General features: G+C 66.4%; 48 protein-coding genes and 2 riboswitches (1 of these 50 running past the window's edge). Of the genes, 17 read left to right on the top strand and 31 right to left on the bottom strand.

Annotated features, from left to right (window positions below; translation table 11 throughout):
- Positions 1–347 carry the 3' portion of a hypothetical protein gene (locus J2739_RS25660; RefSeq protein WP_309906985.1) on the top strand. The gene continues 91 nt to the left of window position 1, outside the view, so the window shows 347 of its 438 coding nt (coding positions 92–438); the start codon falls outside the window, past its left edge; it ends in the stop codon at positions 345–347.
- Positions 348–636: 289 nt separating this feature from the next.
- Here J2739_RS25660 and J2739_RS25655 read toward each other — a convergent pair whose 3' ends face one another.
- The 4 genes from J2739_RS25655 to J2739_RS25640 all read right to left on the bottom strand — a co-directional run bounded on the left by J2739_RS25655 (position 637) and on the right by J2739_RS25640 (position 7,578).
- Positions 637–4,377: a hydantoinase B/oxoprolinase family protein gene (locus J2739_RS25655; RefSeq protein WP_309906983.1), complete on the bottom strand. Its 3,741-nt coding sequence runs from the start codon at positions 4,375–4,377 to the stop codon at positions 637–639.
- Between the two features lie 77 nt (positions 4,378–4,454).
- Positions 4,455–5,744 carry an MFS transporter gene (locus J2739_RS25650; protein WP_309906981.1) on the bottom strand — a complete coding sequence of 430 codons (1,290 nt, stop codon included), beginning with the start codon at positions 5,742–5,744 and terminating at the stop codon, positions 4,455–4,457.
- Between the two features lie 40 nt (positions 5,745–5,784).
- A complete protein-coding gene (locus J2739_RS25645; protein WP_309906979.1) occupies positions 5,785–6,600 on the bottom strand; it encodes a putative hydro-lyase in 816 nt (271 codons plus the stop codon).
- Positions 6,601–6,672: 72 nt separating this feature from the next.
- Positions 6,673–7,578 (bottom strand): LysR family transcriptional regulator, encoded by a 906-nt coding sequence (locus J2739_RS25640; protein WP_309906977.1) that lies wholly within the window; start codon positions 7,576–7,578, stop codon positions 6,673–6,675.
- 191 nt (positions 7,579–7,769) lie between these two features.
- On the opposite strand from J2739_RS25640, the gene J2739_RS25635 reads away from it, so the two are divergent.
- The 11 genes from J2739_RS25635 to J2739_RS25585 all read left to right on the top strand — a co-directional run bounded on the left by J2739_RS25635 (position 7,770) and on the right by J2739_RS25585 (position 19,374).
- Positions 7,770–8,741, top strand: a complete 972-nt coding sequence (locus J2739_RS25635; RefSeq protein ID WP_309906975.1) for a TRAP transporter substrate-binding protein — start codon at positions 7,770–7,772, stop codon at positions 8,739–8,741.
- Positions 8,742–8,824: 83 nt separating this feature from the next.
- The gene (locus J2739_RS25630) at positions 8,825–9,319 is read left to right on the top strand and encodes a TRAP transporter small permease (protein ID WP_309906973.1); all 495 of its coding nucleotides are present in this window, start codon (positions 8,825–8,827) and stop codon (positions 9,317–9,319) included.
- Between the two features lie 22 nt (positions 9,320–9,341).
- Positions 9,342–10,619, top strand: coding sequence for a TRAP transporter large permease (locus J2739_RS25625; RefSeq protein WP_309906971.1), 1,278 nt, complete (start codon positions 9,342–9,344; stop codon positions 10,617–10,619).
- Between the two features lie 273 nt (positions 10,620–10,892).
- Positions 10,893–11,804 carry a hypothetical protein gene (locus J2739_RS25620; RefSeq protein WP_309906969.1) on the top strand — a complete coding sequence of 304 codons (912 nt, stop codon included), beginning with the start codon at positions 10,893–10,895 and terminating at the stop codon, positions 11,802–11,804.
- Positions 11,805–11,831: 27 nt separating this feature from the next.
- A riboswitch (glycine riboswitch) is annotated at positions 11,832–11,930 on the top strand.
- 17 nt (positions 11,931–11,947) lie between these two features.
- Positions 11,948–12,062: riboswitch (glycine riboswitch) on the top strand.
- Positions 12,063–12,098: 36 nt separating this feature from the next.
- Positions 12,099–13,271 carry a glycine cleavage system aminomethyltransferase GcvT gene (gene gcvT / locus J2739_RS25615; protein WP_309906967.1) on the top strand — a complete coding sequence of 391 codons (1,173 nt, stop codon included), beginning with the start codon at positions 12,099–12,101 and terminating at the stop codon, positions 13,269–13,271.
- 46 nt (positions 13,272–13,317) lie between these two features.
- A complete protein-coding gene (gcvH, locus tag J2739_RS25610) occupies positions 13,318–13,689 on the top strand; it encodes a glycine cleavage system protein GcvH (RefSeq protein WP_309906965.1) in 372 nt (123 codons plus the stop codon).
- An 11-nt stretch (positions 13,690–13,700) separates the two neighbouring features.
- Positions 13,701–16,604 (top strand): aminomethyl-transferring glycine dehydrogenase, encoded by a 2,904-nt coding sequence (gene gcvP / locus J2739_RS25605; protein ID WP_309906963.1) that lies wholly within the window; start codon positions 13,701–13,703, stop codon positions 16,602–16,604.
- An 80-nt stretch (positions 16,605–16,684) separates the two neighbouring features.
- Positions 16,685–17,452, top strand: a complete 768-nt coding sequence (locus J2739_RS25600; RefSeq protein ID WP_309906961.1) for a histidine phosphatase family protein — start codon at positions 16,685–16,687, stop codon at positions 17,450–17,452.
- Positions 17,453–17,470: 18 nt separating this feature from the next.
- Positions 17,471–18,349 carry an NAD(P)H-hydrate dehydratase gene (locus tag J2739_RS25595; RefSeq protein WP_309906959.1) on the top strand — a complete coding sequence of 293 codons (879 nt, stop codon included), beginning with the start codon at positions 17,471–17,473 and terminating at the stop codon, positions 18,347–18,349.
- Positions 18,350–18,473: 124 nt separating this feature from the next.
- Complete coding sequence (locus J2739_RS25590; protein WP_309906957.1) at positions 18,474–18,902, top strand: YciI family protein; 429 nt, start codon at positions 18,474–18,476, stop codon at positions 18,900–18,902.
- A 31-nt stretch (positions 18,903–18,933) separates the two neighbouring features.
- Complete coding sequence (locus tag J2739_RS25585) at positions 18,934–19,374, top strand: YciI family protein (protein ID WP_309906955.1); 441 nt, start codon at positions 18,934–18,936, stop codon at positions 19,372–19,374.
- Between the two features lie 41 nt (positions 19,375–19,415).
- Here the strand turns inward: J2739_RS25585 and J2739_RS25580 are convergent, their stop codons facing one another.
- The 9 genes from J2739_RS25580 to J2739_RS25540 all read right to left on the bottom strand — a co-directional run bounded on the left by J2739_RS25580 (position 19,416) and on the right by J2739_RS25540 (position 34,321).
- Positions 19,416–20,837 carry an HlyD family type I secretion periplasmic adaptor subunit gene (locus tag J2739_RS25580; protein ID WP_309906952.1) on the bottom strand — a complete coding sequence of 474 codons (1,422 nt, stop codon included), beginning with the start codon at positions 20,835–20,837 and terminating at the stop codon, positions 19,416–19,418.
- Between the two features lie 92 nt (positions 20,838–20,929).
- Positions 20,930–23,161 (bottom strand): type I secretion system permease/ATPase, encoded by a 2,232-nt coding sequence (locus J2739_RS25575; protein ID WP_309906950.1) that lies wholly within the window; start codon positions 23,159–23,161, stop codon positions 20,930–20,932.
- Positions 23,162–23,202: 41 nt separating this feature from the next.
- Positions 23,203–28,479 carry a calcium-binding protein gene (locus tag J2739_RS25570; RefSeq protein WP_309906948.1) on the bottom strand — a complete coding sequence of 1,759 codons (5,277 nt, stop codon included), beginning with the start codon at positions 28,477–28,479 and terminating at the stop codon, positions 23,203–23,205.
- A 440-nt stretch (positions 28,480–28,919) separates the two neighbouring features.
- Positions 28,920–29,606: a hypothetical protein gene (locus tag J2739_RS25565; protein ID WP_309906946.1), complete on the bottom strand. Its 687-nt coding sequence runs from the start codon at positions 29,604–29,606 to the stop codon at positions 28,920–28,922.
- The gene (locus J2739_RS25560; RefSeq protein ID WP_309906945.1) at positions 29,596–31,491 is read right to left on the bottom strand and encodes a hypothetical protein; all 1,896 of its coding nucleotides are present in this window, start codon (positions 31,489–31,491) and stop codon (positions 29,596–29,598) included. The genes J2739_RS25565 and J2739_RS25560 overlap by 11 nt, the downstream gene beginning before the upstream one ends.
- Positions 31,492–31,585: 94 nt before the next feature.
- On the bottom strand, positions 31,586–31,855 hold the full coding sequence (locus tag J2739_RS25555) for a hypothetical protein (protein ID WP_309906943.1): 270 nt from the start codon (positions 31,853–31,855) through the stop codon (positions 31,586–31,588).
- Positions 31,852–32,796: a hypothetical protein gene (locus tag J2739_RS25550; RefSeq protein ID WP_309906941.1), complete on the bottom strand. Its 945-nt coding sequence runs from the start codon at positions 32,794–32,796 to the stop codon at positions 31,852–31,854. The genes J2739_RS25555 and J2739_RS25550 overlap by 4 nt, the downstream gene beginning before the upstream one ends.
- 499 nt (positions 32,797–33,295) lie before the next feature.
- Positions 33,296–34,012 (bottom strand): helix-turn-helix transcriptional regulator, encoded by a 717-nt coding sequence (locus tag J2739_RS25545; protein ID WP_309906940.1) that lies wholly within the window; start codon positions 34,010–34,012, stop codon positions 33,296–33,298.
- Between the two features lie 117 nt (positions 34,013–34,129).
- Complete coding sequence (locus tag J2739_RS25540) at positions 34,130–34,321, bottom strand: hypothetical protein (protein WP_309906938.1); 192 nt, start codon at positions 34,319–34,321, stop codon at positions 34,130–34,132.
- A gap of 583 nt (positions 34,322–34,904) precedes the next feature.
- On the opposite strand from J2739_RS25540, the gene J2739_RS25535 reads away from it, so the two are divergent.
- Positions 34,905–35,312: a YciI family protein gene (locus tag J2739_RS25535; protein ID WP_309906936.1), complete on the top strand. Its 408-nt coding sequence runs from the start codon at positions 34,905–34,907 to the stop codon at positions 35,310–35,312.
- A 6-nt stretch (positions 35,313–35,318) separates the two neighbouring features.
- Positions 35,319–36,632 (top strand): RNA polymerase sigma factor, encoded by a 1,314-nt coding sequence (locus J2739_RS25530; RefSeq protein ID WP_309906934.1) that lies wholly within the window; start codon positions 35,319–35,321, stop codon positions 36,630–36,632.
- A 56-nt stretch (positions 36,633–36,688) separates the two neighbouring features.
- Here J2739_RS25530 and J2739_RS25525 read toward each other — a convergent pair whose 3' ends face one another.
- The 5 genes from J2739_RS25525 to J2739_RS25505 form a co-directional block, all read right to left on the bottom strand.
- Positions 36,689–37,567, bottom strand: a complete 879-nt coding sequence (locus J2739_RS25525) for a DUF3014 domain-containing protein (protein WP_309906932.1) — start codon at positions 37,565–37,567, stop codon at positions 36,689–36,691.
- Between the two features lie 89 nt (positions 37,568–37,656).
- Complete coding sequence (locus tag J2739_RS25520) at positions 37,657–38,967, bottom strand: ABC transporter ATP-binding protein (protein WP_309906930.1); 1,311 nt, start codon at positions 38,965–38,967, stop codon at positions 37,657–37,659.
- A gap of 22 nt (positions 38,968–38,989) precedes the next feature.
- The gene (locus J2739_RS25515; protein ID WP_309906929.1) at positions 38,990–40,717 is read right to left on the bottom strand and encodes an ABC transporter permease; all 1,728 of its coding nucleotides are present in this window, start codon (positions 40,715–40,717) and stop codon (positions 38,990–38,992) included.
- A gap of 122 nt (positions 40,718–40,839) precedes the next feature.
- A complete protein-coding gene (locus J2739_RS25510; RefSeq protein ID WP_309906927.1) occupies positions 40,840–41,433 on the bottom strand; it encodes a carboxymuconolactone decarboxylase family protein in 594 nt (197 codons plus the stop codon).
- A 36-nt stretch (positions 41,434–41,469) separates the two neighbouring features.
- Entirely contained in the window at positions 41,470–42,654 is a 1,185-nt protein-coding gene (locus tag J2739_RS25505) for a YbfB/YjiJ family MFS transporter (RefSeq protein ID WP_309906924.1), read from the bottom strand.
- Between the two features lie 95 nt (positions 42,655–42,749).
- Here J2739_RS25505 and J2739_RS25500 point away from each other — a divergent pair, with 95 nt between their 5' ends.
- Positions 42,750–43,613: a LysR family transcriptional regulator gene (locus tag J2739_RS25500; protein WP_309906922.1), complete on the top strand. Its 864-nt coding sequence runs from the start codon at positions 42,750–42,752 to the stop codon at positions 43,611–43,613.
- Between the two features lie 17 nt (positions 43,614–43,630).
- Here J2739_RS25500 and J2739_RS25495 read toward each other — a convergent pair whose 3' ends face one another.
- The 13 genes from J2739_RS25495 to J2739_RS25435 form a co-directional block, all read right to left on the bottom strand.
- On the bottom strand, positions 43,631–44,167 hold the full coding sequence (locus tag J2739_RS25495) for a DUF4124 domain-containing protein (RefSeq protein ID WP_309906920.1): 537 nt from the start codon (positions 44,165–44,167) through the stop codon (positions 43,631–43,633).
- Between the two features lie 44 nt (positions 44,168–44,211).
- Positions 44,212–44,433, bottom strand: a complete 222-nt coding sequence (locus J2739_RS25490; RefSeq protein WP_405053953.1) for a 4-oxalocrotonate tautomerase — start codon at positions 44,431–44,433, stop codon at positions 44,212–44,214.
- Between the two features lie 28 nt (positions 44,434–44,461).
- A complete protein-coding gene (locus J2739_RS25485; RefSeq protein ID WP_309906918.1) occupies positions 44,462–45,226 on the bottom strand; it encodes a class II aldolase/adducin family protein in 765 nt (254 codons plus the stop codon).
- 12 nt (positions 45,227–45,238) lie between these two features.
- Positions 45,239–45,913 (bottom strand): DsbA family oxidoreductase, encoded by a 675-nt coding sequence (locus tag J2739_RS25480; RefSeq protein WP_309906916.1) that lies wholly within the window; start codon positions 45,911–45,913, stop codon positions 45,239–45,241.
- 87 nt (positions 45,914–46,000) lie between these two features.
- Positions 46,001–48,919, bottom strand: coding sequence for a hypothetical protein (locus J2739_RS25475; protein WP_309906914.1), 2,919 nt, complete (start codon positions 48,917–48,919; stop codon positions 46,001–46,003).
- A 14-nt stretch (positions 48,920–48,933) separates the two neighbouring features.
- Complete coding sequence (locus tag J2739_RS25470; RefSeq protein ID WP_309906912.1) at positions 48,934–49,410, bottom strand: type III secretion system chaperone; 477 nt, start codon at positions 49,408–49,410, stop codon at positions 48,934–48,936.
- A gap of 101 nt (positions 49,411–49,511) precedes the next feature.
- Positions 49,512–50,276: an alpha/beta fold hydrolase gene (locus J2739_RS25465; RefSeq protein ID WP_309906910.1), complete on the bottom strand. Its 765-nt coding sequence runs from the start codon at positions 50,274–50,276 to the stop codon at positions 49,512–49,514.
- Entirely contained in the window at positions 50,273–50,710 is a 438-nt protein-coding gene (locus J2739_RS25460) for a carboxymuconolactone decarboxylase family protein (RefSeq protein ID WP_309906909.1), read from the bottom strand. Before J2739_RS25460 ends, J2739_RS25465 begins: the two co-directional genes overlap by 4 nt.
- Positions 50,707–51,918, bottom strand: coding sequence for a 3-carboxy-cis,cis-muconate cycloisomerase (gene pcaB / locus J2739_RS25455; RefSeq protein WP_309906907.1), 1,212 nt, complete (start codon positions 51,916–51,918; stop codon positions 50,707–50,709). The genes J2739_RS25460 and pcaB overlap by 4 nt, the downstream gene beginning before the upstream one ends.
- 8 nt (positions 51,919–51,926) lie before the next feature.
- Positions 51,927–52,763, bottom strand: coding sequence for a shikimate dehydrogenase family protein (locus J2739_RS25450; protein ID WP_309907075.1), 837 nt, complete (start codon positions 52,761–52,763; stop codon positions 51,927–51,929).
- Entirely contained in the window at positions 52,763–53,803 is a 1,041-nt protein-coding gene (locus tag J2739_RS25445; RefSeq protein ID WP_309906904.1) for a Gfo/Idh/MocA family protein, read from the bottom strand. Before J2739_RS25445 ends, J2739_RS25450 begins: the two co-directional genes overlap by 1 nt.
- A 36-nt stretch (positions 53,804–53,839) precedes the next feature.
- Entirely contained in the window at positions 53,840–54,694 is an 855-nt protein-coding gene (locus J2739_RS25440) for a sugar phosphate isomerase/epimerase family protein (RefSeq protein ID WP_309906902.1), read from the bottom strand.
- A 28-nt stretch (positions 54,695–54,722) separates the two neighbouring features.
- Positions 54,723–55,646, bottom strand: coding sequence for a shikimate dehydrogenase family protein (locus tag J2739_RS25435; RefSeq protein WP_309906899.1), 924 nt, complete (start codon positions 55,644–55,646; stop codon positions 54,723–54,725).
- 161 nt (positions 55,647–55,807) lie between these two features.
- On the opposite strand from J2739_RS25435, the gene J2739_RS25430 reads away from it, so the two are divergent.
- Positions 55,808–56,593 (top strand): IclR family transcriptional regulator domain-containing protein, encoded by a 786-nt coding sequence (locus J2739_RS25430; protein ID WP_309906897.1) that lies wholly within the window; start codon positions 55,808–55,810, stop codon positions 56,591–56,593.
- A 130-nt stretch (positions 56,594–56,723) separates the two neighbouring features.
- On the top strand, positions 56,724–56,966 hold a 243-nt coding region (locus J2739_RS25425), incomplete at its 3' end, for an ESPR-type extended signal peptide-containing protein (RefSeq protein WP_309906895.1).

The following is a 56,966-nucleotide window of genomic DNA, read 5'->3' as shown; positions in this document are numbered from 1 at the left end:
CGTTCGCCTGGTACAGCCCGATCGGGCACGTCCAAGCGGCGATGAAGGATCCGGTCCATCCGGTGGAAAAGGGGAGCGCCGTGTCCACCTCGCCGGATACCGCGCGATTCGCTGCCCTGCGCCGCGAAGCGGCGAGCGGCGACGACCGCTCCAACCTCGAACTCACCGCCGCCTTGCTGGACAGGTACGACATCGCCGGCGAATCGGACGACCTCTACGAGGCCCTGGAATGGATGGACAGGCGCTGGGACATCTCCGACCACACCGAACTGGTGCGCCGCGTCGTCGCGAACTACTGCGGGCAGCGGGTGGCGCAGTGGCACCGCCTCTGCGTGTCGGGCGAATGACCGGTTGCGGAAAGCTGCCAGGAAGCTCGATGCCGATCCCGGCCCGACGCGTGAGTTCCAGGTGTTGGTGATCTTGGTTCTCCTGGCGCTTGCCGGCGCATCGCTTTCCGACTTCCTACGTCGCCCCGATCTGGGCGCCGATCGTCGAAGCGTTGCAGTCCACGGACGACGGCGACGACAGCAACGGCGTCTCGTCGAGCCCTGGATTCAAGGCTGAAAATCGTGCGCCTTGACGCGCCTGGATACTACCTGGAAAGGTGGTCCCCTGTCCCTTGTGCTCGACCGACGGTCAGTCGAGCGCACATGCCTTTGCGGCGCGGCATGCGACGCCCCAGCCGCCGCCCCCCGGCGTCTCGATCACGAACACATCGCCGCGCCGCATCTGCACCTGGCCGATGTGCCCCAGCGTCTCGACCGCACCGTCGGCCCGCTCGACGCGGTTGATCCCCACCGCCCCGCTCTCGCCACCGGCGCCGCCGAACGCTCCGTGCGTACGGCCGTTGCTCAGAATCGAAGCGGTCATCGGCGCCAGGAAGCGAATGCGCCGCACGCCGCCGTCACCACCGCGCCAGCGCCCTGCTCCACCCGAGCCGGCGCGGATCTCGTAGCTCTCCAGCCGCACGGGATAGCGGAACTCCAGCACCTCCGGATCGGTGAGCCGCGAGTTGGTCATGTGGGTCTGCACCACGCTCGTTCCGTCGAAGCCCGGCCCGGCACCCGAGCCGCCGGAGATGGTCTCGTAGTACTGGTGATCGCCGTCGCCGAAGGTGAAGTTGTTCATCGTGCACTGACTGGCCGCCAGCACGCCCAGCGCGCCGTAGAGCGCGTTGGTCACGCAGCTCGAAGTCTCGACATTGCCCGCCACCACCGCCGCCGGCGCCGTGGGATTGAGCATGCAGCCCTCCGGCACGATCACGCGGATGGGCTTCAGGCAGCCGGCGTTGAGGGGAATGTCGTCGTCCACCAGCGTCCGGAACACGTAGAGCACGGCGGCCATGGTGATGGCCCTGGGCGCGTTGAAGTTGTTGGGCAGCTGCGCGCTGGTGCCGCTGAAGTCGACGGTGGCGGCGCGCGCATCGGCGTCGACCTGCACCCGCACGCGGATCTGCGCGCCGTTGTCCAACGGCAAGGTGTACTCGCCGTCCTTCAGCGCGGTGATGGCGCGCCGCACCGACTCCTCGGCGTTGTCCTGCACATGGCCCATGTAGGCGGCCACGGTGTCGCGCCCGAACTGCGCCACCATCGCCTGCAGCTCCTGCACGCCCTTCTCGTTGGCGGCGATCTGCGCGCGCAGGTCGGCGAGGTTCTGCTCGATGTTGCGCGAGGGGTGCGGTCCGCTGCCCAGCAGCGCGCGCAGCTCGGCCTCGCGCAGCCGGCCCTGCTCGACCAGCTTGAAGTTGTCGATCAGCACGCCCTCCTCGTCGATGGTCGTCGAAAAAGGCGGCATCGAGCCCGGGGTGATCCCGCCCACATCCGCGTGGTGTCCGCGCGAGGCCACGTAGAAGGATGGATTCGCGTCCCCGCCCGCCAGGTACACCGGCGTGACGACCGTGATGTCGGGCAGGTGCGTGCCGCCGTGGTAGGGGTCGTTGAGCATGTAGACGTCGCCCGGCTTCATGCCCGGATTGCCGTCGATGACGGTGCGGATCGACTCGCTCATCGAGCCCAGGTGCACCGGCATGTGCGGCGCGTTGGCGATCAGCCGGCCGTCGACGTCGAACAGCGCACACGAGAAGTCCAGGCGCTCCTTGATGTTCACCGAGTAGGCCGTGTTCTGCAGCCGCAGGCCCATCTGCTCGGCGATGTTCATGAAGAGGTTGTTGAACACCTCCAGCATCACCGGGTCGGCACGCGTGCCCACGGCCTGCGCGGCCACGCGCGGACGCACGCGGTGCAGCTCCACGCCGGCCGCGGTCGCGCGCGCCTGCCAGCCCGGCTCGACCACGGTGGTGGCGTTGCGGCCGGCGAGGATGGCCGGGCCGTCGATCGCGGCGCCGGGGCGCAGCTCGCTTTCGAGATGCAGCGCCGCATCGCGCCAGCCGGCCGGCTGCTCGTCGGCCTCGCAGAAGACGCGGACCGCGGCATGCGGCTGCGGCGCGTGCACGATGGCTTCGCCGGCCTCCGAGGGCGGTGCGGCACGCTCGCCGGCGGCCGTGGCCTCGACCGTCACCGCCTCGATCACCAGCGCGCGCTCGGGCATCAGGAAGGCGAAACGGCGACGGTACGCGGCCTCGAATTCGCCGCGCAGCGCATCCAGCGCCTCGCCCTCCGGCGCCTCCATGGGCAGGGTGCAGGGCAGCGCGGTGTCGGTGCCCTCGTAGCGCAGCTGCAGGCGATGAACCGCTCCGATGCCCGCGCCGGCCGCGCCCTGGGCGTGCAGCTCGGTGATGGCCTCGTCGGCCAGGGCGCGGGCCGTGCCGCGGGCCACAGCGAGCCCGTCGGCATCGAGCCGGCGCTCCAGCGCCCGCTCGCGCATCGCCAGCTGGTCCGCCAGGCCCATGCCGAACGCAGACAACACACCGGCGAAGGGATGCAGGTACACGCGCTGCATGCCCAGGGCATCGGCCACCAGGCAGGCATGCTGGCCGCCCGCGCCGCCGAAGCATTCCAGCGTGTACTGCGTGACGTCATAGCCGCGCGCCACCGAGATGCGCTTGACTGCATTGGCCATGCTGGCCACCGCGATGCGCAGCGCGCCGCTTGCGACCTCTTCTGGCGTCATGGGAGATGCTTCGCCCTCGGCTGCGGAGCCAGCGCCTTCGGCCGGCGTGGCGGCGCGCATGGCGCGGCCCGCGGCTTCGTTCATGCGCCGGGCCATGGCGACGAAGCCGCGACGCGCCGCTTCGAGGTCCAGGGGCTCATCGGCACCGGGGCCGAAGACCTTCGGGAAATACGCCGGCTGGATCCTGCCGAGCAGCACGTTGGCGTCGGTGGTGGTCAGGGGCCCGCCGCGCCGGTAGCTGGCCGGGCCCGGATTGGCACCCGCCGACTCGGGCCCGACGCGCAGCCGCGCGCCATCGAAGGCGATCACCGAGCCGCCGCCCGCGGCCACCGTATGGATGCTCATCATCGGCGCGCGCATGCGCACGCCGGCCACGTGCGTCTCGAAGGAGCGCTCGAACTCGCCGGCGTAGTGCGACACGTCGGTCGAGGTGCCGCCCATGTCGAAGCCGATCACGCGCGGATGGCCGGCCTCCAGCGCGGTGCGCACCATGCCGACGATGCCACCGGCCGGCCCGGAGAGGATCGCGTCCTTGCCCTGGAAGCGCTGCGCCTGCGTCAGGCCGCCCGAGCTCTGCATGAAGAACAGCGGCACACCGGGCATCTGCTGCGCGACCTGGTCCACGTAGCGCCGCAGGATCGGGCTCAGGTAGGCGTCGACCACCGTGGTGTCGCCGCGCGGCACCAGCTTCATCAGCGGGCTGGTCTTGTGCGAGACCGACACCTGCGTGAAGCCCGCCTCGCGCGCGATGCGCTCGGCGGCCAGCTCGTGCGCACGGTGCTGCCAGCCGTGCATGAAGACGATGGCGCAGGCGCGCAGGCCGGCATCGAAGGCCTCCTGCAGTGCGGCGCGCAGGCGGGGCTCGTCCAGCGGCCGGATCACCTCGCCATCGGCTGCCACGCGCTCGTCGGCCTCGATCGCCCGCTCGTAGAGCAGCTCGGGCAGCACGATGCGGCGGTCGAAGAGCCGCGGCCGGGCCTGGGTGGCGATGCGCAGCGCATCGCGGAAGCCGCCGGTGGTGACCAGCACGGTGCGCTCGCCCTTGCGCTCCAGCAGCGCGTTGGTGGCCACCGTGGTGCCCATCTTCACGCACTCGACGCGCTGCGGCGTGACCAGCTCGCCGGCCGCCAGGCCCAGCAGCCGGCGAATGCCCTCCACGGCTGCGTCGCGGTACTGCTCGGGGTTCTCCGACAGCAGCTTGAGGGTGTGCAGGCCGCCGTCCGGGTCGCGGCCGACGAGGTCGGTGAAAGTGCCGCCGCGGTCGATCCAGAACTGCCAGCGGGAGGGGGTGAAGGAATTGCTGTTCATGTGCTCGATGGAAATGCTGAGGATGTGTTCCGCTGAGGATGTGTTCAGCTGAGGCTGTGTTCTTTCGCTTCCGAGCTTCAGTTCTGGTGCAAGTCGCGTCCCCGCGTCTCGGGCAGGCACAGCGCGACGACGACGACGATCGCGTACGCCACCGCCGCGCACACACCGATCGACGTGCCCAGCGAGAGGTGCATCCGATCGCTCAGCACGCCGACCACTGCCGGGAAGGTGGCGCCGATGCCGCGCCCGAAGTTGTAGCAAAAGCCCTGCCCCGATCCGCGCAGCTCGTTGGGGAACAGCTCGGCGAGGAAGGCGCCCGCGCCGCTGAAGATGCCCGACATGAAGAAGCCCAGCGGGAAGCCCAGCACCAGCATCACGCCGTCGGTGATCGGCAGCAGCGTGTAGGCGTACACCAGCGTGCCGGCACCGATCGCGAACAGGATGAAGGCGAGCCGGCGCCCGAGGCGGTCAGACAGGTACGCGCCGCACAGGTAGCCTATGAAGGCGCCGACGATGAACATGAACTGGTAGCCGCCCGAGCCGAGCACCGTCAGGTGGCGCTCGTTCTTCAGGAAGGTCGGCAGCCACACGCCGATGGCGTAGTAGCCGCCCTGCATGCCCGTGAACAGCAGGCTCGCCAGCACCGTGGTGCCCAGGATGCCCGGCTTGAAGATCGCGAGGAAGTTGCCGCTGCGCTCGCCGCGGGCGACGGCGGCGCGGGTCTGCACATAGATCTCCGGCTCGCGGATCGAGCGGCGGATGAAGACGATGAGTACCGCCGGCAGCAGGCCCAGCAGGAACATGGCGCGCCACGAGAACTCCGGCGGCAGGAAGGAGAACAGCGCCATCGACACCAGCACCGCAGCACCCCAGCCCACGGCCCAGCTGCTCTGCACCAGGCCCACCGCCTTGCCGCGGTAGGCGGGCCGGATCATCTCGGCAATCAGCACCGAGCCCACCGCCCATTCGCCGCCGAAGCCCAGCCCCTGCAGCGTGCGCGCGATCAACAGCTGACCGGGCGTCTGCGCCAGCCCGCACGCGAAGGTGAAGATCGCGAACACGAGGATGGTGAGCTGCAGGACGCGCACGCGGCCATAGCGGTCGGCCAGGATGCCGGCCAGCCAGCCGCCCAGTGCGGAGGCCACCAGCGTGGCGGTGCCGATGAAGCCGACCTCGGTCTTGCTCATGCCCCAGAGCGTGAGCAGGATGGGCGTGACCAGCGGAAGCGTGTAGTAGTCGAAGGCGTCGACGGCGTAGCCGCTGAAGGATGCGGCCAGCGTGCGCTTCTCGTTGCGGTCGAGCGTCGTCAGCCAGCTGCCGCCGGCAGCGGCGTCCGCGCCACGGTGGACGGGGTCCAGGGTACTCATGTGCTTGTCTCCTTGTTTGAATCTCGGAACCGAAAAATGGCTAGAAGCAGGCCAGACGGTGGTGCAACAGGTCGGTCACCAGCATCGAGCCCGGCGCATGGGTGATGGCAAACGGCAGCCGCGCCTCGGCCAACGCCGCCTGGGGCGTGACACCGCAGGCCCAGAACACCGGCAGCTCGTCGAGCATCACCTCCACCGGGTCTCCGTAGTCGGGCTGCGCGATCGCGCGTATGCCGATCAATGCCGGGTCGCCCAGGTGCACGGGCGCACCGTGCACCGCCGGAAAGCGCGAAGTGATCTGGACCGCACGAATGGCATCGGCGGCGCGCAGCGGGCGCATCGAGCACACCATCGGGCCGCGGAAAGCGCCGGCCGGCACGGTGGCGATGTTCGTGCGGTACATCGCGACGTTGCGCTGCTGCGCGACATGCCGCAGCACGATGCCCTCGCCCATCAACGCATGCTCGAAGGTGAAGGAGCAGCCGATGACGAAGCTCACCAGGTCCTCGCGCCAGAGCGCGCGCACATCGCCGGGCTCGTCGGCCAGTACGCCGTCGCGCCACACGCGGTAGCGCGGCAGGTCGCTGCGGATGTCGATGTCCTCGCCCAGCATCGGCAAGGCCGGTTCGCCCGGCTGCGACACGCCCAGCAGCGGACAGGGCTTGGGATTGGCCTGGCAGTAGCGCAGGAAGTCCGCCGCGTGGGACTCGGGCAGGATGACCAGGTTGCCCTGGACATGCGCGCTCGCCAGGCCGCCGGTGTGCGATTGCAGCGTCGCGCTGCGGGCGGCGAGGCGCACGTCGCGCGCGCTGCTCGCCGCGTCAGGGGTGCGAAAGGGGGCTTGAAGCGTCGACATGAAGGCGTCCGTGAGGTGATGGATCGGATTGTGGGAATCCGTCCTCGCGAACGCCAACGCAAAGTTTCTCGCTCAGTCCATCGATTTTTTCGATGACCTCGAACCGTGCGAGGCATGCACCACGGCGGAGCCGAGCGCCGCCTCGAGCAGCGGCGAAGAGGGATCGTCCCGGTAGCTCGCGTAGATGGGCAGTGGCTCCAGCGCATCCTCGCAAGGCAGCACCCGCAGCGGCAGGCGCCGTGCCAGCGGCTCGACCACCGCGCGCGGGAGGGTCGCGACGCCGAAGCCCGCCTCGACCAGCTGGGCCATCGCCGAGATCGAGGAAATGGCATGCACGCGCGGCGCGGGACCGCCCGCCTCGCGGAACAGCGCGAGCAGCGCCACGTGCGGCTGAGAGCCGCGCTGGAAGGTGAGCAGGTCCAGCGCCAGCAGGTCCGGCAGGCGGTAGCGCCGCCGCAGATGCAGCTCGCGGTGGCCCACGAAGCACATCGGCATCGGCGGCACCGCGCGCGTCCGCACGCCGTCGCCGGCGGCGGGCAGTGCGGCGAAGACGAGGTCCTGCTTGCCGCGCTGGAGCTGGTCGACCAGCACCGGCGTCGTCTCGACCGTGAGCTCCAGTTCGAAATCGGGATAGGTCGCCTGCATGTGCTTGAGCCAGCCCGTGAGCCAGCTGTGCACCACCGACTCGATGGCGCCGACGCGCAGCACCGTCGAGCGCACCGCGCCCGACCCCATCTCGGCCTTGATGTGCATCTGCATTTCCAGCAGGCGCTGCGCGAAGTCATGGAAGCGCTGGCCGGCAACGGTGAGGCGGAACTGCTTGTCGCGCCGATCCAGCAGCAGCACGCCCAGCTCGCGTTCCAGGGCGGCGATGCGGCTGGACAGGGCCGACTGGGTGAGGTGCAGCTTTTCGGCGGCCCGGGTGACGCTCTTGAGGGCCACGGCCCAGTGGAAGGCTTCGACGAATCGCAGGTTCATGGGCGCTCGAGGTGGTCTGGGCATGCATTGCACCATGACCGCCCGCCGAGCGGCCGCCTGGCACGAAGCCGGAGGCGCAACGCGCCCTTGCTGTGCGGCTACGTCCGTGAAAGCCCGGACGCTGTGCGGCGCCCGCTTGATGCATAGTCATACGTTTGGAAAAAACGTCCACATCGACAGGAGACTCTTTCATGAAGTTGAACCGACTGGCCGCAGGCCTGGTCCTTGGCCTCGGCATGGCCTGCGCGGCCTTTGCGCAGACGGCGATGAAGATCAGCATCTCGACCGCGCAGAACTCGCACCAGGGCGTGGCCATCGACACCTTCGCCAAGGAAGTGGCTGCGCGCACCAACGGCCGCTACAAGATCGAGACCTTCTACAACGGCTCGCTCGGCGGCGAGCGCGAGTCGATCGAGGCGGTGCAGCTCGGCACCCAGGAGCTGGCCTTCTCCTCCACGGGCCCGGTGCCCAACTTCGTGCCCGAGACCAAGATCCTCGACGTGCCCTTCCTGTTCCGCGACAAGGCCCATGCGCGCGCGGTGCTCGACGGCCCGATCGGCCAGGACCTGCTGACCAAGTTCGACGCCAAGGGCTTCAAGGCCCTGGCCTGGGGCGAGAACGGCTTCCGCCACATGACCAACAGCAAGCGCGACGTCAAGGCGCCGGAAGACCTCAAGGGCCTGAAGATGCGCACCATGGAGAACCCGGTGCACATCGCGGCCTACAAGGGCCTGGGCATCATCACCACGCCAATGGCCTTCCCGGAAGTGTTCACGGCGCTCCAGCAGGGCACCGTCGACGGCCAGGAGAACCCGCTGTCGGTGATCATGTCGGCCAAGTTCTCGCAGGTGCAGAAGCATCTCTCGCTGACCGGCCATGTCTACTCCCCCTGCATCTTCCTGATGAACAAGGCGGCCTTCGACAAGCTCAGCGCGGCCGACAAGACCGCTTTTCTCGAAGCCGCAAAGGTGGCTGTGAAGGCCAACCGCGACCGCGTCGACCAGGATGACGCCAACGGCGTGAAGGAACTGCGCGCCCAGGGCATGACCGTGATCGAGAACGTGGACAAGGCCAAGTTCGTCAGCGCGCTCGCACCGGTCAACGCCGAGTTCGAAAAGCAGTTCGGCAAGGCCAACATCGACAAGATCCGGAACTTCCAGTGAGCCTGTTGCCGCGGTAAGCCCCGGCGCACGCCCGCGCAGCACCGGCTGGCGGGCGTTTTTTATCGACCTTCGCTTCCTCGTTCATGAAATCCGCCTTCCTCCGGCTCGACCACTGGACCAATTCGCTGTCCATGGCCGTCGCCTGCCTCATGCTCGTCATCGCTTCGGCGCTCGGCGTGTTCCAGATCGTCACCCGCTTCGTGCTCGAGCAGCCGGCCGAATGGTCGGAGATCCTGATCCGCGTCAGCCTGATCTGGATGGTGTTCATGGGCATCCCCACCGCCTTCCGGCAAGGCGCGATGGTCAGCGTGGACGTGCTGTACCGCTGGAGCCCGCCGAAGATGCGGCGCCTGCTCGACTGGATGGTGTGCCTGGCGGCACTGACGCTGATCGCCGTCATCGTCTGGTGGGGCTGGGACTATGCGAAGCGCGGCGGCGTGCAGTCGATGGCGGGGCTCGAATCGGTCTCGATGTTCTGGGCCTACGTGGCGATGCCGGTGGGCGGGCTCTTCAGCATCATCGGCATCATCGGCAACCTGATCGATCCGCAGCGGCAGGAACTGGAGACCGCGCAATGAACGCCGAAAGCGTGAGGACCCTATGACCCCGATGATGGTCACCACGATGGTGGTGTGCTTCGCACTCACCATCTCCGTCGCGGTCTCGATCGGCCTGGCTTCGGTGGTCGGCATCCAGGCCTCGAACGCCAACATGCTGATCTCCGTCAAGGAGATGTTCAATGCGATCAACAAGTTTCCGCTCGCGGCCATCCCCTTCTTCATCCTTGCCGGCAACCTGATGGAGACCGGCGGCATTTCGCGCCGGCTGGTGGAATTCGCGAAGAGCCTGGTGGGTGGCGTGCAGGGGGGCCTGCCCATGACCTGCGTGCTCACCTGCATGATCTTCGCCGCGGTGTCGGGCTCGTCGGTGGCGACCACCTTCGCCATCGGCGCCATCCTGATCCCGGCGCTCATCAAGCACGGCTACCCCACCAGCTACGCAGCCGCGCTGCAGGCCACCAGCGCGGAACTGGGCGTGATCATCCCGCCCTCGATCCCGATGATCCTCTACGGCGTGAGCGCCGAGGTGTCCATCGGCGAACTGTTCATCGCCGGCTTCGGCCCGGGCATCCTGATCAGCCTCGCGCTGATGGCCTTCGTCTATCTCTACTGCAAGTGGAAGGGACTGGGCAAGAACGACGGCGACGGCCGCTTGCGCGTGGGCATCGCCACCTGGCGCGCGGGCTGGGCGCTCCTGATGCCGGTGATCATCCTCGGCGGCATCTACGGCGGCATCTTCACGCCGACCGAGGCCTCCGCGGTGGCCGTGCTCTACGCGCTCATCGTGGGCACCCTGATCTACCGCGAGATCAAGCTGCCGCAGCTCTATGCGGTGCTGCGCAAGTCGGTGATCTCTTCCTCGGTCATCATGTTCATCATCGCCAATGCGGGCCTGTTCGCCTTCCTGATCACGCGCGCCGGCGTGCCCGAGGCCATCGGCCACTGGCTCGAGAGCGTGCTGAAATCGCCGTCCATGTTCCTGCTGGGCGTGAATGCGGCGCTGTTCATCATCGGCATGTTCATCGAGACCAGTGCGGCCATCATCGTGCTGGCGCCGATCCTCGCGCCGGTGGCGCAGCACTTCGGCATCGACCCGGTGCACTTCGGCCTCGTGATGGTGGTGAACCTCGCGCTGGGGATGATCACGCCGCCTTTCGGCGTGAACCTGTTCGCGGCTTGCACCGTCGCCCGCATCTCGCTGGACCGCATCGTCACGCACCTGCTGCCCTTCGTGCTCGTGATCCTGGCCTGCCTGATGGTCATCACCTACGTGCCGGGCATCTCGCTGGGGTTGCGCGACCTGGTTTATGCGAAGTAGTTCATGCAGGGCCGCGTGAGCCTTCGGGTTGCACCACTGTGTCATGCAGCGGGCCCTCTGAAAACAAGGGTTACAGCATGGGCTCCGGTACGGGGTCTTGGCTGACACGCGGCACCCCTCTTTCTTGATTAGGCTCTGAGGGTTGCGGCCGCCTCTCGCGGCGTGCGTCGCCGTTTCCGCTTTCCGGCGGTAACATCTTCGTGCGGCCGCAACCGGCGAGGAACGCATGGGCGAAAACCCGCCGCTTCTCTTTTCTTCTCTCCCCTGAAGGCAATGACAAGCTACGGTTTCGTTCACTTGGAATTCGGCGACCAGTACCGCGAGCGTTCGCTCCAGGTGCTGGACAAGCTGCGAATCCGCCTGGGCCAGGCGGGCGACCGCTTCTCGAGCGTGATTGTCGACAACGCCGGCGCCGCGCCCGCCCAAAGCGCGGCCGGCACCCCATCCGACCAGGGTCTGGTCGTCCCCGGCGACAACAGCAACCGAGAATTCTCCGGCTGGGACACCGGCATCGACACCCTTCTCGCGCGTGGCGAGCATCCCGACGTCTGGATCTTCTCGAACGACACGGTGGCCCTCAACCACGCCTGGAGCGAGCGCCGGGTCGAGCACTTCGGCGGCGAGATCCGCAAGCTCGCGCTGCATCCGGGCCCTTGGCTGTTCGGCGAGATCAACGACTTCCCGCGCTCGACCATGACCCCCATGGGGCCGCTCCTCGAATGGGTCTCGACCTACTGCTTCGCGATGAACAACACGCTGCGCCATCGGCTGGGCACGCTCTCGCCCGGCAACGCGCTGCTCGATTCGCTCGTGAACGAGCAGTTCGAGCCCGGCCGGGGCGTGTTCCGCGACCACGTGGGCGCAGCGTATGTCGATTTCGTCTCCGCCTGGCTGATCAGCGAAGGCGGCGAGGGCCGCCAGAAGAAGCGACGCTTCAAATGGGATCACGAATGGCACAAGGCCAATCCGCTGGGCCCCGAGAACTTCGAGGACCTGCGCATGAAGGCGCGCTGCTGCCTCTCCGAACACATGCTGAGCCTGCGCGCGCGCCAGGCGGGAGCCGACATCCGCTCGCCCTACGATGCCCGCAACGCGCGCGAGCACATCCGGCGCTCCCTTCAATTCCTCTCGGACAAGCTGTGGGAGAAATTCCTGCTGCGGCGGCTGCGGCTGGAGCGGTCCTAGTTCCGGGCACGGCGCTTTCCCTTACACTCGACCCGGTCAGGAGAGAGCCTCGCAGCGCGGGGCCGCCGAAGGCGCAGGCCCCCACGAAGACCGGGTCCGAACGCTCAGGCAAAAGGACTGACGAGGCGCCCTTTTTTTCCGGGCGTTTCCTTGCTGGAGAGAGACGGCGCTTTGCTTCTGTGCAGCGGCCCGTCCACCGAAGGAGCAAACCCCGATCGTGGGGCGAATCTCTCAGGTAAAGCGGACAGCAGGGGTGGCCCATGGCATCGCCGCCATGGATCTGGACTGCCCCTGATGGAGAGTGCCTTGGCCTCCGCTTCCGACGATCTGCAAAAGACCCCGCTGTACGACCTGCATGTGGAACTCGGCGCCCGCATGGTGCCCTTCGCGGGCTATTCGATGCCGGTGCAGTACCCCGCCGGCCTGATGGCCGAGCACAGGCACACACGCACGGCCGCGGGTCTCTTCGACATCTCGCACATGGGCCAGTTGCGGCTGGTCGGGCCCGAAGCGGCTGCCGCCTTCGAGACCCTGATGCCGGTCGATGTGATCGGCCTTGCGCCCGGCAAGCAGCGCTACGGCCTGCTGCTGAACGACGAGGGCGGCATCCTCGACGACCTGATGTTCTTCAACGAAGGTGGCGGTTCGATCTTCGTGATCGTCAACGGCGCCTGCAAGGCCGGCGATCTCGCGCATATCCAGGCCAGCATCGGCCAGCGCTGCCAGGTGCAGCCCCTGCCCGGCCACGCCCTGCTCGCGCTGCAGGGCCCGCTGGCCGCGACCGTGCTGGCGCGCCTGGCGCCCGGCATCGAGCGCTTCGTCTTCATGACCGGTGGCGCCGTGCAGATCGGCGGCATCGCAGCCTTCGCGACGCGCAGCGGCTATACCGGCGAGGACGGCTTCGAGATCTCGGTCGCCGCGCAGGACGCCGAGGCCCTGGCCCGGCTGCTGCTCGCACAGCCCGAGGTGCAGCCCGTCGGCCTGGGGGCCCGCAATTCGCTGCGCCTCGAAGCCGGCCTCTGCCTCTACGGCAACGACATCGACACCACGACCACCCCCGTCGAAGCCTCGCTCAACTGGGCCATCCAGAAGGTGCGGCGCAGCGGCGGTGCGCGCGAGGGCGGCTTTCCCGGTGCGGCCCGGGTGCTGGCGCAGCTCACGGCCGACGGCGGCGCGGCCGGCCATCTCGATCACGAGACGCTCAAGCGCAAGCGCGTCGGGCTGGTGGCGCTGGAGCGCGTCCCGGTTCGCGACGGCACGCTGCTGCAGTCCTTCGAAGGCGCGCCCATCGGCCAGGTGACCAGCGGCCTCCTGGGACCCACGGTCGACCGGCCGGTCGCGATGGGCTATGTCGCCCTCGCCTACGCCGAGCCGGGCACTCGCCTGCAGGCCATCGTGCGCGGCAAGCCGGTGCCGATGGAGGTCAGTACCCTTCCCTTCGTGCCCGCCCGCTACTACCGCGGCTAGGACTCGACTCTTTCTTCTTTCCTTTCCCTTCCCCAGGAGCCATTCCATGACCATCAAATACACCAAGGACCACGAGTGGGTGAACGCCGAGGGCGACAACGCCATCGTCGGCATCACGCTGCATGCGCAGGACGCACTTGGCGATGTGGTCTTCGTCGACCTGCCGCAGGTCGGCCAGGGCTATGCCCAGGGCGAGGTGGCCGGCGTCGTGGAGTCGGTCAAGGCCGCGGCGGACGTGTTCATGCCGGTCAGCGGCGAGATCACCGAGGTCAACGAGGCGCTGCGTGCCGACCCTTCGCTGGCCAACAGCGCGCCCGAAGGCGAAGGCTGGTTCTTCAAGATGAAGATCACCGAGCCCGCACAACTCGACGCCCTGCTCGACAAGACCACCTACGACAAGTTCGCCGAAGAGAACTGAAAGCGGACCCCATGCCGAAGTCCTCCCTGCCCTCCCTGCCCACCCTTGCCGATCTCGAGAACGCCGGCGAATTCATCGCCCGCCACATCGGCATCGAGGCCGATGACGAGGCGCGCATGCTCGCCGCCGTCGGCTCCAGGACGCGCGCCGAGCTGATCGACGGCATCGTGCCGCCGGCCATCCGCCGCAGCCATCCGATGCGCCTGCCCGCGCCGGTGACCGAAGCCGGCGCACTGGCCGAGTTGCGCGCCATCGCGGCGAAGAACAAGGTGGCGAGGAACTTCATCGGCCAGGGCTACTACGGCACCCACACGCCCGGCGTGATCCTGCGCAACGTGCTGGAGAACCCGGCCTGGTACACGGCCTATACGCCCTACCAGGCCGAGATTTCGCAGGGCCGCATGGAGGCGCTGCTCAATTTCCAGACCATGGTCTGCGACCTGACGGGCATGGCGATCGCCAACGCCTCCATGCTCGACGAGGCCACCGCCGCGGCCGAGGCGATGACGCTGGCGCGCCGCAGCGTCAAGAGCAAGAGCAACGTGTTCCTGGTCTCGGGCGACTGCCATCCGCAGACCATCGAGGTGATCAAGACGCGCGCCGCCCCCCTGGGCATCGAGGTCAAGGTCAGCACCGTCTCCGAGACCCTGCCGCACCTGATGGCCAGCGGCGATTTCTTCGGTGCGCTGGCGCAGTACCCGGCCACCACCGGCCACGTGCACGATCTGCGTCCGCTGGCCGGCCATGCCCACGCCTGCGATGCCGCGTTCTGCGTGGCGGCCGACCTGCTGGCACTGACGCTGCTCGCGCCGCCCGGCGAATGGGACGCCGACATCGTCTGCGGCACGACGCAGCGCTTCGGCATGCCCTTGTGCAACGGTGGCCCGCATGCGGCCTACCTGGCCTGCCGCGACGAATTCAAGCGCTCGCTGCCGGGCCGGCTGGTGGGCGTCAGCGTCGACACGCAGGGCCGCCCGGCCTATCGGCTGGCGTTGCAGACGCGCGAGCAGCACATCCGCCGCGAGAAGGCCACCTCCAACATCTGCACGGCGCAGGTGCTGCCGGCGGTGGTCGCGAGCATGTACGCGGTCTACCACGGGCCTGAAGGGCTGACGCGCATCGCGCAACGGGTGGCCGCCCTCACCGCCATCCTGGCGCAGGGCCTGGAGCAGATGGGCCGCGAGCTGGCCAATGCCACCGCCTTCGACACGCTCACCGTGCTGACCGGCGAGGACACGCCGAAGATCCTGGAGCGGGCGCAGGCCGCCTCGTTCAACCTGCGCCAGGGCCTGCAGCAGCACCTGGGCATCTCGCTGGACGAGACCAGCACGCGGGCCGACATCGAGACCTTGTGGGCCCTCTTCGTGCCCGCGGGCACGCCGATGCCGCGCTTCGAGGAGCTCTCGACCGCGGTCGCATCGCGCATCCCGCTGGACCTGCGCCGCAGCAGCGACTTCCTCGCGCACCCGGTGTTCAACACGCACAAGAGCGAGACCGCGATGCTGCGCTACATCCGCAGCCTCGCCGACAAGGACCTGGCGCTGGACCGCAGCATGATTCCGCTGGGCAGCTGCACCATGAAGCTGAACGCGACCAGCGAAATGATCCCGATCACCTGGCCCGAGTTCGCGGACATCCATCCCTTCGCGCCGGCCGAGCAGCTGCAGGGCTACGCCGAGCTCGACGCGCAGCTGCGCGCCTGGCTGTGCGAGGCCACCGGCTACGCGGGCATCAGCCTGCAGCCCAACGCCGGCTCGCAGGGCGAGTACGCGGGCCTGCTCGCCATCAAGGCCTACCACGAGGCCCAGGGCCACGGGCACCGCAACGTGTGCCTGATCCCCTCCTCCGCCCACGGAACCAACCCCGCGAGCGCGCAGATGGTCGGCATGAAGGTGGTGGTGACCGCCTGCGACGCGCAAGGCAACGTCGACATGGACGACCTCACGCGCGCCTGCGAGAAGCATCGGGACGACCTCGCCGCGGTGATGATCACCTACCCCAGCACGCACGGCGTGTTCGAGACCCGCGTCAAGGAGCTGTGCGAGATCGTGCATGCGCACGGCGGCCGCGTGTACGTGGACGGCGCCAACATGAACGCCCTGGTCGGCGTGGCTGCGCCCGGCGAGTTCGGCGGCGACGTGAGCCATCTCAACCTGCACAAGACCTTCTGCATCCCGCACGGCGGCGGCGGCCCGGGCGTGGGGCCGGTATGCGTCGTGGAGGACCTGGTGCCCTACCTGCCCGGCCACGTGAGCGGCGGCCTTCCGTCGAACGGCGTCGGTGCCGTGTCGGCTGCGCCGCTGGGCAACGCGGCGGTGCTGCCGATCAGCTGGATGTACTGCCGCATGATGGGCGCGGATGGCCTGCAGGCCGCGACCGAAACCGCGATCCTGAGCGCCAACTACATCAGCGCCCGGCTCAAGGAGCACTACCCCACGCTCTACGCCAGCCCGAATGGACACGTGGCGCACGAGTGCATCCTGGACCTGCGTCCGCTCAAGGACACCAGCGGCGTCACGGCGGAAGACGTGGCCAAGCGGCTGATCGACTACGGCTTCCACGCGCCGACGCTGAGCTTCCCGGTGCCCGGCACCCTCATGGTCGAGCCGACCGAGAGCGAGCCGCTGGCCGAGCTGGACCGCTTCGTCGACGCGATGATCGCCATCCGCGGCGAGATCCGCCGCATCGAGGAAGGCATCTGGCCGCGCGAGGACAACCCGCTGAAGAACGCACCGCACACGGCCGACAGCCTGCTGGCCAGCGAATGGCCCCGGCCCTATTCGCGCGAGCTCGGCGCCTTCCCCATCGCCTCGGTCAAGGACGCCAAGTACTGGCCGCCGGTGGGCCGCGTCGACAACGTGTACGGCGACCGCAACCTGTTCTGCAGCTGCGTGCCGGTGGCCGACTACGCGTGAGGGTGTTCCGCGCGCATCGGGCGAAATAGGTCTTTGCCTACGGGCCAGGCGGCGGGGGCCTCCTACCATGGCGCTCGCCCATGCAACCCAACTGGCCCCAAACCCTCTGGATCGTGCGCCACGGCCAAAGCGCCGGCAATGTCGCGCGCGATGCGGCCGAGGCCGGCGGGCTTCCGCTGATCGAGCTGGCATGGCGCGACATCGACGTGCCGCTGTCCGAGCTGGGCATCGAGCAGGCGATCGCGCTCGGCGACTGGTTCGCCCGGCTGTCCGAGGAAGAGAAGCCCGAGGTGATCCTCTCCTCCCCCTATGTGCGCGCGCGTGCCACGGCGGAGCTCGTGGTCGAGCACGGCGGCCTGGTGGGCAGCAGGATCAAGCTGCGCATGGATGAGCGCCTGCGGGAGAAGGAATTCGGCATCCTGGATCGGCTGACCAAGCTGGGCATTCGCCAGAAGCATCCCGAGCTCGACGAGCAGCGCCTGCATGTGGGCAAGTTCTACTTCCGCCCCCCGGGCGGCGAGAGCTGGTGCGACGTCATCCTGCGCCTGCGAAGCCTCCTGGAAATGGTCACGCGCGAGTACGCGGGCCAGCGTGTGCTGGTGGTGGGGCACCAGGTGATCGTCAATTGCCTGCGCTATCTGCTCGAGCGCATGGACGAGCAGCAGATCCTCGAGATCGACCGGCAGCGTGACGTGCCCAACTGCGCCATCACCTCTTACCGCGCGCAGCGCAGCGGCGACGAGGACGAGGTGCTCCAGCTCGACCTGGTGAACTTCCTCGCGCCCCTGCGCGAAGCCGCCACGCCGGTGACCCGCGCGCCAGACCAGCCGGCAGCCCCCAAACCCTGAAGTCCTGCTGCCGGTGCCATGGCCTTTCCGCGTGCCGCCGCCCTGACCCGAGCATCGCTGGCGCGCTGGCCGCTGCCCGACCCCGGCGCCGATGCCGACAAGGAGGTGCGCGGACGGGTGCTCGTGATCGCGGGGAGCAGCGAAACTCCCGGCGCCGCGCTGCTCGCCGGCACCGCGGCGCTGCGGGCGGGCGCGGGCAAGCTCACCATCGCCAGCCCTGCGTGCATCGCACCCGGGTTGGCGCTCGCGACGCCCGAGTCACGCGTCATTGCACTGCCCGAGACGCGCGGCGGCGGCCTGGCGGCACGGGGCTGCGAGGCCCTCGCTCCCCTGGCTGCGCAGGTGGGCGCCGTGGTGGTCGGGCCGGGGCTGTGCGACGAGCGCGCCAGCGTGGCCTTCGTGCGCCGGCTGCTGCCGCTTTTTCGAGCGTGCACCGTGGTGCTGGATTCGATCGCGATGTCGGTGGCGGCCGAGGAAAGCTTCGATCAGCCCGTGCTGCTGACGCCGCACGCAGGCGAAATGGCGACGCTGTGCGCCCTGCCCAAGTCGCTGATCACGAAGGAGGCACTGCACGTGGCGTGCGAAGCCGCCATGCGTTGGAGGGCGTGCGTGGTCCTCAAGGGGGCGAGCACGGTGATCGCAACACCGCAGGGCCGCGCCTGGCGTTTTCATGGCAGTACGCCGGGGCTCGCCACCTCCGGCTCCGGGGACGTGCTCGCCGGGCTGATGGGCGGCTTCGCGGCGCGCGGCATGCCGCCCGAGCAGGCGGCGGCGTGGGCGGTGGTGGCCCACGCGACGGCAGGCCAGCGACTCGGCCGGCGCGTGGGGCCGCTGGGCTTTCTGGCGCGCGAGCTGGCGGGGGAAGTGCCGGGGCTGCTCCGGCAGATCGGACGCTGACCAGGCCCAAGCCATCGCCGTTGCAAAATCTTACAAGGTCACTGTCGATTGGACCTGCCCTGCTTCGACGTCCCCATAGAGCCCCATCCCGGATGGCTCGTCATTCAACCCTCAGGAGTACGACATGCGATTCATGGTGATTGTGAAAGCCAACAAGGACTCGGAAGCCGGCGTGATGCCGACGGAGAAGATGCTCACCGAGATGGGCAAGTACAACGAGGAGTTGGTGAAGGCCGGCGTGATGCTGGCTGGCGAAGGCCTGCAGCCCAGTTCCAAGGGCGCGCGCGTGCGCTTCGACGGCAAGACCCGCACGGTGACCGATGGCCCCTTCAGCGAGACCAAGGAACTGATCGCCGGATTCTGGCTGTGGCAGGTGCGCTCCCGGGACGAGGCCATCGAATGGCTCAAGCGCGCGCCGTTCACCGACGGCGAGGAGGTCGAACTGCGCCAGGTCTTCGAGATGGAAGACTTCGGCGCCGAGTTCACGCCCGAGTTGCGCGAGCAGGAGAAGCGCGTGATGGCCGAAGCGGAAAAGAACCGCGGCAAGTCCTGAACGACCACCACCCCCTGACGGAGATTCGACAATGAAATTCATGGTTATCCGAAAAGCCGACAAGGACACCGAAGCCGGCGTGATGCCCACCGAGCAGTTGGTCACCGACATGCTCAAGTACAACGAGGAGATGATCAAGGCAGGAGTCATGCTCGACGGCATGGGCCTCCAGCCCAGCATCAAGGGCGCACGTGTCAAGTTCAACAACGGCAAGCCGACGGTGATCGACGGACCCTTCACCGAGGCCAAGGAGCTGGTCGCCGGCTTCAGCTTGATCCAGGTGAAGTCCCGGGAGGAAGCCATCGAATGGGTCAAGCGCTGGCCGCCGATCGATGGCGGCGGCAACGTCGAGATCGAGATCCGGCAGGTCTACGAGGCCGAAGATTTCGGCGCCGAGTTCACGCCCGAGATGCGCAAGCACGAGGAATGGTTGCGCGAAGCGGCCGAGAAGCGTGCAGCCGACGAGCGCTGAGGCCATCCATCGGCCATCGAGAGTTCTTTGCCGGCTTCGACTCATCGCTCCCTCAGGCTCTCACTCGCGGCTCTTTGCACCGGACTCAGCAGGTATTCGATGATTCGCCGCTTGCCGGTCCTGATTTCAGCAGTGAGATTCATCCCCGGGCTCAGCCTGATCGGCTTGCCGTCCACATCGATCGATGGGCTGTGCAAGCTCAAGGTCACGGGGAAGATCGCGCCGCGCTTCTCGTCATTCACCGCATCGGCCGTGACGCTCGTGACGGTGGCCCGCACCGTCCCATAGCGGGTGAACGGAAAGGTCTCCAGCTTGATCTCTGCCTGCTGGTTCACGTTGACGAAGCCGATGTCCTTGTTTTCCAAGGTGACCTCGGCCGTCAGCTGCGCATCGTCGGGCACGATCACCATGATCGGCTGCGCTTGCGTGACCACGCCGCCCTCCGTGTGGGTCGCGAGTTGCTGCACGGTGCCGGCCACGGGCGCCTTGAGCGTCGTCAGCCGCTCGCGTTGGCTGGCCTTGGCCAACTCCTGAATTCCCTGCTGGCGCTTCAGTTCGGCAGCGGCCTCGCGCGCACTCAGGCTGTGCCTGGTCTCGGCGATGTAGGCACTGCGTGCGTTCTCGCTTTCCCTCAAGGCGGCGTTGGCCTCTTCCAGCCGTGCGCGTTGCGTCGCCAAGTCGCGTTCCAGCTCGATGCGTTCGCGGGTTCGGTCCTGGTTGGCATGGCTGGACATGAAACCTTGATCCGCAAGCTGCTTGAAGTCGGCTTCCCGTTGCCTGGCGATCGGCACGGTGATCTCCAGCTTGGCGACCATCTCTCGCACCGTGGCGATCTCGGCCCGGCGGTGGTCGATTTCCGCCGCGGCCCTGGCCAGCTTGGCTTGGATGTCGCTCCACTCGTCCGACAGCTGGGCGCGTGTTGCGCTCCGGTCGGCCTCGGTCCAGTCCGCCGGGATGCTCTGGCCCAGGTCCAGCGTCCGTGCGGGCTGCTGGAGCGCCTGCTGCAGTACGCGGCTGCGCAGCACTTCCGACTGGGCCGATTTCAGCTGCTCGTCGACGCTGGTCTTGTCGGCACTGGCGCTGGTGGGGTCCAGCTCCACGAGTGGCTGGCCGGCTTCGACCCGATCGCCGTCCTTGACCCGCACGCGCTTGACCACGCTCGGCTCCAGCGCTTGGACGACCTTGCTCCGCTCGCTCACGACGATGCGGCCCGGCGCTGCGGCCACGATGTCGACCTGGCCCGCGATGGCCCAGACCAAGGCGACGAGGAACAGAGCGATCAGCCCGAACGCGAGTCGCCGCGGGGCCGGGTGCACCGGGGTCTCCTGCAGGCTCAGTGCCGCCGGCAGGAAGGCGGCCTCGTCAGCCTGGCGCTGCGGGCCTGCGAGTTCGTGGCGATAGCGCCAGGCGGCCTTGAAGACGGCGCCGTAGCGCGCCAGCAGTTCCGCGATGGAATGGGGCATGCGCGGTGCGTTGGCCGCGTCGCCCTCACCCCCGCACTCTCCCGCAGGGCCAGGGGGCATGACCGGCGCGGGGGACTCAGGCGGAAAAGCCTTCACGCCTGCGCCCCCTCGGCCAATTGACCGCCGGCCTGCATGGCCCAGAGCCGCGCATAGATGCCCTCCGGTAGGTTCAGCAGCGTCTCGTGGGTGCCGTCTTCGGCGATCTCTCCCTTGTCCATCACGAGGATGCGGTGTGCATGGCGAACGGCACTCAGCCGGTGGGCAATGATGAAGACGGTGCGTCCGCGGCAGATGTGGGCCATGTTGTGCTGGACGATGGCTTCCGATTCGTAATCGAGGGCACTTGTCGCTTCGTCGAAGATCAGGATGCGTGGCTGGGTAAACAGCGCCCTTGCGATGGCAATGCGCTGGCGCTGCCCTCCGCTCAAGGAAGCGCCCTGCTCGCCCACCATCGTGTCGTAGCCCTCGGGCAGCTCGCTGATGAATTCGTGCGCGCCGGCCAGCTGCGCCGCCTGCATCACGGCCTCGATCGGCGCCGCCGGGTCGACGATGGCGATGTTCTCGCGCACGCTGCGGTTGAAGAGCACGTTCTCCTGCAGCACGACGCCGATCTGTCTTCGCAGTTGCCCGGCATCGATCGTCCTGATGTCGATGCCGTCGACCAGGAGCCGGCCCTGCTCGGGCGTGTACAGGCGCTGAACCAGTTTGGCGAGCGTGCTCTTGCCGGAGCCCGATCGCCCGACGATGCCGATGACCTCGCCGGGGCGCACTTCGAGGCTCAAGCCGTGGAGCACGGGGGCGGCCCCTGGCCGATAGCGGAACGTGAGCTGGTCCAGCGTGACGCGGCCCTCGAGTGCCGGCAGTCGCGCCGCGGCGCTGGGCGGGACTTCGGTTCTGGTGTTGAGGATGTCGCCCAGCCGCGCCATCGAGATGCCGGTCTGCTGGAAGTCGGTCCACAGCTGGGCCATGCGCATGACGGGCTGGGCCACGCGCTGGGCGAACATGTTGAAGGCGACGAATTGGCCGAGGCTGAGCTGGTCGTTCATCACCAGGTGGGCACCCCACCAGAGCGTCGCGGCGTTGACCAGCTTGGCCGTCAGGTTGACGCCTTCATGCGCCCAGGTGGCAAGGCTCTGGGTGCGAAAGCTTGCCGAGACGTAAGCCGCGAGCTGGTTGTCCCAGCGGCGCGCGAAGGCGGGTTCGAGTGCCGTGGCCTTCACGGTCTGGATGGCGCTGATGGTTTCCACCAGCAAGGCCTGGTTCTCCGCGCCGCGCGCGAACTTCTGGTCCAGCCGCCGGCGCAGGATCGGCACCACCCCGAGGCTCAGTCCGAAGTACAGCGGCAGGCTTGCCAGCACGATCAGCGTCAGGGACACGCTGTAGAACAGCATGACGGCGATGAAGACCGCCGAGAAGAGCACGTCGAGCATCACGGTGAGCGCATTGCCCGTGAGAAAACTGCGGATGTTCTCGAGCTCGCGAACGCGTGCCACCGAATCGCCGACCCGCCGGGTCTGGAAGTAGGCCAGTGGCAGTTGCAGCAGATGGCGGAACAATCGCGCGCCGAGTTCGACGTCGATGCGGCTGGTGGTGTGGCTGAAGATGTAGTTTCTGAAGCCGCTGAGCAGGCTCTCGGAGACGACCACAACGATCAGGCCGATGACCAGCACGTCGAGCGTGGTGAGGCCGCGGTGCACGAGCACCTTGTCCATCACGACCTGGGAAAACAACGGACTCACCAGCGCGAAGAGCTGGAGCATGAAGGAGGCGGCCAACACTTCGCCCAGAAGGCGCCGGTACTTGACGAGGCTGGGGATGAACCAGGAGAAGTCGAACTTGGCAATTTCGCCGGCCAGGCTGGCGCGGCTGGTGAGCAGGATGAGCTCACCCGTCCACGCTGCGGCGAAGACTTCGAGGGCCTCGGTGACGGCGCGCGATGTCGTTGAAAATGGGTCCTGCAACAGCACGTGCTGTGCATCGCACCCGGCGAGGATGACGCAGCGCGTCCGGCCTTCTTCGCTGCGCAGGAACGCCATGGCCGGCAAGGGTGTCAGTGCCAATCGATCGAGGGTGGTGCGAGACAGCTTGCCCTTGAGGCCCAACTGCTTGGCAGCGCGCAGCAAGACCGTGGCATCCACCGCATCGCCAGGGCTCAGCCCCAACTGGTGCGCCAGGCTCGAAGGATCTGACGCGACTTGATGCAGGCGCGCCAGGGCGCACAAGGCGACCAGTGCGGGGTGCGCAGTGCGCGCCGGCTCTGGTCGCGTCGTTTCCTGCTTCGGCAAGCCATTGCCCGCGACCGCCGCCGTGCTCGTTCCTCCCATCCGACCCTCCTTCTTTCGGTTTCACCGACGCTGACCGCGCCCTACTTCCAACTGGCAGCCAGCACCGTCGCCAGGCTGTTCTGGTAGCCGGGCGACAACGTCGTCTGCCCGGGCGGCGGCGGCGAGAAGCTCGCCATCGCCTGCACCAGGTTCTGCACCATGCCTTCGACCAGGAGGTGGCCGTCGCTGGTCTGGAACTGCTCGACGTGGTCGGCGTTCCCCGAGTACCAGTTGTTGATGGTGAGCTTGTCGTCGGTGCCGATGATGCTCACTTCGAGGTCGTTGCCGACGTGGCGGAACCACAGCTGATCGGCGGTCACGTTGCTGGCGAAGGCAACGACGTCAGTGTTGCCCGGCGTGGAATCAACGTCGACGATCCGGTCCTGCCCATCGCCGCGTCCGAACTGATAGGTGTCATTGCCCCAGCCGTCGTAGTAGCCGTTCCAGGTGTCGTAGCGGCCGCCGGCCAGGATGTCGTTGCCTGCGCCGCCGTGCAGGATGTCGTCGCCGGCACCGCCCTGCAGGGTGTCGTTGCCCGTGTCGCCCTTGAGCATGTCGCTGCCGGCCTCGCCACCAAGGCTGTCGTCGCCGGCACCGGCGTTCAGGGTGTCGTTCCCGTCGCGTCCGTACAGCACATCGTTGCCGTCGCCACCACTGAGCGTGTCCGCGGTGGCATAGCCCGTGATCGTGTCGTTGCCCGCGCCTCCGTTCAGCGCCTTGGCCTTGACGGTGTCCACGTTCCAAACAACCTCGGGCGCATCGCTGAAGCGGATCTCCTCGATCGCCCAGCCGGCCGTGGCGTCGCCTGCGAAGTAGTTGTCGATCTGGATCTGGTCGCTGGTGCCAGCGACCTTCAGGAGCAGATGGTCGCCCACGCGCACCGTCTGCACATCGGCTTCAGAGATGCCCGGCTTGAACACGATCTTGTCGAGGTTACCGACGCTCGTGTCCTTGTCGAGGATGCGGTCCTGGCCATCGCCCCGCCCGAACTGGTAAACATCGTTGCCCCAGCCGTCGTAGTAGCCGTTCCAAGTGTCGTAGCGGCCGCCCGCCAGGATGTCGTTGCCGGCGCCGCCTTGCAGGATGTCGTCACCGGCACCGCCTTGGAGTGTGTCGTTGCCCGCTTCTCCATTGAGCGTGTCGCTGCCACCCTCGCCAGCCAGGCTGTCGTCGCCTGCACCGGCGTTCAGGGTGTCGTTGCCGTCGCGCCCGTAAAGCACATCGTTGCCGTCATTGCCATTGAGCGTGTCCGCGGTAGCGTAACCCGTGATCGTGTCATTGCCCGCACCTCCGTTGAGCGCCTTGACCTTGACGGCGTCCACGTTCCATACCACCTCCGGCGCGTCGCTGAAGCGGATCTCCTCGACGGTCCACCCAGACGTGGCGTCCGACCCGAAGAAGTTGTCGATCTGGATCTGGTCGCTGGTGCCGGCGAGCTTCAGCAGCAGGTGGTCGCCGACGCGCACGGCCTGCACATCGGCTTCGGCAATGCCCGGCTTGAACACGATCTTGTCGAGGTTGCCAACGCTTGTGTCCTTGTCCAGGATGCGATCCTGACCATCGCCCCGGCCGAACTGGTAAACATCGTTGCCCCAGCCGTCGTAGTAGCCGTTCCAAGTGTCGTAGCGCCCGCCCGCCAGGATGTCGTTGCCGGCACCACCTTGCAGGACGTCGTCGCCGGCACCGCCCTGCAATGTGTCGTTGCCCGCCTCTCCATTGAGCATGTCGCTGCCACCCTCGCCAGCCAGGCTGTCGTCGCCTGCACCGGCGTTAAGGGTGTCGTTGCCGTCGCGCCCGTAAAGCACATCGTTGCCGTCATTGCCATTGAGCGTGTCCGCGGTGGCATAGCCCGTGAGGGTGTCGTTGCCTGCACTGCCATTGAGCGCCTTGGCCTTGACGGTGTCCACGCTCCAGACCACCTCGGGCGCATCGCTGAAGCGGATCTCTTCGATCGCCCAGCCAGCCGTAGCGTCGCCTGCGAAGTAGTTGTCGATCTGGATCTGGTCGCTGGTGCCGGCGACCTTCAGGAGCAGATGGTCACCCACGCGCACGGTTTGCACATCGGCTTCGGCAATGCCTGGCTTGAACACGATCCGGTCAAGATTGCCGATGGTTGTGTCCTTGTCGAGGATGCGGTCCTGCCCATCGCCGCGCCCGAACTGGTAAACATCGTTGCCCCAGCCATCGTAGTAGCCGTTCCACGTGTCGTAGCGGCCGCCCGCCAGGATGTCGTTGCCGGCGCCGCCGTGCAGGACGTCATCGCCGGCACCGCCCTGCAGCGTGTCGTTGCCCCCCTCACCGTTGAGGGTGTCATTTCCAGCCTCGCCTGCCAGGCCGTCATCGCCTGAGCCCGCGTTCAGCACATCGCTGCCGTCCCGGCCGTAGAGCACATCGTTGCCGTCACCACCATTCAGCGTGTCCGCAGTGGCATAGCCCGTGATCGTGTCGTTGCCCGCGCCTCCGTTCAGCGCCTTGGCCTTGACGGTGTCCACGTTCCAGACCACCTCGGGCGCATCGCTGAAGCGGATCTCCTCGATCGCCCAGCCGGCCGTGGCGTCGCCTGCGAAGTAGTTGTCGATCTGGATCTGGTCGCTGGTGCCAGCGACCTTCAGGAGCAGATGGTCGCCCACGCGCACCGTCTGCACATCGGCTTCAGAGATGCCGGGCTTGAACACGATCTTGTCGAGGTTACCGACGCTCGTGTCCTTGTCGAGGATGCGGTCCTGGCCATCGCCGCGCCCGAACTGGTAAACATCGTTGCCCCAGCCGTCGTAGTAGCCGTTCCAGGTGTCGTAGCGCCCGCCCGCCAGGATGTCGTTGCCGGCACCACCTTGCAGGATGTCGTCGCCAGCACCGCCTTGCAGCGTGTCGTTACCCGCCTCGCCGTTGAGCGTGTCGTTGCCGCCCTCGCCGGCGAGGCTGTCGTCACCCGCGCCTGCGTTGAGCACGTCGTTGCCGTCGCGGCCATACAGCCCATCATTGCCGCTGTCACCGCTCAAGGTGTCGGCGGTGCTGTAGCCATAGATCGTGTCGTTGCCGGTGCCGCCAGTCAGCACTTGGGTCTTGATGTCCGCCAATGTCCAGGTGGTTCCATCGGCGAACTGGATCTGGTTCATGACCCAGCCCCGGGCGCTGATGCCATCGCCGTTGAAGTAGTTCTGGATCGTCACCTGGTCGGTCGTGCCGTTGATCTTGAGGACGAGGTTGTCGCCATTGCGGCTCGTGCTCACGTCGTTGGCGAGCACGCCCTCCTTGAACCTGAGCACGTCCTGCTTGTTCGCATCCTGGTCGGCATAGCCGTTCCAGCTGTCGGAGTCGTTGTTGATGGTGTCCTGCCCGTCGCCCCTGCCAAAGAGATAGGTGTCGCTGCCGAAGCCGCCCATGAGATAGTCGTTGCCGGCGCCGCCATCGAGGGTGTCGTTGTCACCGGTGGCGCCCCCGCCGCCGTAGTAGCCGCCGCCGTAGAGGCTGTCGTTGCCGGCGCCGCCGGCGAGCACGTCGGCGCCGGACTGGCCAAGGAGGGTGTCCGCGCCTTCGCCCCCGTTGAGGGTGTCGTTGTCCGCGCCGCCGTCCAGCGTGTCGTTGCCCGCGGCGCCGGTCATCGCATCATCCCCCGCCCCGCCGCTGAAGCTATTGCCATTGGCGTCGCCCAAATAGATGTCCGACTTGGCCGTGCCGCCGGTCGTGGTCCCGGTATAGACGTTCAAGCTGGCCAGCTCGGTCCGAAGCCCTGAGCCTGCCGGCAAGGCCTCGACCCAGCCGCGCAGCTGGTCCAGGCCGGCAAAGCCGACCGCATCCAGGGTGGGCAGCGCGAAGCGGTCGAGCTCCACCAGATCGATGATCGCGTCGCGCTCGCTGGCCGCCTTCTTCTGATCGAGCAGAGCCGTCAGCGCGGTGGTGTCGAAGTGGATGCCGCTGTCGTCGATGGTGAGCTCGATCGCGTCCAGGTAGGGCTTCAGGCGCGTCTGCAGCACGAGGGCGCTGTAGATGCTCTCCTTCAAGGCGTCGTAGCTTTGCTGCAGGAGCGCGAGCTGCGCCGCCGGCGGGGCGATGCCGTAGCCGGCGCGCGTGATCTGGGTGGCGGTGTCGGTGGTGGTGGTCTTGGTGGTGCCGGCCGTCAGGGTCGTGCCGCCCGCGCCGCTGTTGTAGAAGCGCTCGCCGTTGAAGACTTCGAGCACGCCCACGAGGTTGCGGTACTGGGCCTCGGTCATGCCCGCGGGCAGGCCGCTGATCTTGACGTTACCGTCCAGGGTGGTCTCCAGGCTCTGCCAGAAGTCGGAGCTCTGGGCCCATTCGGCGATCAGGCCGTCGAGCTGGGCGCGCTGGGCGTCGCGGGTGGAGGCCTGGCTGAAGGCGCTGAGCTGGGTGGCCAGTGCAGGACTCAGGCTGACGGCTTCATCGAGATCGCGGGCGCGGCCCGAGCCCTGCATCTGCGGCAAGGCCTTGGCTTGCTCCGTCAGCGGGACGGCCACGGTGAACTCGCGATAGAAGGGATTGGATTCGAGATCGACCGCGCCCACGGTGCGGTCGACCTGCACGCCATCGATATCGCGGGTGAAGCTCGCGCTCTGGGCGATGAGGCTGCCGTTGACGGTGGTGCCGGCCTGGGTGCCGCCGGTGGCGTTGGTGGCGCTGCCGGTCACGCCGATGCGGCGGATGCCCAGGGCATCGAGGCCGAAGAGCTCGCCGGCATCGGAGACCCCGTCCTGGTCGAGGTCGCGCCAGACCTGCACGGAGTTCCAGGCGAGGTCGGCGGCGGTGAATTGGCCGTCGGCGTTGCTGTCGAGATCGGCCAGGGCATCGAAGCCGTTCGCGGCGCTCTTGCCATCGCGCTTGAGGGTGTCGATGCCGAAGAGCTCGCGGCCGGAGTCGATCGAGCCGTTGCCATCGAGGTCGCGAACGAGGATGCCATCGTCGGCGCCGATCCAGCCGGTGCCGGTCTTGATGGTGTCGGCGTTGTGGTCGAAGAGGATGGAGCCATCGGCTCGTTTGAGTTCCAGACCGTCGCCGTCGAGGTCGAGCATCAGGGGGTCGACGGGCTGGCGCCAGGCGCGGGCCGTGTCGAAGAACTGGTCCACCAGCCGATCGACACCAGGCCACGGCATGCCGGTGAAGGGGTCGCCGCCGAGATCCTGCGCGCCATCCAGGCGCTGCTGCAACCAGCGTGAGAAGCCATCGCCCTGGGCACCGAGCGACTTGCCCCAGTTCTCGGCGTAATCACGGACGGATTTGCCGTCGATGGAGACATAGTCCTCGCCAAGGCCGATGGGTGACCAGATCCAGTCGCCCCAAGTGCCGGCCCAGCCCCATCTAGGCAAGCCAAGGCCACCTTCATCTAAACCTCGTACGGCGCTGTCGACATCGTCGGCGAGGATGTCGCGGGCCGAAGGAATGCCTTGGCCATTGATAGCATCGCCAAGAACTTTATCTGCCAAACGATCCGAAACTCGTTGGAATTCCGCATCGCTGATCGGCTCTCCGGTAAGGCGCTCTCGAATACCCGAAGTTGCTCCTCGGACAAACTCACTCGCAAAGGAACCGTCATTGCCGTTGATGCTGGCAGCTCGGTCGAGCCAAGTAGACAAATTGCCAAGTTCTGTTGCACGTGCGGAATCAATCTCAGATGCTCGTGCATTGTCGACAATGCCTCGCATGTATTCGTATGCTTCGGCATAGCGCCCTTCCTGCCTCATTGAGGCAAGATCAGCCAATTCATTGTGCGTTAAGTTAATTGCTGTGGTCATTGTTTTTCCTCCTGTTACTTGGCTTCTTTAGTGAGTTTATTAAACAGTTTTTCCATCCATTCGTGCAATTCTTTGGGTGTGGTTCGATATCCTTTTGCCGATCCATAACGAACTGGAATTCCAGAAAGAAATCTAGCACTCCCGTAATAACCGTCTGAGACCAAGTTTCCACGATCGTCAAAAAATAGTCTTGTCCTAACTATGTCGCCTGTTTTTGAGTTGATTACTCCCTCATACACTTGATAACCATCTTCCTCGCCAACATATCTGTCAAATCTCGGCCCGTTGTCGGCGCGATCTTTTCTTGATTGCCACTGCTCGATAATGAATTCTCCCTCTGTTGTTCTGTGATCGGGGGCAATTAAAATGTGCATGCAACGATTCCCAAGCACATCATTTCTGGCGCACGGCAGCATGCTGGGATAAGCTGCATAGAAGACAACATGCTCACGCGGTGCCGCATCCGGGTCTTTCAAATACCCTCGATCCAGATAAAGCACATGCCTTATCTGCCCGTGATCAACATTCACTTTGATCACATTGCTCGATGGTTTTCGCAGATGCTGCTGATAAGCGATGAATCCCGCAAAACCCAGCAGTGCCGTCAGGATGAGTCCGAACGCGATCCATCCCATGATCGGACCTCGAATTGCGAGCAGGGCTGGGTCGGCGCGTTGCGGAGTGTTTTCCTCAGATCTCATGGCGCAGTGCTTTCTGCTTGCGCGAGCCCTGCGTACGAACCGACCCGCTATGCGGTGCGCGACGACTTCGCCTCGGTTCTCGACGAGGAGGAATGTCGTCCCCTTCGTCCAATGAATTCAAATGGACGAAGGACATCTGCATCCGCTGGTCCGCAATAACCGCTTCCATCCAGCGTTGCAGTGGTTCGAAGCTGTCAAATCCCACGGCATCCAGGATCGTCATTGCATAACGGTTGAGTTCGAACAGATCGATCATTGCGTCACGCTCGCTGGCCGCCTTCTTCTGATCGAGCAGAGCCGTCAGCGCGGTGGTGTCGAAGCGGATGCCGCTGTCGTCGAGGGTGAGCTCGATCGCGTCCAGGTACGGCTTCAGGCGCGTCTGCAGCACGAGGGCGCTGTAGATGCTCTCCTTCAAGGCGTCGTAGCTCTGCTGCAGGAGCGCCAGCTGCGCCGCCGGCGGCGCGATGCCGTAGCCGGCGCGCGTGACCTGGGTGGCGGTGTCGGTGGTGGTGGTCTTGGTGGTGCCGGCCGTCAGGGTCGTGCCGCTGGCGCCGGTGCTGTAGAAGCGCTCGCCGTTGAAGACCTCCAGCACGCCCACGAGGTTGCGGTACTGGGCTTCCGTCATGCCCGCGGGCAGGCCGCTGATGGTGACGTTGCCGGCGAGGGTGGTCTCCAGGCTCTGCCAGAAGTCGGAGCCCTGGGCCCATTGGGTCAGAAGGTTGTCGAGCTGCGCGCGCTGGGCGTCGCGGGTGGTGGCGCTGCTGAAGGCGGCGAGGCTGACCCCGAGTGATGGGCTCAGGCTGACGGCCTCAGACAAGTCGCGGGCGCGGCCCGAGCCTTGCATCTGGGGCAGCGCCTTGGCCTGCTCCGTCAGCGGCACGGCCATCGTGAACTCGCGGTAGAAGGGATTGGATTCGAGATCGACCGCGCCCACGGTGCGGTTGACCTGCACGCCATCGACCTGGCGGGTGAAGCTGGCGCTCTGGGCGATGAGGCTGGCGCTCACGGTGGTGCCGGCCTGGATGCCGCCGGTGGCGTTGGCGGTGCTGCCCACGACGCCGATGCGGCTGATGCCCAGGGCATCGAGGTTGAAGAGCTCGCCGGCCTCCGACATGCCATCCTGGTCGAGGTCGCGCCAGACCTGCACGGAGCTCCAGGCGAGATCGGCGGCATTGAACTGGCCGTCGGCATTGCTGTCGAGGTCGCTCAGGGCGTCGAAGCCGCTCACAGCGTTCTTGCCGTCGCGCTTGACCGTGTCGATGCCGAAGAGCTCGCGGCCGGAGTCGATCGAGCCGTTGCCATTGAGGTCGCGAACGAGGATGCCGTCGTCCGAGCCGATCCAGCCGGTGCCGGTCTTGATGGTGTCGGCGTTGTGGTCGAAGAGGATGGAAGCAGAGGCACGCTTGAGTTCGAGGCCGTCGCCGTCGAGGTCGAGCATCAAGGGGTCGACGGCGGGTTGGCGCCAGGCGCGAGCGTCGCGGAAGCAGCCATTCGTCCTTTCTTCAATGCCCCCAGGAATCGACCAATCGAATTCTGGAATATCAATGGGGTGAACTACGGCCGGAATAGTTCCATCCGCGACTTTTTCATTCAAGTAATCACGAACGTGATCAGCGATATCAAAAACATGCTCTTGAAATGCAGGATTGACCGCTGCTGCAACAAGCCCAATTCCCACAGCCAGCACACCAACCCCGGCCGCGACCGGAACTCCGGCAGCAAGCGCTGCAATGGTACCCATCCCTGCGAGAAAACCGACTGTTGCTGCGGTATAACCAACGATGCCGGAGTCAATTCCTGCCGGGCCGTAAATGGGGATGTATATATCGGTCTCGTCACCCAGCGATTGCCCGGCAGTGACTTCACCGGCGACCGTCGCGCCCAACACTCCGATCCCAGCTGTTCCGGGAGCTTGCGCCGCAAGTCTCTTGAACTGCCCGAGTGCCAATTTAATCCCTGTTCCAGCCAAACTCATTTTTTTATCCCATCAATGAAAAACAAAAAAACACCGCGCCCACAACAAATCCAATTAATGGATGCGCAATAGGAAAAATCAACCCAATCAGAGAAATGAAAAACAGAAATAGTGTTGGGATTTTTTTCCAATACACAGTGGATGTTTGATGATAAAAATCCTTAAGCTCTTCTTTAATTTTTAATCTATTCAGACCAACAAAAGGTCCCAAAACAACGGATCCGACTGATGCAAGTGTCCAAATGAATCCAAAGGAAAAGAAAACCGCTCTCATGCCCTCCCCTTTATGAACTTGCCGCCGCCGGTGGCGTTGGTCGCGCTGCCCACGACGCCGATGCGGCTGATGCCCAGAGCATCGAGGCCGAAGAGCTCGCCCGTCTCGGAGACGCCATCCTGGTCGAGGTCGCGCCAGACCTGCACGGAGCTCCAGGCGAGGTCGGCGGCATTGAACTGGCCGTCGGCGTTGGCATCCAGATCGGCCAGGGCGTCGAAGCCGTTGAGGGCGTTCTTGCCGTCGCGCTTGAGGGTGTCGATGCCGAAGAGCTCGCGGCCGGAATCGATCGAGCCGTTGCCGTTGAGGTCGCGCACGAGGATGCCGTCGTCCGAGCCGATCCAGCCGGTGCCCGTCCTGATTCCATCGGCGTTGTGGTCGAAGAGGATGGAGGCAGAGGCGCGCTTGAGTTCGAGGCCGTCGCCGTCGAGATCGAGCATCAAGGGGTCGACGGGCTGGCGCCAGGCGCGGGCGGCATCAAATGATTGATGTGCTTGGTAGTCAATTTTCTTCTGCCGATCAATTTCTTTTCCATAGGCTTCCGCAACGGCCTTGCCGATCGACCATGGTTGATCGCCGCGCGCAATTCCGTCGATCGCCGCATCAATTGCATCTTGGGATGCAATCGGATTTTTGAAGTACGCTGCGGCTGCTCCGGCAAGGACGACTGCTGCAGTGGCCAATCCGGTAGGCGCCGCGATTACGCCTAGCGCTCCTCCTAGTAATCCGGCGCTTAGCATCGCACCTTCTAGTGCGGCGGTCAGGCGCGCAATATCTCTGAATGTAGCCTCGCCATCGGCAATTTTTTCTCCGACTTCGAACGCCTCCCTTTCGAGAACCGCAGATGTGGCCGCGAGACTGCCGATGGCTGCGCCAAGTGGGCCTCCAACAAATTTTCCGGCTTTGGAAAAAGCACCTTTAAGTACAAAATCCGGGATTGTCATCTAGGGATTCCTCTTAAGATATTTATCAAGTAAATGAAAAGCAAGACAGATGTGCATACAAGAAAAATTCTTGTGGCGCAATAAAAAACCACCGCATCAGTCGAAGAATGATTAATCCCGAAAATTTTCGGCGGATCTTTTGGGAAAGCTAGATCGAAATAGCTTTTGTGGTGGACGGCGAAAACGGCGACACAGCAAAAAGCAAAAAAATCGACGAGAAGCAGAAGAAATATCAAAAACTTCATGGCCCATCATCCTTCTTGTTCAGCCGACCAAAAATGAACTGGCTCATTTCGCATTAATGCCCATGTGATCGGCGGCCTCGGTGCCCCTGCATCTGACGAACACGCGTAGAGAACTATCAAAAAGGGAACGACTACGCACCACCTGTTAAACAAATCCAAAGCATTCATAACCTTAGAAATCCCATTCTTAAGTATCCCTCTGGCGGCGATCCTAGGCTTTGCATGTGGCCCGGTAAATGGGTCATATGTCCCGCCTACTTCAACAGTGCAATCAGCTCTGTTCTCTTGTGAACGCCAAGCGTCCTATACACACCGACAAGCTGATTACGGACTGTTTTCTCCGTGATGTCCATCGAGCGTGCGATAGCCTTGTCATTCCATCCAGCGACGACATGACGCACGATCTCCGTCTGTCGCCTTGTCAACCGACTCAGCGAAGCATGGGATTTCTGCTGCGGACCAGCAAGATGGGTGAGCAAAAGATCATTGAGCAGCGGAGCCATGAGCCTCAACGCACCCAGATGCCACCCCGATAATGGTTCTTTCACTCCGGAAAAACCAAAATAGGTACCTCCATTGGACTTGATGTTCAAAACACCGTGTCCGGCCACGTTGCGGAGATTGAATCTCTCGATCTCTTCCAATTCGAAGGCACTCGTGTGTGAGGGTGGCGAAACTGGATCAATGTAAAATGGCTGTCTGGTTGAGAACCACCACTTGAGAGATCCGCGAAGCTCCAACTCGAACGTCCGCGCAAGTTGGCGCAGGTAGGATTCTTCGTGCCCAGTCGCGAGCATATGAGTCACCTTCAGTTGACCAGCGACAAGTTCTCCGTGACCGAGGACCAAACCTCGGTAGGGAAAGAACTTCTTCAGGGGGCCTTCGAGCCAAGGTAGTAGCGCATCAAGAGATTGCGGTGGGTGCGTCACGCAATCAAGCCATGCGCGCAGATCGGACTCGGTCAGTTGCATCATTCTTCAAAACAAATTCCGTTACTCCGCAATCGGAGATTGCTCCTGCTCTGGTTGATTTAACCTGTTAGGCGAAGCCCCCAGAGCGCAAGCCCTGCAAAGCGCTCAACCCGGCAGCTAAAACCAATCCGCAATGAATCCAGCCAATCCCAACAAGACCGCGAGGATGAGAACGACCGCAACCCATCCCCACACAGTCGAGCCGAAATTCCGCAACGCCGGCTGGTTCGCCGCTTCAGGTGCTCTCGGCCGCTGCGCCCGATGCGACTCCAGCGCCGCCTTCTTGCCGATTTCTTCTTCGTTATTCATAGGCTGAGCGCCCCGGGTCAGTGGAGGGCGAGTCGAGGCGAAGCCCGTCTCGGTCAATGGAGAGTGGCGATGCGGAGCAACCTGGTGAGGTTGCGCTGCCGTACGCACCTTTGTTGGGTCGGGCCGTAGGCGCGTGAGTTCGACGTCGCCGTTCCGGGCTGATTCGTCCTGCGCTGCATGGCGGCAAGCATCGATTCATCTGGTTTCCTGACGAGTTATTGTTTTCATGGCCTCGACAGTTCCAGCCGATCCATTGGGCCGCGCGTCCGCGTGGCAAAGGCCGCCACCATATCCAGCTCGGACCGCTTCTTCGCAGCGAAGTCAGAATTCATCAGATTCGCCCGAGATGCGCGCCTGTACTCCGCCTCGTGTTCAAAAGCTGCTCCCGGCCCCTTGGTCGTGACGGTGCGTCGCGTGTCTAAACTTGGAGCGGCTTCGGGTCCATCCTGTCGCCGGCCGAGAAAAAACCGAGATCGCCTGTCGATCCGCCCCGACCTCGTTCGACGTCCAGAAAGAGCCACGGTTTTCCAAGCTGCCCGACCCCCGGCGGCAACCCGGCTCCTATCACACAAGGAGTAACACCATGCGATTCATGATGCTGATGATCCCCAAGGGCTACGAAAGCGCGGCCCCCGGCACGATGCCCGACGCGAAGGCGGTCGAGGCGATGATGAAATACAACAAATCGCTGAAGGACGCCGGCGTGCTGATCACGCTCGACGGCCTGCGCCCGCCCTCCGAGGGCGCCCGCGTGAGCTTCGCCGGCGGCAAGCCGAAGGTGACGGACGGCCCCTTCTCCGAAGCCAAGGAAGTGCTGGGCGGCTACTGGATGATCGACGTGAAGTCGAAGGAAGAAGCGATCGTCTGGGCCTCGCGCTGCCCGGGCTCGGAGAACGAGATCATCGAGATCCGACAGGTGCAGGAGATGGAGGACTTCCCGCCCGAGGTGCAGAAGGCGGCCGCAGGATTCAGCGAACTGCACAAGCGCTGAAGAACGATGACCGCGCCGGACATCCACCGCACCATCAACGCCGTCTGGCGCATCGAGTCGGCGAAGATCATCGGCGCGCTCGCACGCATGGTGCGCGATGTGGGCGTGGCCGAGGAACTGGCGCAGGACGCGCTGGTCGCGGCGCTGGAGCAATGGCCGCGCGATGGAATCCCCGACAACCCCGCCGCGTGGCTGATGCAGGCCTCCAAGCACCGGGCGCTGGACCTGCTGCGACGGCGCAAGCTGCATGCGAGCAAGGAGGACGAGATCGGCCGCGAGATCGACGCGCAGCACGCGATGGCGGCCGCCGATTTCGCCGAAGCGGTCGACGCGGCGCTCGACGACGATGTCGGCGACGACCTCCTGCGCCTGGTCTTCACCGCCTGTCATCCGGTGCTCTCGCCCGAGGCGCGCGTGGCGCTCACGCTGCGCCTGCTGGGCGGCCTCACCACCGACGAGATCGCGCGCTCGTTCCTGGTGCCGGAGCCCACGATCGCGCAGCGCATCGTTCGCGCCAAGCGCACGCTGGCGGCGGCGCGCGTGCCCTTCGAAGCGCCGCGCGCGCAGGAGCTGGGCGCGCGACTGGCCTCGGTGCTGGAGGTGATCTACCTGGTCTTCAACGAGGGCTACTCCGCCACGGCCGGCGAGGACTGGATGCGCCCAGCCCTGTGTGACGAAGCGCTGCGCCTGGGCCGCATCCTGGCGGGGCTGGTGCCCGAGCAGCCCGAGGTGCACGGCCTGGTGGCGCTGATGGAAATCCAGGCCTCGCGCTCGGCCGCGCGCGTCGACGCCCAGGGCGAGCCAGTGCTGCTGCTGGCGCAGAACCGCGCCCGCTGGGACCACCTGCTGATCCGCCGCGGCTTCGCCGCGCTGCAACGCGCCGAGGCCCTGGGCGGCGCGCTCGGCCCCTATGCGCTGCAGGCCGCCATCGCCGCCTGCCATGCGCGCGCCCGCACGCCGGAGGAGACCGACTGGACGCGCATCGCGGCGCTGTACGAGGCACTGGCGCAGCTCGCGCCCTCACCCATCGTGGAGCTCAACCGCGCGGTGGCGCTGTCGATGGCCTTCGGGCCGGCCGTGGGCCTGGAGCTGGTCGACGCGCTGCGCGACGAGCCGCTGCTGCAGGGCTATCACCTGCTGCCCAGCGTGCGTGGCGACCTGCTGGCCAAGCTGGGCCGCAAGGCCGAAGCCTGCGCGGAGTTCCAGCATGCGGCTTCGCTCACGCGCAATGCGCGCGAGCGCAAGCTGCTGCTGATGCGTGCGCTGGCATGCTCGGGGAGCCCGCTGCCGGTGCCAGCGCCTGAGACACCCGCGGAATAAAGGGGACGGCGAATACGCGCCGGACCGCGCCATTCGGCGCGGACCCGACCCACGCCTTACTTCTTGGCGAGCGCCCCGCCGGCGATCTGCCCGCGGAACTCTCGCAGCCGGGCCTTGAGCCGCCGCTCGTTGACCGGCCCGGTGCGGATCATCATCTTCTGCCCGGCAGACAACGATTCGAGCGCAGGGTCCACGAATTCGTAGTGCACCCAGGGCCGCTCGGAGGGCATGTCGCCCTTGATCTCGACGAGCTTCACCTGCAACGGCCCGGCGGGCTCAGGGGCCTGCAGCAGGTGATCGATCACCGCAACCAGCCGGTCGTTGAAATGGCGATTGGGATAGCCGAGCTCCTCGTAGGCCTGCTGGAACAGCGGGTAGAGCTTCTGGTAGAGCGCCGCCGCGCGCTGCGGGTTCACCGATTCGGCGAACAGCACGAAGGGCGTGTAGCGCGCGCCGTTATCGAGGCTGATGGTCTGCGCCCCGCCGCTGCCGCCGACCATGAAGCGCTTGGGCGTGCGCTGCACCGGCCATATGCGCGCTGCCGCCTGGTCGCGCGGCAGGTTGTCGACGGTGGCGACGAAGCGGTGCACGAAGCCATCGGTCTGCAGGAAGTTGCCCACCGCCTTGGCGCCGAGCAGTTCGGCCAGCGCGGCGCGCACGTGGGCATCGGCGTCCTCGAGCTTGGGCAGGGTGGCGTCTGCCGTGGTGTCGACCGGGTTCTGCGGCTCCGCCGGTGCCACTGCGGCAGGCGCAGGGGCCGGGGTCTCGGTTTGCGGCGCGGTGGCTGCCGGGGTCGCATCGACCGGCTCGGTCTGCTGGTGCGACCAGCGCCACCAGATGGCGCCGGCGCCCAGCGCCAGCACGACCAGCACCACGAGTATCCACAGCGAGGACTCGCGCGCCGGTCTCAAATCATCGAACTCGCGTTCGGGCATGGGGCGACTCTCCTTTCACGAGCCACCATTGGACGCCATCCGGCGCTTTGGCAGCCGCGGCGCTGGTAACGGCCTGTGACGGACGGCCGTCAAGCAGGCCCGGCCTGTGCCTCGTCATCACCGGCGGGCAGGTGGATCAGGCCGGTGCGGAAGTCGTATTCATACACCTCGCCGTAGCGGCCCCATTCGATCGCGGTGCGCAGCACGCGCTCTGCGACCGTGCTGTCCAGGCTTTCCCGCAGCAGTTGAAGAAAGGGTTCCTCGGGCAGTTCGCCGGACGGCGCCTGCTCCAGGCTGTGGCGGATGTGCGCGGCCAGCGGCACGTGGGCCAGCAACTGCTGGCCGAAGAGCTCCTGGCGCAGCGTGTGCGCGCCCTCCACGTAGCGCCGGCCCAACGGCGTCAGGTGCAGGTCGGCGTCGGCCAGCTGTGCGAAGCCGAGCAGCGCCAGCGCCTGCGCCAGCGGCAGCAGCGCGTCGTCGGCGAGCTCGGCCTCCTCCGCCAACTGGGGCAGGTCGGCGCGGCCCTGGCGCTGGTCGTCGATCAGCATCTCGAGCAGCGCCTCCATGCGGCCGACGTCGGCATCGGGCAAGCGGTCGCTCAGGTGCAGGTGCAGGGGCTCGACGCGCGCGAGGCCGCTGCTGCCGGTCATGAGCGCGTAGACCTCGTCGATCAGCGCGCGCACCTCCAGGCTGTCGCCGTCGCGCGGCCGCGGCAGCGAGATCGGCAGCTCGGCGCGCACGCGGCCCGGGTCGCTGGCGAAGATCAGCACGCGGTCGGCCATCAGCACCGCCTCTTCGATGTTGTGGGAAACCACGAGCATGGCCTTGGTCGGCATGGTGCCGCCTTCCCACAGCTGCAGGATGTCGTCGCGCAGGCGCTCGCCGGTGAGCACGTCCAGCGCGGAGAAGGCCTCGTCCATCAGCAGCACCTCGGGCTCGACCACGAGTGCGCGCGCGATGCCCACGCGCTGGCGCATGCCGCCGGAGAGCTCGCGCGGCAGCGCGCCCTCGAAGCCGGCAAGGCCGATCAGCTCGATCGCGGCCGCGGCACGGCGTCCCCGCTCGGCCGGCGCGATGCCGCGCGCCTCCAGGCCGAGCTCGACGTTCTGCTGCACCGTGAGCCAGGGGAAGAGCGCGAAGGACTGGAACACCATGGCGACGCCCCGCGCCGGCGCATAGAGCGGCTGGCCACGGTAGCGCACGGCGCCGGCATCCGCGCCGATCAGGCCGGCGAGGATGCGCAGCAGCGTCGACTTGCCCGAGCCCGACTGGCCCAGGAGTGCGACGATCTCGCCTTCGGCCAGGCGGAAGTCCACGCCCTCCAGCACCGAGCGGGCCGCGCCCTCGGAAGAGCGGAAGGACTTGCCCACGCCCTGCAGTTCGACGATGGCCTCGGCCATGGTGCTCCCTTCGTTTCAGATGTCAGAAGTGCATCCGGTTCTCGGCCAGCTCGTAGAGCCGCCGCCAGACGAAATGATTCAAGGCCATCACGAACACGCACATCACGCCGATGCCCAGCGCAATGCGCGGGAAGTCGCCGATGGCCGTCATGTGCGCGATGTAGCTGCCAAGGCCATCGGCCTGGAGCGTGGTGTTGCCCCAGCTGACGTACTCGGCCACGATGCTCGCGTTCCACGAGCCGCCGCTGGCCGTGATGGCGCCCGTGACGAAGCTCGGGAACACGGCCGGCAGCAGATAGCGACGCCAGCGCAGCCAGCCGGACAGCCCGAGGTTGCGCGCCGCATGGCGCAGCTCGGTCGGCACGCCCGAGGCGCCGGCGATCACGTTGAAGAGCAGGTACCACTGGGTGCCCAGCACCATCAGCGGCGACAGCCAGACATTCGGGTTCAAATGCCAGCGCGCGATGAACAGCACCGCCACTGGAAACATCAGGTTGGCCGGAAAGGCGGCCAGGAACTGCGCCACGCCCTGCAGCCGCCCGGCCCAGCGCGGATTCATGCCGACCCAGATGCCGAAGGGCACCCACGCCAGCGCCGCCAGCGCGATCAGCACCAGCACCCGCGCCAGCGTGTAGAGCCCGAGCACGAACACGTGCAGGACCTCGGCCCAGCCGACCTCGGTGTGGATGAAGCGCAGCAGCCACCCCACCGCCAGCAGCACGGCGGCCGCGAGCGCGGCGTCCCACACGCGCTCCGCCGCGCGATGCGGCGGGCGCGGGCGGGCCTTGATCGAGGTGCCGTCATGGTCGCGCCGCAGCACCAGCAGCGAGCGCTCGAGCAGCCGCGCGATGCCTAGGCCGATGCGCTGCAGCCGGTCGGTGCGGCGCAGCCAGGTCAGCAGCCAGGAGCGCGGTGCGTCCTCGCCGCCGCTTTCCTCGAAGCGGAACTTGTCGGCCCAGGCGATCAGCGGACGGAAGAACAGCTGGTCGTAGAGCACGATGCCCACCAGCATGCCGCCGATGGCCCAGCCGATGGCGCGCAGGTCGCGGGCCTCGATCGCCATCGCGATGTAGGAGCCCACGCCCGGCAGCTTGATGCTCTGGTTGGACACCGAGATGGCCTCCGAGGCCACCACGAAGAACCAGCCGCCGGACATCGACATCATCATGTTCCACAGCAGGCCCGGCATCGCGAAGGGCAGCTCCAGCCGCCAGAAGCGCTGCCAGCCCGAGAGCTGGAACACCGCGGCCGCCTCGCGCAGCTCGGCCGGCACGGTGCGCAGCGACTGATAGAGGCTGAAGGCCATGTTCCAGGCCTGCGAGGTGAAGATCGCGAAGATGGCCGCGCACTCCACGCCCAGCAGGCTGCCCGGGAACAGCGCGATGAAGCCGGTGACGGTGATCGACAGGAAGCCGAGGATCGGAATGGACTGCAGGATGTCGAGCACCGGCACCAGCACACGTTCCGCCGCGCGGTACTTGGCGGCCAGCGTGGCGAAGATGCAGCTGAAGACCAGCGAGGCCGCCAGCGCCAGGAACATGCGCAGCGTGGTGCGCAGCAGGTAATACGGCAGCACCCACGGGTCGAGGCTGATCGGCATCGCCTCACCGACCTGGTAGGGCCGAACCATCTGCGAGCCGCCCCAGGCGAGCGCGAACAGCACCGCCAGCACCAGCGGCAGCAGGGCCCAGTCCCAGCGATTGCCGCCGGCGGCGACGGCCTGGCGGGGAAAGAAGCGTTTGTCGAGCATGGCAGCGGAGAGGCAGGGTCGGATTCGCAGACCCTGTCCGCGGCGCGGCGACATCCTGCCCATGCTGCCTTTGGCGAACCTGACCAAGCCCGGCAGGTCCCGAGCGCGGCCTGGCCTGGCCGCTAGAGCGGGAAAGCTTCGAGTCCCGCCTGCCCCTCGGCGCCCTTCCCCGGCGTGTGCGCCACATTCATCACCCAGCACACCATCACGAAGTACCCCACCAGGGTGCTGAGCTCCACGACGATCTGCTTGCCGAAGCGCGCCTCCACCGCCGCGTAGGTGGGCTCGCTCACGCCGTGGTGGCGCAGCAGCTCGAGCGCGAAGTCGAGCGCGAGCTGCTCGTCCTCGGCCAGGGGCGCGGCGCGGCGGCCCAGGCGCAGCGCTTCGATGGCTTCGGCGTTCACGCCTGCCTTGATCGCCGCCTGCGCATGCAGCAGCCACTCGAACTGATTGCCGACCTCGCGCGCGACCACGCAGGTCACCAGCTCGCGCACGCGTACATCGAGCTGGCTGTCGAAGCGAAGGTACTCGCCCAGGTTGCCGATCCGCTCCATCAGCACGGGGCTTTGCAGCAAGGGAATGAAGGGGCCGAACACGCCCTTGCGGGGACCATCGATCAGCGCCTGGGCCGCCTTGCGCTGGGCCTCGGACATGGCGTCTGCGGCCGGCATCTGCAGGCGCTCGGCCCAGGGGCGGGAATGGCCTTGTTCGAACATGGATGGTTTCCTTTCAGCGAAGAGATGAGGTGCCGATCATGCGGCACGCGCCAGCCACCAGGCGCTGCCCGCCAGGGCCAGCGCACCGATCGCCAGCGCGATGAAGAGACCGCCGAAACCCTGCGCGCTGCCGCTGAGCAGCGACGACAACACCGGCCCCGCCATCTGGCCGATGGCAAAGGCCGCGGTCATGCGGCCCAGCGCGCGCGTGGGGTCGCCGGGGCTGCGCGCCCTCGCCTCCTGCATGCCGGCCATGGTCGCGACCATGAAGGTGCCGCCCACCAGCAGCGCCGCGAGCAGCACGGTGAGCGCCGACAGGTGCAGCACCGGCAGCAGGCAGCCCAGCGCCATCAGCGCATGGCTGCCGGCGAGCACGTGGCGCCGCGCCATTTTCGGCAGGGCCAGGCTCGCGAAGATGGTGGAGATCGCGGCCGCCGCGCCGAACACCGGCCAGGCGGCGCCGAAGACGGCCGGGTCGTCGACCACCGCGCGCGCCAGCACCGGCAGGAAGGTGGCGGGCAGGATGTAGCCGAAGCCGAGCAGGCCATAGCAGATCACCAGGCTCCAGGACACGCCGCCCGCCGTCGCGGCACCCCCGGCCATCGCGGGCGCCGGCGAACCGGCACCGGTCGAGCCGGGCGTGCCGCGCGGCATCAGCAGCGCCACCGCCACGAGGCCCACGAGCGCCAACGCACCGAGTTGCACCCACAGCGCGTCGGGCGCCACATTCGCGGTGCCCGCCCGCCAGCAATAGAATCCGGCGAGCGCGATGCCGGTGCCGACGCCGGCATACAGCAGTCCAGGTCCCGCCGGCCGATCGAAGCGCGACAGCCAGCCCAGGCACCAGACACTGGTGCTCACCAGCGCCCAGGCGCTGGCCACGCCGGCCACGAAGCGAAGCAGCATCCAGGCCGGCAGCGAGCCCGTCCAGCCCATGGCCGCGGTCGAGGCCACGATCAGCGCCAGTGCCAGCACGCCGACGCGCTGCGGCGTGAGCGGAAGGCGCGCCGTGCTGAGCGCGCCCAGCAGGTAGCCCGCATAGTTGGCCGCGGCCAGCCAGCCGCCGGCCGCCACATCCGCGCTGCCGGCACGGATCATGAGCGGCAACATGGGCGTGAAGGCGAAGCGGCCGATGCCCATCGCGATCGCCAAGGCGATCAGGCCCGCCAGACAGATCGCTGCGAAGGAAGGCCGTGGCAGGCTGAGCGAGGGATTCGACATGGGACTCCATTGGACGCAGAATTCACTCGCTCCACAAATGAATTATCGAGAACAACCATTCTTGTTCAGAGAATGAAGACCGAGATGGGAAAGCGATGAGAACGATCGACCTCGACTCCCTGGAAATCTTCCGCACCGTGGTGAGCGAAGGCGGCGTGATCCGCGCGGCGGGCAAGCTCAATCGCGTGCAGTCGAACGTCACCACCCGCATCCGGCAGCTCGAGGAGCGGCTGGGCCAGAAACTCTTCCTGCGCCAGGGCCGCTCGCTGGCGCTGGCCCCGGCCGGTCGCAAGCTGCTGCCCTATGCCGACCGGCTGCTGCGGCTGGCCGAGGAAGCCGAGGGTGAAATGCGCAGCGAGGTGCCGGCCGGCACCTTCAGGCTGGGGTCGCTGGAGAGCACGGCGGGCAGCCGGCTGCCGCCGGTGCTCTCGCGCTATCACAAGCTCTATCCGGGCGTGGTGGTGGAGCTGGTCAGCGGCACGACCGGCGCGCTGCTGAAACGGCTGGAAGCCTTCGACGTGGAAGCGGCCTTCGTCTCGCAACCCTTTTCCTCCGCCGGCTTCGAGACGATGGCCGCGTTCGAGGAGGAACTGGTGCTCATCACCGCGCGCAGCGTGGCCTCGGTCACGCGTCCCGGCGACCTGGCCGGCGCCACGTTGATCGCTTTCGCGCAGGGCTGTTCATATCGTCGTCTGCTCGAGCAATGGCTGGGCAAGGGCGGCGTGCTGCCCGCGCGTTCGCTGGAGTTTTCTTCCTACCAGGCCATGATCGCCTGCGTGGCGGCGGGCACGGGCTTCGCGATCGTCCCGCTGTCCGTTCTCAAGGCGCTGCGCGCCACGGCCGACGTTCGCCAGCATGCGCTGCCCGCGCGCGTGCGCACGAACCGCACGCACCTGGTGTGGCGCGGCACGCCCTCGGTGGCGCTTGCGCGGCTGATCGAGATGCTGGGCCAGGGCTGAGACGCCGTGCCGAACACTCAGCGGCAGATCGTCGTCGTCCCCACCGGCCGGCAGGTCTTGCCGTCCAGGCTCCGGTAGCGGTCCAGCTGGCCGGAGCGGTCGTAGTGGTTGCCCTGCGTGTCGCGACAGCCCGTGGCATCGCAGTTGCGGATGCGCGGGCGCAGGTCGCGTGGCGGCCGGGGTTGGGGATAGGCGCGGGGATAGGCGTAGTCGTCGTCGATCGCCGCGTCGTCGTCGCCGCGATCGCTGCGGCGCGAATCGGTGGGCCGGTCGGGACCGGCGCGGGAGTCGATGATGACCGGACCGGACGGCGCCTGCAGCACCGGCGCGGCGGCTTCCAGGTTCGCTCGCGGCAGCGGGATCGGCCGACCGGCATCGGCGTTGCGCATGTCCGCGGGCGGCGGAATCTCGACGCGGCTCACGGGCCTCGCGCCGGGCGGACAGGCAGCGTCGGTGTAGCTCACGTTGCCGGCAGCGTCGGCACAACGAATCACCTCGGCGCAGGACAAAGTGCCGAACGCGCTCAGGATTGAAAGAACGATGACGCCACGCATGACCGCCCATTCTGCCCCGCGCCACAGCACGGGGGCGTGCTCGCTCAGCCGGCCGGCGGCTGCGCCGGGTCGCTCCAGAGCTTGCCGCCGGTGGCCCAGTCCTGCCTCGCGACGTCGTAGAACAGGATGTCCACGGCTTCGGGCGAGCCGCCGAGCGTGCGTACGGTGGCTTCGGTCAGGGCCTGCGCGAGGGCGCGCTTCTGCTCGACGGTGCGGCCTTCGAACATCTCGACGCGAATGGTGGGCATGGGTTTCTCCAGTGTGATGAGAGCGAATCGTTGCGTCGCCGGATTGTCAGTCGCGATAGCCGGGCGCACTGCGGTCCAGCCGCCGCAGGAGAGCCGGCCATTCGAGGTCGCCGTCCCACGCGCTGCCGTCGCCCACCCACTCGCCGTAGGTACGCGCCGCGAGCGTCTCGCTCACCACGCGCACCGCGCCGCCGGCGGCGGCCATGGCGCGCAACTGCGCCTGTGCGGCGCGCTCGAGCAGATGCATCAGCATCCAGGCCTCGGCCACGGTGCGGCCGACGACCAGCGGGCCGTGGTTATCGAGGATCAGGCCGTCGAGCATGCCGAGCTCCGCCACCAGCCGGCGCTGCTCGTCGGCGCCGAGCGCAAGCCCTTCGTAGGCATGGCGGCCGAGCCGGCGGTGCAGCCGCATCGCGTACTGCGAGGTCGGCTGCAGGCCCTCCGGCAGCATCGACAACGCGACGCCCCAGGGCGTGTGCAGGTGGATGACGCACTCGACATCGGGCCGCGCCGCATGCACCGCGCCATGGATCGCGAAGCCGCTGGGGTTGACGGGCGCACCCGAGCCGTCGACGACCTCCCCGTGCACGTTCACCTTGACCAGGCTCGACGCGGTGATCTCGTCGAAGGTCGCGCCGAAGGGGTTGAGCAGGTAGTGCCCCGGCTCGCCGGGCACGCTCGCCGACAGGTGGGTGTAGATGGTGTCGTCCCAGCCGTTTTGTGCGGCCATGCGGTAGGCGGCGGCGAGGTCGATGCGGACCTCGCGCTCGGTGCGCGGGGAGCGGCTGGGTGTCGGGGGATGCGGAGCCATGCGGCCACGATGTCAGGCCAGCGCCGTGCTGGCCGGCGCGGCCCCTGCGATCTGGCGTAGCGCGCGCTCGAACACCTCCACCGGCTGGCCTCCCGAGATCAGGTGCTGGTTGTCGATGATGATCGCCGGCACGGAGTGGATGCCGGCATCGGTGTAGAGGCGCTCTCGCTCGCGCGTCTCGGCGGCGTATTCGTCACTCGCGAGGATCGCGCGTGCGCGCTGCGGATCGAGGCCCGACTCGGCTGCGAGGCGCACCAGCACTTCAGGATCGGAAGGGTTCTCGCCGTCGGTGTGGCACGCCTTGAGCAGCGCCTTCTTGAGCTTGACCTGCTTGGCAGCGTCCTCGAGCGCGGCCCAATGCAGCAGCCGGTGCGCGTCGAAGGTGTTGTAGATGCGCGAGCGCCCTTCCTTGCGGAACTCGAAGCCGACTGCGGCCCCGCGGGCGCGGATCGCTTCACGGTTCTGGGCCTGCTGCTCGCGCGTGCTGCCGTATTTCTCGTGCAGGTGCTCGTAGGCATCCTGGCCTTCGGGCGGCATATGCGGGTTGAGTTCGAAGGGCTGGAAATGCAGTTCGGCGGTGATGTCGGGGCCCACGCGCTTCAGCGCGGCTTCGAGCGCGCCGAGGCCGACGGCGCACCAAGGGCAGGAGATGTCGGAAACGAAGTCGATTCTGATGTGGGAGGGCATGGGCTGGGGATAGCGACGAGGGAGAAGTCGCCATCATGCGGGCGCGCCATCGCCATGCCTGAACTGCCTCCGCCATGGCCCTATGGGCTATGCAGTTTCGACTGGTTTGGGTAAAGGCACTGCGGTCGGCAGCGGCAGCAGTTCGGCCGGCGACGGCCCAAGCTCCGGGGGTGGCGGCTCCGGCAGATCAGTCGGAGGCGGCGGCGTCAGCGCTGCATGCAATCCGTACATGACATCGCGTGCATCGCTGGGAGAATTTCGAGCCCTTTCAGCCAGTCGATACAGAGCAAGAAGGGGTGCATTGGGGTCCAGCACAGCCACAGCCAACTCCTGAACCAATCTGCCGTATTCCCGGACCGAGCCGCGAATTTCATCAGGGAAAATTCCAATATATTCCTCGTCAGTAAGCAGGTGCGCCAAAAATACCAGCATATCGAACTGCCGTTTCAAGGTTTGCACCACCTCGTCGGCCGCACGCTGGAAGAATTCTACATTTCCTATGCACGCGAAGAGATCTTCAACGGCGATCAAATTCTTTGCGGACGAGCCCGCCAGGAAACTCATAACCTCCTTTTCTTTGAAGTGCTCAGGTTTCCAAAATGCCAGTGCAGGTCTATCAATCAGAAATTTTTTGGTTTTTTCTTCAAATTGTGAAAAAACATGTGGAATAGCACGATCGATATCACCTGCCAATTTTCTTACGGCACTCACTTTATCTATCAGCTTGTTGTTACGCAAGTTGACATCATCCCCTTCTGACTCGGAAAGCGTCGGAGAGAATGCATGCATATGCGAATCAAATTGATCCACCAATCGCTTGAAATAATTTTCATTCGAATTGCTTCGCAGATCCCCTCCGTCGGAGGCAACAAATTCATCGACTGCTGCCTGAGGCGTGGACAATTTGGTGTTCAGGGCCTGCTCGTATAGCAGATTGATCGTTTCCTGACGCTCGGAAACGAGCAACCTGCTTTCATTGCTGCTTCCTGCAGCATCCGAAAACGCAGACACCATCCGCGCATCCCTTGTTGCGTCGTCGATCAGGCGTTGTTCGAATTTCTTCATGCGAATTTGTTTCGACTCGCGATCTCCATTGCCAAAATTCTTTAACTGCCTTTCGATTCTTTTCGCAGCAGCCGCAACTTTAGAAGCTATTTTTGAACTGAAAGCTGCAATACGACCATCAACATCTTCTTTCCTGGCGACTCCCAAGCCTGAGAATGGTTCTCGTGGAGGGTAGAGAACACGAGGCTTCGCGTTCATCTCGGCAATTGCCTGCAGAATTTCAAGATCAGAGATCTTGCCAATTTCATCTCGATGAGCCGGCGACCAATTGACAGGAAGCGGCGGCGGTGGCGAGTTTGGAGGTGACGCCAAATTGCCAGGGACCATCGATCCATTGACAAGCGGCGGAGTCACGTTCGAGGGAGGTGGCGGTTCGTCTTCAGGAGGTCCAACCGGCGCCGGCGGGCCATCAGGGATTGCCGCTGAAACGTTGGGCGAAATGTTGGCCGCAGGCTGGGAGGATGGGTGGGACTCGCCAAGCAGCGCCGCCACTGCGGCTTTCGCCAGAGGGTCCAGCTGAGACGACACCGTGGCGTCGGGCTTGGGTTTGCTGGGCACGCCGACCAGGGGCGGGTCGCCATGCGGAGGCAGCACCCCGTTCGGCGGCGAATAGTTAGGCGGCTGCCCTGCGCCGGCGATAGCAACCTTCTGAACAGGAAGCCTAGGCGACTGGACGTGGTTCAGCGAGTTATTGAAAACCTTCTCTACCGCAGCCTTGGCCTGAGGATTCGCCTTTGGCGTTTCAGTGTGGTCGTGCCCAGGCGGCTGCTGGCTGGCAAGCTCTGGCGGCGCAGAAGTGGGCGGCGGTGCCAACTCGAACCCTGGGGCGACCGTGACAGGTTCAGTCCGGGCCTTGGGGAGTTCAGCCTGCTTCCTGGCAACCGCCTCGGCCGTCTCGTAGGGGAAGTTGAATCCCGCAAGAGCCAGATTTCTCAGTTTTGAAAATGGCGAAAATGGTTCCTCAATACTCTTGATCAGCGCTTCAACCGACCTCTTCAAATCCTGGACCTCTTCGGCCCTATTCGATTTGAATTTTTCGTCCAGCACCATCTGCGCCAGCTGCAACGTGGATTCCTGTTCGGCGAGCGTGGAAAGAATGCGATGGCTCGCATACCTGAGCGTGTCGTAATCGCCTGCATGGGCACATTGGAAAAAGAATCCCAATTGAACTTCAAGTTCAAGCCCGGGCCAGCCGGCGATCTTGCTGATGAGATTTTCCTGTTTCGTCGGCAGATCTGCAGCACTCACCTTCGAGGTGAAGGACCGACGTTTCAGTTTTAGCTCGCCGGCCCTCAGTGATTTACAAAGCACTTTGGCGTGCTGGTTCACGCCGCCAATCTTGTTTAACAAGGCTCCGTGGAGGCTTTCAGGCCCGTTGTTCTGCCCGACCTTGCCATCGGATGTCGCCTGCATTTCCCGGATATCGCGCAGAAAATCGGTCAGTGCGTCACTGCTGACGCCCGGCACATTCTCATGCGCCGCCTTCACTGCATTCTCGGGCCCGGCTTTCCTGACGTCATCGATAATGGCTTGGCAATCTTTTTCGATGTCGCGCATCTTGATGCAATGCTTCGGTCTGCTTGCCTTCAGCACCTGATAGATACCCAGCGCCGCATAGGTCTGGTCGGGCCTGCTCGTGTCGATCGAAAAAACCAGCTTTCGCAGATAGGCCTCAGCCTCGTAATAATCCTTGATTCTCCGAGGGCTGACGGTATACAGAAACCCCTTCACCCCGTGCTTTTTAGCTCGCTGGGATATATGGATGATATTGCCTCGTTCCGTTCCGTCGATGGTGCCTGTGGCTTTGTCGTCTGGTTTTCCGACTAGTATCGTTTCCTGACCCGCTGGCTGATCCGTTTTCTCCGATTTCAAAACGCCTGAGAGCGTTTTCACCAGACTGAAGGTGCTCTGTTGCGGATGACTGACTCTATTGCTACCCATGACAATTCTTCTCCTCAGATTCGGGCAGCCATGTGCGCCATGGCGGGAGCGGATGCGGGAATGGCGATTTCTTCGCTGGTGACGTAGCCTTCCCACCATTGCGCCACTGCGGCAAATTGTTCGAGGATGCGCGCGAATTCGCCGGCGCTGACGCTTTCCCGGCTCAGCTCGCGTACGAGAAGCAGGTCCCCCTCCTCGCCGCCCATGCCGATGCGGGCGCCGCCGGTGTCGCGCCACAGGGTGTTGTAGGAAAGTGCGGTCTTGTGGACCTGCGCTGCACGGCCGGCCGGCGGCGTGCCGATGTCGGCGCTGAGGACCAGTCGCGAGGGGTCCTCTGCCCATTCGACCAGCACCAGCACGGTGACGTCGCTCTCGAAGGCGAGTGTCCAGGTGGATTCGTCATCCTGGACGATGACGGAAAGGTTCTCCGTCTCCGGGCCGATCTCGCCGAGGCGTTGGCTGATGTATTCGGGATCGAAATGGAAATTCACTGGCGCTGACTCCGGCAGGGGGAAAGGGGATGAGTCCCTCTTGCGCGAGGGCTTCCTCCTGCCTGAGTAACGCGGAAGACTCTAGCGTTCCAAGGACGCCTTCAGAGGCTGCGCCAAAAGTCGACCAGCAGTTGGGCAAACTGCACCGGCCGCTCGACGGCGCTGAGGTGCGCCGCGTCGATGCGGACCAGTTTCGCGCCGGGAATCGCCTCGGCCATCGCCTCCGACATGGCCGGCGGCGTGGCCTCGTCCTGGTTTCCGGCAATCACCAAGGTGGGCGTGCGGAAGCCGCGGTTGCTCTCGCGGAAGTCGATGGCCTCCACGGCCTCGCAGCTGGCGATGTAGCCGGCGGCATCGGTGGCGACCAGGGTGTCGCGCAGACGGCGTGCCGCCTCGGCGCCTTCAGGCGTGACGGTGTAGGCCGGCGTGAGCCAGCGCGCCACCGCGCCGGACGCGATGGCCGCCACGCCCTGGGCCTGCACGGTCTCGACCCGGGTCCGCCAGGGCGCGCGATCGGGGTACCAGGCCGAGGAGTTCGCGATCACCACGCTGCGCAGCAGTTCCGGATGCTTTGGCGCCAGCGCCTGCGCGGTCATGCCGCCCATCGAGAGCCCGACGAAATGCACCGGCTCGCCCTCGGCCTCGCGCGCGATCAGCGCGGCCGCATCGTCGGCCAGCATCTGCATCGTGAGCGGCCCCGGCACCACCTCGGAGGCGCCATGGTTGCGGTGGTCGTAGCGCACGACTGTATGGGCGCGTGCCAGCATTTCGGCCACGCCATCCCACATGTGCAGGTCGCAGCCGAGGGCATGGCTGAGCACGACGATGGGGCCCTCGCCCTCGCGCAGCACGTTCAATCGAGTCATGGCTTGTCCTCCTTCTTGTGTTCCGCGAGCAGGCCTTTCTCGCGCAGGATTGCTGTGGCGATGCCGAAGGCATGGTTCGCGACCGGCACGCCGCAGTAGATGGCGGCCATCATGATCACTTCCTTGATCTCTTCCGGCGAAAGGCGCGACTCGGGCGGACCGTCGAGCGCCGCGCGCACGTGCATCGCGAACTCCTCGTAGGCATGGATGCCGAGCATCATCGACAGCACCATGAAGCGGCGCGTCTTGTCGCCCAGTGCCGGACGGCCCCAGATGTCGTTCCACGCGTGCCGCGTGATCAGCTCCTGGAACTCGCTGTTGAAGGCGTTGCGGTTGGCCAGCGATTTGTCGACCCAGGCATCGCCGAGGATGCGGCGGCGGTTGAGCAGGCCGGCTTCGTAGTCGCCGGGGGGCGGTGAGGAGGATGCGGTCATGGTTGCGAGTTCGGTTCGTTGAGCTGGTCCTGCAGGACCTCGACCTGGGCCAGCGCGATGGTGGAGGCCGCGCCGGCGAGTGCCGGGTCGAACCATTCGTCCGCGGCTTCTCTCGGGAGCTCGGCACGCAGCCGCTCGAGGTTGCTGCGCATGCGCGCGGCGTCGATCTGCAGGCCAGGCAAGGCGCCGGCCAGGGCGCGCACGCTGCCGTGGGCGCACATCAGCAGCTGCGGCCATTCGCCCAGCTCGGCCTGCCAGGCGCCGAGGGCGCGCTCATGCTCCTGCGGCATGGCGCCCAGCAGGGCCGCCACGCGCTGTGGCGCACGTTGCGCTGCGGCCAGTGCCACCATCGAGGCCACCGGATTGCGCTTGTGCGGCATGGCGGAGGAACCGCCGCGGCCGGGCTCGCTGGGCTCGGCCACTTCGCCGACTTCGTACTGGCCCATGAGGGAGATGTCGGTGGCGATCTTGCCCAGGCTGCCGACCATCAGGCCCAGCTCGCAACCGAGCGCCACCCATTCGTCGCGCTGCGTGTGCCAGGTCTGGCCGGGGTCGCCCAGGCGCAGCTCCTCTGCCATGCGCCTGCGCACCGCGGGCCCCTGCCCTTTCATCTGCGCCAGCGTGCCGACGGCGCCGCCGAGCTGCACCTGCAATGCGCGCCGCGCCGCCTCGGCCAGCCGCGCGCGGCTGCGCACCAGCGGCGCGGCCCATCCCGCGCACTTGAGGCCGAAGCTGGTCACCGAGGCCGGCTGCATCAGCGTGCGCGCAAGGATGGGCGTGGCGGCGTGCTGCTTCGCGTGGACGAGCAGCGCCTGCGCCGCCTTGAGCAGGTCGGCGTCGACCAGCGCCACGGCCTCGCGCGTGACCAGGGCCATCGCGCTGTCGATGACGTCCTGGCTGGTGCTGCCGAAATGCACGAAGGGCAAGGCCTCGGCATTGAAGAGCGCGACCGACTCCTTGAGGCTCTTGACCAGCGGGATCGCGACGCTCCCGGCTCGGCCGCTGTCGCGCACGATCTTGGCCACGTCGAAGAGCTCGACCTTGCAGCTGCCGACGATCGAGCGCGCGGCGGACTCAGGAATCAGCCCTTCGGCCGCCTGCGCATGCGCCAGCGCAGCCTCGAAGCGCAGCATGGCGGCGACGAAGGCGTGGTCGCTGAAGGCGGCCAGGGTTTCGGAGGTGGAGAGGAAGCCCTCGAAGATGCTCATGGGAAGGACTAATAGGCCACCCGCGCCACGGCGCGCAGTTCGTCCGGCGTGGCGCTGCCGTAGCCGAAGAACTCGAGGTAGGCGGGGATCATTTCGAACAGCATGTCGGTGCCGACCTGGACCGCGCAACCCTTGGCGCGGGCGGCTCGCAGGAGCGGCGTGAATTCGGATTTCATCACGACTTCGCCGACGAAGGTCGAGGGCGCGATGCGGTCGATGTCGAAGGGCAGCGGATCGTCCGCCTTCATGCCCAGCGGCGTGGCATTGATCACCAGTGCGTGCCCGGCCGGGTCCTTGGAGCCGGTGGCCACGCGCAGCGCAGGGTAATGCGCTTTCAGACGGCCACCGAGTGCCTCGGCCGATTCGGCACGCGTGTCGAAGAGCGACAACTCGGCCACGCCGGCTGCGGCCAGCGAGGCCGCGATGGCTGAGCCTACGCCGCCGCAGCCCGACACCAGCACGCGCGCGCCTTCGAGCTTGCAGCCCTTGCGCTGCACGCCGCGCACGAAGCCGGCGCCGTCGAACTGGTCGCCGACCAGCCGGCCGTCCGGCTCCTTGCGCACCGCGTTGCAGGCGCCGGCGATCTTCGCCGCCGGCGTGAGTTCGTCGACCAGCGCCATGGTCGTGACCTTGTGCGGCATGGTCACCAATGCGCCGCGGATGTTGGTGAGCCGGAACAGCGAGGCGAAGAAGGCCTCGTAGTCCTCGGCCTTGACCCCCATGGGCACGACGAGCGCGTCGATGCCGCGCGCCTCGAACCAGGGGTTGTAGATCATCGGCGCCTTGAAGCTCTCGGTCGGATAGCCGACGTGCGCGATGAGGGTGGTCTTGCCTGAGATGGTCATCATGATGGTAGGGAGACCCGAAGGCCTGTTCGTGCCGCCTCGTCGACGGCCAATGTGACGGCCAGCGTGCGGAGGGCGTCGCGCACCGTGACGCGCGGCGGCACCTCGCGCCGCACGACGGCGCAGAAATGATCGAGCTGGCGCGCCAGCGGATCGGTCTCGCGGACCTCGACCCGGCTCTCCACCAGCGGGTTCTGCCAGGAGGCCGGCCCCAGGTACTCGTACAGGCGCATCGTGGGCATCTGCAGCGAGCCGCGCGTGCCGGCGATCACGTAGCAGTCCTCATCGGGATGATGGTCGAAGGTGGCGTTCTCGCCCGAACTCTGCTCCCAGCTGCGCGGGCTGGCGGCGGCGTCGGAGAGCATGAAGGTGCCGAGCGCGCCGTTGGCGAAGCGCAGGTTGATGGCGACCGTGTCCTCGACCTCGAAGCCGCGCACGGCGTGGGAGCCGAAGGCCTGCACCTCGACGATCTCGCCCACCAGCGCGCGCAGGTTGTCGATGTCATGGACCAGGTTGATCAGGATCGGGCCGCCGCCCTTCTGCCGGCGCCAGTCGGCGTCGAAGTAGTCGTCCGGCTTGTGGAAGGTGGCGCTGGCTGTCACCGCCACGAGCTTGCCCAGGCGGCCGCTGGCGATGGTGTTGCAAGCGGCTTCCAGGATGGCGCTATGGCGCCGGTGATGGCCGACCAGCATCGGCACGGCTGCGGCTTCGGCCGCTTCCGCCAGCTGCGCGGCCTCGGCCAGGGAGTCGCCTACCGGCTTCTCGACCAGCGCCGGCACGCCGGCCGCGAGGCAGGCCAGCGCCCCCGATACGTGCAGGCCGTTCGGCGTGGCCAGCACCACGCCGTCGAGCCGTTCGGCGGCCAGCATCGCCTCGAGTGCCGGGTACAGCGGCACGCCGGCTTCGGCCGCCAGTGCAGCCGTGCTCGGGTAGGGGTCGGCAAAGGCCGCCAGCTCGCAGGCACTGCTGGCGAGCATGCGCTTCCAATGGGCCCGGCCGACCAGGCCGGCCCCGGCGATCGCGAGACGCAGCTTTCCCATGGCGCTCTCCTTCAGGCTCGTCATTTTCATGCGCTTCTATGCGCCGATGACCGATTCGCTGATCCAGCGCGCGCTCTTCATGCCGCGCTGGCCGACCACCATCGGATCGGAGTTGACGTAGTCGTCGTTGAACACCTCGAAGGTGTAGTGCCCGCAATAGCCCTTGTCCTCCAGCAGCTGCACCAGGTCGCGCACGTCGTGCAGCCCCTCCCCCGGAAAGAGGCGCTGGTGGCGCGCCAGCTCGATCATGTCGGCCTGCCGGTCGCTGTACTCGAAGAAGTAGTCGGCCAGCTGTACCAGGAAGATCTTCTCCACCGGCACCTCGGCCAGCTGCGCCAGTGTCTCGGGCGTGTCGTCGCCGTGCACCGACATGTGAAAGCTGTCGAGGTTGAGGCCCACGTTCTGCCGGTTGCAGCGCCGCACGATGTCCCAGGCCTGATGCCAGCGGTTCACGTGCCGGCCCCATGACAGCGCCTCGTAGCAGATGCGGATGCCCAGCGGCGTCGCCAGCGTGGCCAGGGTGCGCAGATCCTCGGCTGCGCGCTCGGGATCGTCGATGGCCAGCGGCGACGTGGTGGAGCACACCAGCAGCAGGTCGGCGCCGACCAGGGCCATCTGGCGCAGTTGCTCGCGCGCCATCTCGAGCCGGTGCGGTCGCATGGCGTCGGGCGCGCATTCGAAGTCGCGCAACGGCTGGAAGTCGGTCACCTTCAGGCCGCTGGCCTTGACCAGCTCGGCCGCTTTCTCGACCCCGGCAGGATGGGCGATCAGGTCACGCGCCCACAGCTCGACCCCGGCGAAGCCCGCGGCCTTCATGCAGTCGAGCTTGTGGCCGAGGTCGCCACCCATGGTGACGGTGTTGAAGCCGAAGCGATCGAGCGAGATGGCCATGGTGTGGATGCGTTGCGTGCGCCTGGCTTCAGGCCACGCTGTCGGAGTGGTAGCGCAGCGGCGCGTCGATCTCGGCTGCCATCGACTGGGGATAGATCAGCTCGCGCAGGAAGCGCGCGTCCTGGCGCACGCCATGGGCCGCGGCCGTGTGGCCGAAGAAGTCGAGGTAGTACGGCATCTGCTGGATCAGCATCTCGAAGCCGGCCTGCGCATTGAGCCCGCGCGCGCGAGCGGCGCGCACCAGCGGCGTGGGCTGGTTGCGCAGCAGGATGTCGAACAGGGCGGCATGCGGCTCCATCCGCGCCACGTCGAGCGGCAGCGCATCGCCCTCCTTCAGACCCAGCGGCGTGGCGTTGACGACCAGGTCGTAGCCCGCCGGGTCGCTGCTGTCGACCGCGATGGTGGTCGCGTCGAAGAAGGCGTCGAGCTTGGCCGCGACGCCGGCGGCCTTGCCGGCCGAGATGTCGTGGAACGCGATGTGCTCGGCGCCGTTGACCGTGCCGCCCTCCGCCAGCGCCACGCCGACCGCCGCCGCGCTGACGCCTGCGCCGAGGATCAGCACGCGCTTGCCGCGGAACGGAATGTTGTAGCGGTCCAGCGCGCCCAGCAGGCCTTCGCCGTCGAACAGATCGCCTTCGAGTTCGCCATTGGCGATGCGCTTGACCACGTTGACCGACCCCGCCACCCGGCCGAACAGGCCGGCGCCGTCGAGCAGGGTCACCGCCAGCGGCTTGTGCGGCGGCGCGATCACCATGCCGCGCACGTTCTTCGCAAGGAAGGCGGCCTTGACGAAGACCGCGAAGTCGCGCGTCGCCACGTGCGCCGGTGCCATGACTGCGTCGATGTCGAAGCGCTCGAAGACGGCGTTGAACATGCGGGGCAGCCGCACATTGGTCACCGGGTCGCCGGGGATCAGGTAGAGGTCGGTGCTGCCTGCGATGAAGGGAAACATGGGCTTGTCTCGCTCGGTGTTTGTTCGGTTATCGCGCGAATTGCCGGGGAGCGACGCTAATGTAGGGCGCCTGCTTGCGCGATCCAAGGTGAAGGCGAGAGAATAGCGCGCTGATCGTTCAATCGCGATCGATCATCGAACGAATCCAGGGTTTCTCCTCAATGACCATCGATGCCTCCCCTGCCCCGCCCGGACTCGACAAGCGCGACTGGATCGCCGGCCTGGAGCGTGGCGTGTCGATCATCGAGGCCTTCGACGACGCCCATCCGCGCATGACGGCGAGCGAGGCCGGCCAGCGCACCGGCATGACGCGCACCGCCGCGCGGCGCTACCTCCTGACGCTGCAGCACATGGGCTACGTGGCGGGCGACGGCAAGCTTTTCTGGCTGACGCCGCGGGTGCTGCGCCTGGGCCAGTCGTACCTGGAGTCGGCGCGGCTGCCGCGCATCGTGCAGCCTTTCCTCCAGCGCGTGGCGGCGGGCACGCACGAGATCGCCTACCTCAGCGTGATGGACGGGGACGAGGTCGTCTACATCGCGCGCAACGGGCCCAACCGAAGCATGAGCACCGGCTACGTGCTGGGTGCGCGGGTGCCGGCGCAGGTGACGGCGTCGGGCATGCTGATGCTGGCGATGCGCAGCGACGAGGAGCGCAGCCGGTGGCTCTCCACGCACGAACTCACCGTGTTCACCTCGCACACCATCGCGAGCAAGGAGCGGATGAAGCTGGAGCTGGCGCGCATCCGGGCGCAGGGCTGGGCGCTGTCGGAGCAACAGCTGGACCTCAATTCGCGCGGCATCGCGGTGCCGCTGCGCGACCGCCGGGGCGAGCTGGTGGGCGCGCTCAACATCACCATGCCGATGGGCCATGAAAGCAGCGAGGACGCGGTCGCCCGCGTCCTCCCGGTGTTGCGCGAAACGGCGCAGGCGATGCGCAATTTGATCTGAGTCGCACCAGATTTCCGCGACAAAAGATCAGATTTAATTTGAGCCGATCGGCCCAGAATCCGCCCCCGCAACGGGAACGGGACGGCGGCGCTGAAGCCGCGGCTTACCTCCCGGATGCAGGGAGGTCGGATTGAACAAGCATCTACACAGAATCGTCTTCAGCGCCGTGCGTCGCGCCCTCGTGGCCGTGCATGAAACCGCGCGCAGCGCAGCCAATGCCACCGGTGCGACCTGCATCGGCAGCGCGTTGGCGAGCCTGCTGGCTTTGCCTGCGGCGTCACAAATCGTCGGAGCGCCCGGCGTGGCGCCGGGCCTGCGCCCCACGGTGCTGGTGGCACCCAACGGCGTGCCCCTGGTCAACATCCAGACCCCC

The sequence above is a fragment of the Variovorax soli genome, assembly GCF_031454625.1.
Taxonomy (GTDB): Bacteria; Pseudomonadota; Gammaproteobacteria; order Burkholderiales; family Burkholderiaceae_C; genus Variovorax; species Variovorax soli_A.
The sequence above is the reverse complement of the archived record's forward strand: the minus strand, read 5'-3'. Positions and strand labels throughout refer to the sequence as shown.

What these genes read in the sequence shown, in the direction of transcription:
- J2739_RS25620 (WP_309906969.1), top strand. Translation starts at nt 10,893, where the DNA reads ATGACAAGCTACGGTTTCGTTCACTTGGAATTCGGCGACCAGTACCGC.
- J2739_RS25645 (WP_309906979.1), bottom strand. Translation starts at nt 6,600, where the DNA reads ATGTCGACGCTTCAAGCCCCCTTTCGCACCCCTGACGCGGCGAGCAGC.
- J2739_RS25550 (WP_309906941.1), bottom strand. Translation starts at nt 32,796, where the DNA reads ATGACAATCCCGGATTTTGTACTTAAAGGTGCTTTTTCCAAAGCCGGA.
- J2739_RS25650 (WP_309906981.1), bottom strand. Translation starts at nt 5,744, where the DNA reads ATGAGTACCCTGGACCCCGTCCACCGTGGCGCGGACGCCGCTGCCGGC.
- J2739_RS25530 (WP_309906934.1), top strand. Translation starts at nt 35,319, where the DNA reads ATGACCGCGCCGGACATCCACCGCACCATCAACGCCGTCTGGCGCATC.
- J2739_RS25575 (WP_309906950.1), bottom strand. Translation starts at nt 23,161, where the DNA reads ATGGGAGGAACGAGCACGGCGGCGGTCGCGGGCAATGGCTTGCCGAAG.
- J2739_RS25520 (WP_309906930.1), bottom strand. Translation starts at nt 38,967, where the DNA reads ATGGCCGAGGCCATCGTCGAACTGCAGGGCGTGGGCAAGTCCTTCCGC.
- J2739_RS25460 (WP_309906909.1), bottom strand. Translation starts at nt 50,710, where the DNA reads ATGACCGCATCCTCCTCACCGCCCCCCGGCGACTACGAAGCCGGCCTG.
- gcvT (WP_309906967.1), top strand. Translation starts at nt 12,099, where the DNA reads ATGGAGAGTGCCTTGGCCTCCGCTTCCGACGATCTGCAAAAGACCCCG.
- J2739_RS25430 (WP_309906897.1), top strand. Translation starts at nt 55,808, where the DNA reads ATGACCATCGATGCCTCCCCTGCCCCGCCCGGACTCGACAAGCGCGAC.
- J2739_RS25595 (WP_309906959.1), top strand. Translation starts at nt 17,471, where the DNA reads ATGGCCTTTCCGCGTGCCGCCGCCCTGACCCGAGCATCGCTGGCGCGC.
- J2739_RS25640 (WP_309906977.1), bottom strand. Translation starts at nt 7,578, where the DNA reads ATGAACCTGCGATTCGTCGAAGCCTTCCACTGGGCCGTGGCCCTCAAG.
- J2739_RS25540 (WP_309906938.1), bottom strand. Translation starts at nt 34,321, where the DNA reads ATGAATAACGAAGAAGAAATCGGCAAGAAGGCGGCGCTGGAGTCGCAT.
- J2739_RS25435 (WP_309906899.1), bottom strand. Translation starts at nt 55,646, where the DNA reads ATGTTTCCCTTCATCGCAGGCAGCACCGACCTCTACCTGATCCCCGGC.
- J2739_RS25510 (WP_309906927.1), bottom strand. Translation starts at nt 41,433, where the DNA reads ATGTTCGAACAAGGCCATTCCCGCCCCTGGGCCGAGCGCCTGCAGATG.
- J2739_RS25655 (WP_309906983.1), bottom strand. Translation starts at nt 4,377, where the DNA reads ATGAACAGCAATTCCTTCACCCCCTCCCGCTGGCAGTTCTGGATCGAC.
- gcvH (WP_309906965.1), top strand. Translation starts at nt 13,318, where the DNA reads ATGACCATCAAATACACCAAGGACCACGAGTGGGTGAACGCCGAGGGC.
- J2739_RS25555 (WP_309906943.1), bottom strand. Translation starts at nt 31,855, where the DNA reads ATGAGAGCGGTTTTCTTTTCCTTTGGATTCATTTGGACACTTGCATCA.
- J2739_RS25485 (WP_309906918.1), bottom strand. Translation starts at nt 45,226, where the DNA reads ATGGCTCCGCATCCCCCGACACCCAGCCGCTCCCCGCGCACCGAGCGC.
- J2739_RS25585 (WP_309906955.1), top strand. Translation starts at nt 18,934, where the DNA reads ATGAAATTCATGGTTATCCGAAAAGCCGACAAGGACACCGAAGCCGGC.
- J2739_RS25635 (WP_309906975.1), top strand. Translation starts at nt 7,770, where the DNA reads ATGAAGTTGAACCGACTGGCCGCAGGCCTGGTCCTTGGCCTCGGCATG.
- J2739_RS25465 (WP_309906910.1), bottom strand. Translation starts at nt 50,276, where the DNA reads ATGACTCGATTGAACGTGCTGCGCGAGGGCGAGGGCCCCATCGTCGTG.
- gcvP (WP_309906963.1), top strand. Translation starts at nt 13,701, where the DNA reads ATGCCGAAGTCCTCCCTGCCCTCCCTGCCCACCCTTGCCGATCTCGAG.
- J2739_RS25445 (WP_309906904.1), bottom strand. Translation starts at nt 53,803, where the DNA reads ATGGGAAAGCTGCGTCTCGCGATCGCCGGGGCCGGCCTGGTCGGCCGG.
- J2739_RS25580 (WP_309906952.1), bottom strand. Translation starts at nt 20,837, where the DNA reads ATGCCCCATTCCATCGCGGAACTGCTGGCGCGCTACGGCGCCGTCTTC.
- J2739_RS25545 (WP_309906940.1), bottom strand. Translation starts at nt 34,012, where the DNA reads ATGCAACTGACCGAGTCCGATCTGCGCGCATGGCTTGATTGCGTGACG.
- J2739_RS25625 (WP_309906971.1), top strand. Translation starts at nt 9,342, where the DNA reads ATGACCCCGATGATGGTCACCACGATGGTGGTGTGCTTCGCACTCACC.
- J2739_RS25450 (WP_309907075.1), bottom strand. Translation starts at nt 52,763, where the DNA reads ATGACCATCTCAGGCAAGACCACCCTCATCGCGCACGTCGGCTATCCG.
- J2739_RS25495 (WP_309906920.1), bottom strand. Translation starts at nt 44,167, where the DNA reads ATGCGTGGCGTCATCGTTCTTTCAATCCTGAGCGCGTTCGGCACTTTG.
- J2739_RS25500 (WP_309906922.1), top strand. Translation starts at nt 42,750, where the DNA reads ATGAGAACGATCGACCTCGACTCCCTGGAAATCTTCCGCACCGTGGTG.
- J2739_RS25630 (WP_309906973.1), top strand. Translation starts at nt 8,825, where the DNA reads ATGAAATCCGCCTTCCTCCGGCTCGACCACTGGACCAATTCGCTGTCC.
- J2739_RS25525 (WP_309906932.1), bottom strand. Translation starts at nt 37,567, where the DNA reads ATGCCCGAACGCGAGTTCGATGATTTGAGACCGGCGCGCGAGTCCTCG.
- J2739_RS25475 (WP_309906914.1), bottom strand. Translation starts at nt 48,919, where the DNA reads ATGGGTAGCAATAGAGTCAGTCATCCGCAACAGAGCACCTTCAGTCTG.
- J2739_RS25440 (WP_309906902.1), bottom strand. Translation starts at nt 54,694, where the DNA reads ATGGCCATCTCGCTCGATCGCTTCGGCTTCAACACCGTCACCATGGGT.
- J2739_RS25515 (WP_309906929.1), bottom strand. Translation starts at nt 40,717, where the DNA reads ATGCTCGACAAACGCTTCTTTCCCCGCCAGGCCGTCGCCGCCGGCGGC.
- J2739_RS25480 (WP_309906916.1), bottom strand. Translation starts at nt 45,913, where the DNA reads ATGCCCTCCCACATCAGAATCGACTTCGTTTCCGACATCTCCTGCCCT.
- J2739_RS25505 (WP_309906924.1), bottom strand. Translation starts at nt 42,654, where the DNA reads ATGTCGAATCCCTCGCTCAGCCTGCCACGGCCTTCCTTCGCAGCGATC.
- J2739_RS25590 (WP_309906957.1), top strand. Translation starts at nt 18,474, where the DNA reads ATGCGATTCATGGTGATTGTGAAAGCCAACAAGGACTCGGAAGCCGGC.
- J2739_RS25565 (WP_309906946.1), bottom strand. Translation starts at nt 29,606, where the DNA reads ATGAGATCTGAGGAAAACACTCCGCAACGCGCCGACCCAGCCCTGCTC.
- J2739_RS25535 (WP_309906936.1), top strand. Translation starts at nt 34,905, where the DNA reads ATGCGATTCATGATGCTGATGATCCCCAAGGGCTACGAAAGCGCGGCC.
- pcaB (WP_309906907.1), bottom strand. Translation starts at nt 51,918, where the DNA reads ATGAGCATCTTCGAGGGCTTCCTCTCCACCTCCGAAACCCTGGCCGCC.
- J2739_RS25600 (WP_309906961.1), top strand. Translation starts at nt 16,685, where the DNA reads ATGCAACCCAACTGGCCCCAAACCCTCTGGATCGTGCGCCACGGCCAA.